At 58.6% G+C, this 46,884-nt stretch carries 51 protein-coding genes and 1 pseudogene (1 of these 52 only partly in view); 33 read left to right on the forward strand and 19 right to left on the reverse strand.

Features of this window, described 5'->3' with window-relative positions; translation table 11 throughout:
* From flhA to ACR0JA_RS20970, 5 genes are all read right to left on the reverse strand, one after another.
* Positions 1-827, reverse strand: partial view of a flagellar biosynthesis protein FlhA gene (gene flhA, locus ACR0JA_RS20950; protein ID WP_480579305.1) — the beginning only. The gene continues 1,261 nt to the left of window position 1, outside the view; 827 of the gene's 2,088 nt are visible here — the first part of the coding sequence; its start codon is at positions 825-827; the stop codon falls past the left edge of the window.
* Between the two features lie 9 nt (positions 828-836).
* Positions 837-1,508: a lysozyme family protein gene (locus tag ACR0JA_RS20955; RefSeq protein WP_480579307.1), complete on the reverse strand. Its 672-nt coding sequence runs from the start codon at positions 1,506-1,508 to the stop codon at positions 837-839.
* A 72-nt stretch (positions 1,509-1,580) separates the two neighbouring features.
* Positions 1,581-2,009, reverse strand: coding sequence for an Lrp/AsnC family transcriptional regulator (locus tag ACR0JA_RS20960; protein WP_480579309.1), 429 nt, complete (start codon positions 2,007-2,009; stop codon positions 1,581-1,583).
* 35 nt (positions 2,010-2,044) lie between these two features.
* Positions 2,045-3,268 (reverse strand): MFS transporter, encoded by a 1,224-nt coding sequence (locus ACR0JA_RS20965; protein ID WP_480579311.1) that lies wholly within the window; start codon positions 3,266-3,268, stop codon positions 2,045-2,047.
* Positions 3,269-3,271: 3 nt separating this feature from the next.
* Positions 3,272-3,535: a metal-sensing transcriptional repressor gene (locus ACR0JA_RS20970; protein ID WP_480579313.1), complete on the reverse strand. Its 264-nt coding sequence runs from the start codon at positions 3,533-3,535 to the stop codon at positions 3,272-3,274.
* A gap of 132 nt (positions 3,536-3,667) precedes the next feature.
* Here ACR0JA_RS20970 and ACR0JA_RS20975 point away from each other — a divergent pair, with 132 nt between their 5' ends.
* The 8 genes from ACR0JA_RS20975 to ACR0JA_RS21010 all read left to right on the forward strand — a co-directional run bounded on the left by ACR0JA_RS20975 (position 3,668) and on the right by ACR0JA_RS21010 (position 9,579).
* Positions 3,668-4,282, forward strand: coding sequence for a ribonuclease D (locus ACR0JA_RS20975; RefSeq protein ID WP_480579315.1), 615 nt, complete (start codon positions 3,668-3,670; stop codon positions 4,280-4,282).
* Positions 4,279-5,241, forward strand: coding sequence for a KpsF/GutQ family sugar-phosphate isomerase (locus tag ACR0JA_RS20980; RefSeq protein WP_480579317.1), 963 nt, complete (start codon positions 4,279-4,281; stop codon positions 5,239-5,241). The genes ACR0JA_RS20975 and ACR0JA_RS20980 overlap by 4 nt, the downstream gene beginning before the upstream one ends.
* 10 nt (positions 5,242-5,251) lie before the next feature.
* Positions 5,252-5,851: an LPS export ABC transporter periplasmic protein LptC gene (lptC, locus tag ACR0JA_RS20985; RefSeq protein WP_480579319.1), complete on the forward strand. Its 600-nt coding sequence runs from the start codon at positions 5,252-5,254 to the stop codon at positions 5,849-5,851.
* A 3-nt stretch (positions 5,852-5,854) separates the two neighbouring features.
* Positions 5,855-6,346, forward strand: a complete 492-nt coding sequence (locus ACR0JA_RS20990; RefSeq protein WP_480579321.1) for an LptA/OstA family protein — start codon at positions 5,855-5,857, stop codon at positions 6,344-6,346.
* Positions 6,346-7,104, forward strand: coding sequence for an LPS export ABC transporter ATP-binding protein (gene lptB, locus ACR0JA_RS20995; protein ID WP_480579323.1), 759 nt, complete (start codon positions 6,346-6,348; stop codon positions 7,102-7,104). The genes ACR0JA_RS20990 and lptB overlap by 1 nt, the downstream gene beginning before the upstream one ends.
* Positions 7,105-7,356: 252 nt before the next feature.
* The gene (hpf, locus tag ACR0JA_RS21000; protein WP_480579325.1) at positions 7,357-7,920 is read left to right on the forward strand and encodes a ribosome hibernation-promoting factor, HPF/YfiA family; all 564 of its coding nucleotides are present in this window, start codon (positions 7,357-7,359) and stop codon (positions 7,918-7,920) included.
* 57 nt (positions 7,921-7,977) lie between these two features.
* Complete coding sequence (locus ACR0JA_RS21005) at positions 7,978-8,442, forward strand: PTS sugar transporter subunit IIA (protein WP_480579327.1); 465 nt, start codon at positions 7,978-7,980, stop codon at positions 8,440-8,442.
* 105 nt (positions 8,443-8,547) lie between these two features.
* Entirely contained in the window at positions 8,548-9,579 is a 1,032-nt protein-coding gene (locus tag ACR0JA_RS21010; RefSeq protein WP_480579329.1) for a hypothetical protein, read from the forward strand.
* On the opposite strand, the gene dalA is transcribed toward ACR0JA_RS21010, so the two are convergent.
* Positions 9,576-10,091 (reverse strand): divisome-associated lipoprotein DalA, encoded by a 516-nt coding sequence (gene dalA / locus ACR0JA_RS21015; protein ID WP_480579331.1) that lies wholly within the window; start codon positions 10,089-10,091, stop codon positions 9,576-9,578. The genes ACR0JA_RS21010 and dalA overlap by 4 nt on opposite strands.
* A 168-nt stretch (positions 10,092-10,259) precedes the next feature.
* Here dalA and ACR0JA_RS21020 point away from each other — a divergent pair, with 168 nt between their 5' ends.
* Both ACR0JA_RS21020 and ACR0JA_RS21025 read left to right on the forward strand, forming a co-directional pair.
* A complete protein-coding gene (locus tag ACR0JA_RS21020) occupies positions 10,260-10,859 on the forward strand; it encodes a L,D-transpeptidase (protein ID WP_480579333.1) in 600 nt (199 codons plus the stop codon).
* A 140-nt stretch (positions 10,860-10,999) separates the two neighbouring features.
* The gene (locus tag ACR0JA_RS21025) at positions 11,000-11,182 is read left to right on the forward strand and encodes a hypothetical protein (RefSeq protein ID WP_010442520.1); all 183 of its coding nucleotides are present in this window, start codon (positions 11,000-11,002) and stop codon (positions 11,180-11,182) included.
* A gap of 65 nt (positions 11,183-11,247) precedes the next feature.
* Here ACR0JA_RS21025 and hemH read toward each other — a convergent pair whose 3' ends face one another.
* Positions 11,248-12,297: a ferrochelatase gene (gene hemH / locus ACR0JA_RS21030; RefSeq protein ID WP_480579335.1), complete on the reverse strand. Its 1,050-nt coding sequence runs from the start codon at positions 12,295-12,297 to the stop codon at positions 11,248-11,250.
* A 55-nt stretch (positions 12,298-12,352) separates the two neighbouring features.
* A complete protein-coding gene (locus tag ACR0JA_RS21035) occupies positions 12,353-13,183 on the reverse strand; it encodes a methyltransferase domain-containing protein (protein WP_480579337.1) in 831 nt (276 codons plus the stop codon).
* Between ACR0JA_RS21035 and ACR0JA_RS21040 the strand changes: the two genes are divergently transcribed.
* From ACR0JA_RS21040 to ACR0JA_RS21055, 4 genes are read left to right on the forward strand one after another with little or no spacing between them, the layout of a single operon-like run.
* Positions 13,164-13,928 carry a double zinc ribbon domain-containing protein gene (locus ACR0JA_RS21040; RefSeq protein ID WP_480579339.1) on the forward strand — a complete coding sequence of 255 codons (765 nt, stop codon included), beginning with the start codon at positions 13,164-13,166 and terminating at the stop codon, positions 13,926-13,928. The genes ACR0JA_RS21035 and ACR0JA_RS21040 overlap by 20 nt on opposite strands.
* A 38-nt stretch (positions 13,929-13,966) precedes the next feature.
* Positions 13,967-14,224: a glutaredoxin 3 gene (gene grxC, locus ACR0JA_RS21045; RefSeq protein ID WP_480579341.1), complete on the forward strand. Its 258-nt coding sequence runs from the start codon at positions 13,967-13,969 to the stop codon at positions 14,222-14,224.
* Positions 14,224-15,054, forward strand: a complete 831-nt coding sequence (locus ACR0JA_RS21050) for a carbon-nitrogen hydrolase family protein (RefSeq protein ID WP_480579343.1) — start codon at positions 14,224-14,226, stop codon at positions 15,052-15,054. The genes grxC and ACR0JA_RS21050 overlap by 1 nt, the downstream gene beginning before the upstream one ends.
* Positions 15,055-15,069: 15 nt before the next feature.
* A complete protein-coding gene (locus ACR0JA_RS21055) occupies positions 15,070-15,510 on the forward strand; it encodes a MarR family winged helix-turn-helix transcriptional regulator (RefSeq protein WP_010442526.1) in 441 nt (146 codons plus the stop codon).
* 61 nt (positions 15,511-15,571) lie between these two features.
* Here the strand turns inward: ACR0JA_RS21055 and ACR0JA_RS21060 are convergent, their stop codons facing one another.
* Both ACR0JA_RS21060 and ubiG read right to left on the reverse strand, forming a co-directional pair.
* The gene (locus ACR0JA_RS21060; protein ID WP_480579345.1) at positions 15,572-16,048 is read right to left on the reverse strand and encodes a hypothetical protein; all 477 of its coding nucleotides are present in this window, start codon (positions 16,046-16,048) and stop codon (positions 15,572-15,574) included.
* Positions 16,049-16,204: 156 nt separating this feature from the next.
* Complete coding sequence (ubiG, locus tag ACR0JA_RS21065; RefSeq protein ID WP_480579347.1) at positions 16,205-16,951, reverse strand: bifunctional 2-polyprenyl-6-hydroxyphenol methylase/3-demethylubiquinol 3-O-methyltransferase UbiG; 747 nt, start codon at positions 16,949-16,951, stop codon at positions 16,205-16,207.
* A 48-nt stretch (positions 16,952-16,999) separates the two neighbouring features.
* Here ubiG and pip point away from each other — a divergent pair, with 48 nt between their 5' ends.
* The 6 genes from pip (at position 17,000) to infB (ending at position 24,287) form a co-directional block, all read left to right on the forward strand.
* The gene (pip, locus tag ACR0JA_RS21070; protein ID WP_480579349.1) at positions 17,000-17,977 is read left to right on the forward strand and encodes a prolyl aminopeptidase; all 978 of its coding nucleotides are present in this window, start codon (positions 17,000-17,002) and stop codon (positions 17,975-17,977) included.
* Positions 17,974-18,795 (forward strand): ABC transporter substrate-binding protein, encoded by an 822-nt coding sequence (locus tag ACR0JA_RS21075; protein ID WP_480579351.1) that lies wholly within the window; start codon positions 17,974-17,976, stop codon positions 18,793-18,795. The genes pip and ACR0JA_RS21075 overlap by 4 nt, the downstream gene beginning before the upstream one ends.
* Positions 18,796-18,954: 159 nt before the next feature.
* The gene (gene rimP, locus ACR0JA_RS21080) at positions 18,955-19,545 is read left to right on the forward strand and encodes a ribosome maturation factor RimP (RefSeq protein WP_010442531.1); all 591 of its coding nucleotides are present in this window, start codon (positions 18,955-18,957) and stop codon (positions 19,543-19,545) included.
* Entirely contained in the window at positions 19,545-21,158 is a 1,614-nt protein-coding gene (gene nusA / locus ACR0JA_RS21085; protein ID WP_480579353.1) for a transcription termination factor NusA, read from the forward strand. Before rimP ends, nusA begins: the two co-directional genes overlap by 1 nt.
* Before the next feature lie 22 nt (positions 21,159-21,180).
* Positions 21,181-21,804 carry an RNA-binding protein gene (locus tag ACR0JA_RS21090; protein ID WP_480579355.1) on the forward strand — a complete coding sequence of 208 codons (624 nt, stop codon included), beginning with the start codon at positions 21,181-21,183 and terminating at the stop codon, positions 21,802-21,804.
* A gap of 8 nt (positions 21,805-21,812) precedes the next feature.
* Entirely contained in the window at positions 21,813-24,287 is a 2,475-nt protein-coding gene (gene infB, locus ACR0JA_RS21095) for a translation initiation factor IF-2 (RefSeq protein ID WP_480579357.1), read from the forward strand.
* 177 nt (positions 24,288-24,464) lie between these two features.
* On the opposite strand, the gene ACR0JA_RS21100 is transcribed toward infB, so the two are convergent.
* The 5 genes from ACR0JA_RS21100 to ACR0JA_RS21120 form a co-directional block, all read right to left on the reverse strand.
* Positions 24,465-25,499, reverse strand: coding sequence for a S41 family peptidase (locus ACR0JA_RS21100; RefSeq protein WP_480579395.1), 1,035 nt, complete (start codon positions 25,497-25,499; stop codon positions 24,465-24,467).
* A 293-nt stretch (positions 25,500-25,792) separates the two neighbouring features.
* Positions 25,793-26,620: an alpha/beta hydrolase gene (locus tag ACR0JA_RS21105; protein ID WP_480579359.1), complete on the reverse strand. Its 828-nt coding sequence runs from the start codon at positions 26,618-26,620 to the stop codon at positions 25,793-25,795.
* Positions 26,621-26,707: 87 nt separating this feature from the next.
* Complete coding sequence (gene tdh, locus ACR0JA_RS21110) at positions 26,708-27,736, reverse strand: L-threonine 3-dehydrogenase (RefSeq protein ID WP_480579397.1); 1,029 nt, start codon at positions 27,734-27,736, stop codon at positions 26,708-26,710.
* Between the two features lie 14 nt (positions 27,737-27,750).
* The gene (locus ACR0JA_RS21115) at positions 27,751-28,935 is read right to left on the reverse strand and encodes a glycine C-acetyltransferase (protein ID WP_480579361.1); all 1,185 of its coding nucleotides are present in this window, start codon (positions 28,933-28,935) and stop codon (positions 27,751-27,753) included.
* A 110-nt stretch (positions 28,936-29,045) separates the two neighbouring features.
* Positions 29,046-29,609 carry a helix-turn-helix domain-containing protein gene (locus ACR0JA_RS21120; protein ID WP_480579363.1) on the reverse strand — a complete coding sequence of 188 codons (564 nt, stop codon included), beginning with the start codon at positions 29,607-29,609 and terminating at the stop codon, positions 29,046-29,048.
* A gap of 117 nt (positions 29,610-29,726) precedes the next feature.
* On the opposite strand from ACR0JA_RS21120, the gene ACR0JA_RS21125 reads away from it, so the two are divergent.
* Entirely contained in the window at positions 29,727-30,902 is a 1,176-nt protein-coding gene (locus ACR0JA_RS21125; RefSeq protein ID WP_480579365.1) for an acetyl-CoA C-acyltransferase family protein, read from the forward strand.
* Positions 30,903-30,999: 97 nt separating this feature from the next.
* On the opposite strand, the gene ubiB is transcribed toward ACR0JA_RS21125, so the two are convergent.
* Positions 31,000-32,529 (reverse strand): 2-polyprenylphenol 6-hydroxylase, encoded by a 1,530-nt coding sequence (gene ubiB, locus ACR0JA_RS21130; RefSeq protein WP_480579367.1) that lies wholly within the window; start codon positions 32,527-32,529, stop codon positions 31,000-31,002.
* A gap of 3 nt (positions 32,530-32,532) precedes the next feature.
* Positions 32,533-33,285 carry a bifunctional demethylmenaquinone methyltransferase/2-methoxy-6-polyprenyl-1,4-benzoquinol methylase UbiE gene (gene ubiE / locus ACR0JA_RS21135; protein ID WP_480579369.1) on the reverse strand — a complete coding sequence of 251 codons (753 nt, stop codon included), beginning with the start codon at positions 33,283-33,285 and terminating at the stop codon, positions 32,533-32,535.
* 163 nt (positions 33,286-33,448) lie between these two features.
* Here ubiE and ACR0JA_RS21140 point away from each other — a divergent pair, with 163 nt between their 5' ends.
* From ACR0JA_RS21140 to recF, 7 genes are all read left to right on the forward strand, one after another.
* Positions 33,449-34,120, forward strand: a complete 672-nt coding sequence (locus ACR0JA_RS21140) for a hypothetical protein (protein WP_480579371.1) — start codon at positions 33,449-33,451, stop codon at positions 34,118-34,120.
* Positions 34,078-34,929, forward strand: coding sequence for a bifunctional DNA-formamidopyrimidine glycosylase/DNA-(apurinic or apyrimidinic site) lyase (gene mutM, locus ACR0JA_RS21145; RefSeq protein ID WP_480579373.1), 852 nt, complete (start codon positions 34,078-34,080; stop codon positions 34,927-34,929). The genes ACR0JA_RS21140 and mutM overlap by 43 nt, the downstream gene beginning before the upstream one ends.
* A gap of 66 nt (positions 34,930-34,995) precedes the next feature.
* Positions 34,996-35,772, forward strand: a complete 777-nt coding sequence (locus ACR0JA_RS21150; RefSeq protein WP_480579375.1) for an enoyl-CoA hydratase — start codon at positions 34,996-34,998, stop codon at positions 35,770-35,772.
* Positions 35,773-36,003: 231 nt separating this feature from the next.
* Positions 36,004-36,267 (forward strand): 30S ribosomal protein S20, encoded by a 264-nt coding sequence (rpsT, locus tag ACR0JA_RS21155; protein WP_142638226.1) that lies wholly within the window; start codon positions 36,004-36,006, stop codon positions 36,265-36,267.
* Positions 36,268-36,814: 547 nt separating this feature from the next.
* Positions 36,815-38,197, forward strand: a complete 1,383-nt coding sequence (gene dnaA / locus ACR0JA_RS21160) for a chromosomal replication initiator protein DnaA (protein ID WP_480579377.1) — start codon at positions 36,815-36,817, stop codon at positions 38,195-38,197.
* Between the two features lie 224 nt (positions 38,198-38,421).
* The gene (gene dnaN / locus ACR0JA_RS21165; RefSeq protein WP_480579379.1) at positions 38,422-39,543 is read left to right on the forward strand and encodes a DNA polymerase III subunit beta; all 1,122 of its coding nucleotides are present in this window, start codon (positions 38,422-38,424) and stop codon (positions 39,541-39,543) included.
* 59 nt (positions 39,544-39,602) lie between these two features.
* The gene (gene recF, locus ACR0JA_RS21170) at positions 39,603-40,700 is read left to right on the forward strand and encodes a DNA replication/repair protein RecF (protein ID WP_480579381.1); all 1,098 of its coding nucleotides are present in this window, start codon (positions 39,603-39,605) and stop codon (positions 40,698-40,700) included.
* On the opposite strand, the gene ACR0JA_RS21175 is transcribed toward recF, so the two are convergent.
* Entirely contained in the window at positions 40,697-41,263 is a 567-nt protein-coding gene (locus tag ACR0JA_RS21175) for a carboxymuconolactone decarboxylase family protein (RefSeq protein WP_480579383.1), read from the reverse strand. The two genes, recF and ACR0JA_RS21175, sit on opposite strands and share 4 nt — an antisense overlap.
* Before the next feature lie 100 nt (positions 41,264-41,363).
* On the opposite strand from ACR0JA_RS21175, the gene ACR0JA_RS21180 reads away from it, so the two are divergent.
* The 3 genes from ACR0JA_RS21180 (at position 41,364) to ACR0JA_RS21190 (ending at position 45,450) form a co-directional block, all read left to right on the forward strand.
* On the forward strand, positions 41,364-41,936 hold the full coding sequence (locus tag ACR0JA_RS21180) for a TetR/AcrR family transcriptional regulator (RefSeq protein ID WP_480579385.1): 573 nt from the start codon (positions 41,364-41,366) through the stop codon (positions 41,934-41,936).
* Between the two features lie 102 nt (positions 41,937-42,038).
* Positions 42,039-44,456 carry a DNA topoisomerase (ATP-hydrolyzing) subunit B gene (gene gyrB / locus ACR0JA_RS21185; protein ID WP_480579387.1) on the forward strand — a complete coding sequence of 806 codons (2,418 nt, stop codon included), beginning with the start codon at positions 42,039-42,041 and terminating at the stop codon, positions 44,454-44,456.
* 421 nt (positions 44,457-44,877) lie between these two features.
* Positions 44,878-45,450 carry a carboxymuconolactone decarboxylase family protein gene (locus tag ACR0JA_RS21190; protein WP_480579389.1) on the forward strand — a complete coding sequence of 191 codons (573 nt, stop codon included), beginning with the start codon at positions 44,878-44,880 and terminating at the stop codon, positions 45,448-45,450.
* 258 nt (positions 45,451-45,708) lie between these two features.
* On the opposite strand, the gene ACR0JA_RS21195 is transcribed toward ACR0JA_RS21190, so the two are convergent.
* Positions 45,709-45,960: a hypothetical protein gene (locus ACR0JA_RS21195; protein ID WP_480579399.1), complete on the reverse strand. Its 252-nt coding sequence runs from the start codon at positions 45,958-45,960 to the stop codon at positions 45,709-45,711.
* 250 nt (positions 45,961-46,210) lie between these two features.
* Between ACR0JA_RS21195 and ACR0JA_RS21200 the strand changes: the two are divergent.
* Together ACR0JA_RS21200 and ACR0JA_RS21205 are read left to right on the forward strand one after the other, a co-directional pair.
* Positions 46,211-46,393 (forward strand): annotated as a pseudogene (locus ACR0JA_RS21200) (DDE-type integrase/transposase/recombinase); the annotation flags it as partial.
* A gap of 224 nt (positions 46,394-46,617) precedes the next feature.
* Positions 46,618-46,884, forward strand: a 267-nt coding sequence (locus tag ACR0JA_RS21205; RefSeq protein WP_480579391.1) for a hypothetical protein, incomplete at its 3' end; no start/stop codon positions are given.

Here is a 46,884-nt window from a genome sequence, read left to right on the forward strand (position 1 = left end):
TGCGAGAATATCGCGTTGTCCGTTGCACCCTGGGTGCCGCCACGCGCCAGCAGCAGCGCTGAGGCGATCGAGATTATCACGGCCGGGATCTGCGATACCAGCCCGTCGCCAACGGTCAGAATGGCATAGGTTTCAAAGGCCGATGTAACCGGCATGCCGTGCACGATCACACCCATCACCAACCCCATCACGAGGTTCAGCAGGGTGATGAGCAACCCGGCGATTGCGTCCCCCTTGACGAATTTCGACGCCCCGTCCAGCGAACCAAAGAACGTCGTTTCCTGCTGCTCGCGTTCGCGTCGTTCTTTGGCTTGCTGGTGGTCGATCGCCCCGGCGGACATGTCGCTGTCGATGGCCAGCTGTTTGCCGGGCATCCCGTCCAGCGCAAAGCGCGCGCCAACCTCGGCCATGCGGGCAGCCCCCTTGGTGATGACCATGAAGTTCACGATCAGCAGGACGCCGAACACGACAAGCCCCAGAAAGATGCTGCCGCCCATGACGAACTGGGCGAAGCCTTCAATGACATCTCCGGCGGCGTTGGTGCCGGTGTGCCCCTGACCAATGATCAGTTTCGTGGACGAGACGTTCAGCGACAGCCGCAGCATCAGCGAGGCCAGCAGGATGGTCGGGAAGGACGAAAAGTCCAGCGGTCGTTCGATGAACAGCGTGAGCGTGAAGATCAGGATCGCCAGCGCAAATGACGCCGCCAGCCCGACATCCAGAACCCAGGCCGGCATGGGCAGGATCATCATAACGATGACTGTCATCAGTGCCAGCGCCAGCAGCACGGTCGGCGAAAACAGGGTGCGTATGTCGATCCGGGGCAAGGGCTGCTCCTAATTGAAGGCGATGAATGCGGTGGCAGTGCCGGAGGCGGGCATCAGCGAACCCAGAATGCCCCGCTGCCCATGTTCCGGCGCAAGTGGAATAAGCGGACCCGCAGCGCCCGCAAACGGATCAGGGGGTCGTGCGGGCGTCGTGCCGTCCAATTGCGCCAAAATGGTATGAAACCGATCCCGGTACGCCTGCGCCAAAGCCGGTGTGCGCGAATGATAGGCCCCTGCGGCAGACGGCCAGGACCCAAGCTCGGCATGCAGTTCCTTTAAGAACCGCGCCGCGTACAGGGCGTTCTCGGCGGAGTCGAACATGGCGTCGATGGATCGAAAGGCCTTGCCGTGCCAGCGATAGTTTATCTGGAAACACCCGACATCGAAACTGCGCTTACCCGCTTTGAAGATGTTGAACACATAGGCTTTGGCTTCGGCTTCCGAGGTGAACCAATATCCCTGACCTTCGACATTGACGGTCCAGGGCCAGGGCTCGATCTTGCCATCGCGTTTGCGGCCCGTTTCCACCCGCGATATGGCCTGAAGCACGTCCAGAGGGATCCCTTCGGCCTGCGCCGCACGGCGCGCCGCGCGATCGCACACGCCGACCCCGCCGGGCATCGCCTCGGCGGCCAGCGCGGAAGAAAAAAACAGATACAGCGCAACGATAGGTCTGGGCATTCTGCCGGTCCGAGATTCTGATCACTCCCGGGCACGCTATCGGTCTTTGGGTTTACAGAGCGTTATCGCCGCTCAGTTTCGATCAATACGCCGACCAAAGACCACGCTGGTATTGGTGCGCAGGACGCCGGGAACTTTGGCCAACTCGTCCACCAGAATATCCAGATCCTCGATCCGGGGTGCCTCGGCGGACAGCAGCAGGTCGAACTCGCCATTGATCGACAGGCACAGTTTGACTTCGGGATAAGCCTCAAGCCGCTTGATGATGCGCGTGGTTTCCTTTTGCTGCACCTCAAGCAGAACGATGACCTGAACCTTGGGGGTATCTTCGGCTTCGCGCATGATAACCGAGTATCCCGCGATCACCCCGCGCTCCTGCATGCGGTTGATGCGTTCGTGCACGGTGGTGCGCGCGACGCCCAGTTTCGCGGCGATCCGCGTGGTCGAGTCGCGGGCGTTGTGTTGCAGGGCGGCGATGATGCGGCGGTCAAGCTGGTCCATGGTTCCTTTGGTCTAGTGCAGAAGACAACCCAAGCTCAAGCCGTGTCGGGTCGGGGGCTGCTTTGCCCGTCGCGCGGCCACAAGGCAAAGGCGAGGCACAGGCCAAGGACGGCAGCGATAGCGGTCCAGAACAAGGCCACCGTGACCCCCTGGCTTGTCATCAGCCAGCCGGCCATCGGGTAGAGCACCAGCCAGCAAGCGTGGGACAGGGTGAATTGGGCCGCAAAGACCGCAGGACGATCTTCGGGCCGGGCGGATCGTGTCAGCAAACGTCCCGAGGGGGTCAACGTCGCGGAATAGCCAAATCCGACGCAGGCCCAGAGGCAAGTCAGCAAGCCCAGCGAGAGCGGGGCGCTGCTGGACAACAGCGCGGACAGTGCCATTGCGACAGTTCCGAACAGGGCCCCGCCAAGCATGACGCTGCGATCCCGGAAATGGTCCAGCAGTTTCGGCAGCGCAAAGGCTGCCACCATTGAGCCTCCGCCAAACCCGGCCAGCGCGATGGCCACCGCGCTTTCGGACAGGCCAAAGTCGGATCGGACGATGACCACGGTGTTGACGATGACCATCGCGCTGAGAGCGGCGGCAGTCCAGTTCAGCGCCAACAAACCGCGCAAGCGTCGCGTCCGCAGATACAGGCGGATACCTCGGGTGGTACGGTCATAGATACCGCGCCGCGCCGCGGGTTTCGGGGACGGAAGCGCCACCGATACAACCAGCATCGCCGAGGCGACGAATCCGAGGCTGGTACCCCAGAACAGCGTGTCGAAACTGACAAACGTCAGCAAAAGCGCCGCCAGCGCCGGGCTGATCAGGCTTTCCATATCATAGGCCAGCCGGGACAGGGACAGCGCCTTGGTATAGTCCTTTTCGTCGGTCAGAACATCCGGGATCGTCGCCTGAAACGCGGGTGTAAACCCGGCCGAGGCGGATTGCAGCACGAAGATCAGTACATAGACCTGCCAGACCTCGGTGACGAAGGGCAGGCCGACCGCAACCGCCGCACGCACCAAATCCAATGCTACCAGCATCTTGCGCCGGTCAATCCGCTCGGCAAAGGCGGCAGCCAGCGGTGCAACCAATACGTAGGCCACCATCTTGATGGTCAGGGCAGTACCCAGAACCAACCCGGCCTGATCACCAGCCAGATCATAGGCCAGCAACCCCAGTGCAATCGTCGCCAGCCCGGTCCCCGACAAGGCGACGATCTGTGCCCCGAACAGATGCCGGTAGACGCGGTTTCTGAGAATACCGAGCATCTGTCAGAGGTACTTCGTTATGGTCTTGAACTCCTCAACACCGGTATTCTCGTCCTCCGCAGTTGCGGACAGACAGTGGTCGATGTGATCGTGGATCAGAACCCGTTTTGCATTTGTGATCGCCTTTTCCACCGCGAACAGCTGTTGCGCGATATCGGCGCAGGGGGCGTGATCATCCAGCATGGAAATGACCTTGGCCAAATGCCCGTGCGCGCGTTTGAGGCGCGCTGTGATTTCGGGATGAGATTCGTGCGTGTGGTTTGACATGAGTATCCCTATCCCCCCCATAGGGATATTGTCAATGCCGCGGCCACCTCTTGCCGGTCGACCAACTGAGAGCGTTGAGTTTGCCTGACAAACCTCCTATCTCGGGGGCGATACGGGACAAAGGAACACTCCGTGGCGAACCACTTGTACAAAAACGACCTGCCGGACGGGTTGGATCTGGGCCCTGTTGTGGCCATCGACTGCGAAACCATGGGGCTGAACCCGCACCGCGACCGCCTGTGCGTGATCCAGATGTCGGGTGGAGACGGCCACAGCCATATCGTGCAGGTCGAAAAGGGCCAGACAGCGGCCCCGAACCTGTGTGCGATGTTGGAAAACCCGGACGTGCTGAAACTGTTTCATTTCGGACGCTTCGATATTGCCGCGATGTATCACGCCTTTGGTGCCCTGGCCGCACCGGTCTATTGCACCAAGATCGCCAGCCGACTGGTGCGCACTTACACCGATCGCCACGGGCTTAAGAATCTGTGTCAGGAACTGATCGGCGTCGATATCTCGAAGCAGCAGCAGATGAGCGACTGGGGAGCAGAGACGTTGACCGAAGCGCAGCTGGAATATGCGGCCTCGGACGTGTTGTACCTGCACCAACTGCGCGAGGCGCTGGACGGACGTCTGGCCCGCGAAGGCCGCTCGGAAATGGCGCAGGCCTGTTTTGATTTTCTGCCGATGCGTGCGAAGCTTGACCTCGCAGGCTGGCCCGAAACGGATATTTTTGCGCACTCATGACCGACACTGAGTCTTTTCTGAAAACCGCCCGGCAGGTCGTCATTGACGAGGCGCGCGCGCTGGACGTTTTGGCCGAAAGCCTGAACGATGATTTCGCCGAAGCTGTGCAAATGATCCTGAACGCGACTGGCCGTATCATCGTCAGCGGGATCGGCAAATCCGGTCATATCGGGCACAAGATTGCAGCCACGCTGGCGAGTACCGGCACCCCGGCCTATTTCGTGCATCCTGCCGAGGCCAGCCATGGCGATCTGGGCATGGTATCGAAGGGCGACGTGGTTCTGGCGATCTCGAATTCAGGCGAGGCGCCGGAACTGGCAAATCTGCTGGCCTTTACCCGGCGCTTTGGCATCCCCCTGATCGGGCTGTCCAGCAAGCCGGAAAGCACGCTGATGAAACAGGCGGATGTGCATCTGCTGATCCCTTCGCTAGGCGAAGCGTGCGGCTTTGGCATGGTACCGTCGATCTCGACGACGTTAACGCTTGCGATGGGCGATGCGTTGGCGATTGCGTTGATGAAATATCGCGATTTCCGGCCTGAAAACTTTCGCGATTTCCACCCCGGCGGCAAGCTGGGTGCACAACTCAGCAAAGTGCGCGATCTGATGCATGCGGATACGCCGGTTGTTCCGACGGGGACATCCATGGGTGACGCCCTGCTGGTCATGAGTGAAAAAAGCTTTGGTGTCGTCGGCGTGACGGATGGTGCTGGTCGTTTGCTGGGCATCGTCACCGACGGCGATCTGCGCCGCAACATGACCGGATTGCTGGACAAGAGTGTCGACGAGGTCATGACGCGCGATCCCTTGACCATCGCACCAAATGCGCTGGCGGAAGAAGCCGTTGCGATTATGAACGACCGCAAGATTACCGCGTTGTTTGTTGTCGATCCCGAGGCAGACGGGCTGGCGCAGGGGCTGTTGCACATCCACGACTGTCTGCGCGTCGGTCTGGGCTGAGGAGAACGCCGTGGATCGCTATTCCCGTATGGTGCAGTTCTTCAAGGTGCTGTTGCCGCTGGCGGCGATCTTTCTGCTGGCGACCGTATTCTTGCTGTCGCGCAGTATCGACACCAATGGAACCGGACCGTTTACCGGGGATGCGATCGATCAGCGAATGGCTGATCAGGTGGTCACGCTGCCGGACTACCAGGGCGTGACTCGTAAGGGCGAAGAGGTTCGTATCGAGGCGCGTCAGGCCCGCCAGGGTCAGGAAGGCGACGACCCGACCGCGTCCGAGATCCACGGGCAATATGATCTGAGCAACGGGCGCGAAATCACCATGGTGTCCAACGAGGGCACGATCCGCCCTGACAAGGGCACCGCCACTTTTGTTGGCGATGTCGTGATCACGACGGCAGACGGTATTCAGGTCACAACTGATCTGTTGAACACATCGCTGGACGAAATTCGCGGAAACACGCCGGGGCAGGTTGATGGAACCGGCCCGATCGGTGACTTTACGGCAGGCCGCATGACATTTGGGACGGAAAAAAAGGACGGACCGGTCCATATTCTTTTTACAGATGGTGTGAAACTGGTATACGAGCCTCAAAAAGCTGAAAGATAACCTGTGTTTGATTTACGTGTCGTCTCTGTTTCCCTTGCTGTTGCGTTTGGCGGATTGCCTGCGTTGGCGCAGGAGGCTCAGGTGGCATTCGGCTCACCAAACGCAGACCCGACCCTGCCGGTCGAGGTGACCTCCGAGACCCTGAACGTCAATCAGGAAGACGGATCGGCCGAGTTTCTGGGCAATGTCATTGTCATTCAGGGCGAAATGCGTCTTACGGCCGAACGTGTTCTGGTCATCTACAACGAAGAACAATCCGCAATTGAGCGGATGGAAGCGACCGAGAATGTGGTGTTGGTCAGCCCGCCGGACGCAGCCGAGGGCGATTGGGCGGAATACACCATCGACTCGGGCGTGATCGAGATGAAAGGCAACGTTCTGCTGACACAAGGCCCCAGCGTCATCAGCGGTGACGAGATGATCGCCAACCTGAACACGGGTCTGGCCACCATGTCGGGCCGGGTCAAAACAATCCTGCAGCCGAGTGGAAATTGATGAACAGCCCGAAACTGTCCGTTGCCGAGGGCTCTTCTGGTCTCAAGATCGAAAAGCTGCGCAAATCCTACCGTAAGAAGACCGTAATCCGGGACGTGTCCATGACGCTTGGCCGATCCGAGGTCGTGGCCCTGTTGGGCCCGAACGGGTCTGGCAAGACGACAACTTTTTACTCGGTCGCTGGGCTGGTATTCCCTGAGGCCGGCACGGTCACGATTGATGGGCAGAACGTCACCACTCTGCCGATGTATCGCCGTGCGCGGTTGGGGATCGGGTATCTGCCGCAGGAAATGTCGATCTTTCGCGGGATGAGCGTCGAAGACAATATCTCGGCCGTGCTGGATATCACCGTCAATCACGCGCATCGCCGCAAGGAACGGCTGGAGGAGTTGCTGTCGGATTTCTCGATCGAACACCTGCGCCGCGCACCCGCTCTGGCGCTGTCTGGGGGCGAACGCCGTCGGGTCGAGATTGCGCGCTGCCTGGCTGCCGATCCGAAGTATTTGCTGCTGGACGAACCATTTGCCGGTGTTGATCCGATCAGCGTAGGTGATATCCGCCATCTGGTCGCCGACTTGAAAAAACGCGGAATCGGCGTGCTGATCACCGACCATAACGTCCGGGAAACGCTGGAAATCGTCGATCGTGCCTACATCCTGCATGACGGGCAGGTACTGATGTCGGGTACGCCGGACGAAGTTGTCGAGAACGAAAATGTACGCCGCGTGTATCTGGGCGAAAATTTCAGAATTTCATAGGCTTGCGCGAAATTGCGCCGGGTGCATGGCGGAAATCGCGTATATACACACCTGTTTTGATTGACTCTTCCCTCGTCTCTTGCCTCAATTGGGTCATGGCAATTATTCGGTTCCAGACTGGATCTCGATCTCCCTTCACTGAAGGGCCGGGCCAGAGGCAACCGCAGAAACTGCCGATACCCCCCACCCGATAAAAACAAGTTCGTCACATTACGTGACGTCAGAATGGGTGTGAATTGTGAAGGAGATCACATGCGTTACCAAATCAGCGGAAAACAGATCGACATCGGTGCGGCCCTGCAATCCCATGTGCAGACCGAACTGGGCGAGGTTGTGGGCAAATACGCCCAGAGACCGACCGACGCCAACGTCGTCTTTTCCCGTTCAGCGCATGAATATGTATGCGAAACCACTGTACATTTATCCACTGGCCTGACGGCACAGGCCAAGGCCCACGCAACCGAGATTTATGCGGCGTTTGAGGGCTGCTGCGACAAGATGGAAACCCAACTGCGCCGCTACAAGCGCCGGTTGAAAGATCATCACAAGGACCGGTCCGAGCCGGTTGAACTATTCGGCGCCTCCTCATATATCCTCGCCTCTGACGAATCGGAGACGGCTGCAGAGCCCGAATCGCTTCAGCCTATGATTGTGGCTGAGATGGAGACGCAGATTCCATCGCTCAGCGTAGGTGAGGCCGTCATGCAAATGGAACTTGCCGGTGCGCCGGTGTTGGTGTTCCGTAATGAGAATAAGGACGGGTTGAATGTCGTGTATCGCCGGGACGACGGCAATATCGGCTGGATCGATCCGTAACAGGCAAGGATAACGAGGCACCCCCGGCGTGGCCGGGGGGCGCCATGGAGCATGATCATGGAGCTTTCGAGCATACTGAAGCCCGAAGCAGTACGCGTGTTATCGTCTGCTTCCAGCAAAAAGCGGCTGTTTCAGGAAATCGGCGACGTCGCCGCTGGTACGATGGGGCTGGATTCGCAAGCCATCGTCGAGAACTTGCTGGAACGTGAAAGCCTAGGCCCGACCGGTGTCGGCCACGGGGTCGCGCTGCCGCATGCGCGTCTGTCCGAAATTGAATCGGTTGCAGGGGTTTTTGTGCTGCTGGAGAAGCCCATCGATTTTGGCTCGGTCGACCGGCAGCCAGTGGACCTTGCGTTTTCGCTGTTTGCCCCCGAAGAGGCAGGCGTCGAACATCTCAAGGCGCTTGCGCTGGTGTCGCGCACTCTGCGCGAACCCACGGTCTGCGCCAAGCTGCGGGCCAACCCTGACCCGGTCAAGCTGTACGCCATCCTGACCGAAGCGCAATCGATGCAGGCCGCCTGAAGGCTCAGAGCTGGTCCTGTTTCCGGGCGGCACCTAGCGGTCTCGCCCCGCACATGCGTAACACCCGGTCTTGTGCTATGTATTCGTTGAAAAACGAACGAACGCATGGGGACAGTTGTGGTCGAACGCCGGATAAAATTGCGCTATTTCGCCATCGCGTTTGTTCCAATCAGTATTTTCGGGCTTAACGCGCTTATCTCGAATCATCTGATTGCTACGGACCTGAACGTCCCTCCGGAGATCCTGCAAAGCGATCGGCCGTGGCTCGAAGCGGTTGGGCGCTTCCGATTCCTAGCTGCCACATGGTTTTTCGTTGCGCTTACGGCGTTGCCTGTTGCCCAGCTGGTCCGCAACCTGATGCGACCCATGGCACGCGAAACCCGATTTGCAGCCCTAGCGACTATGATCGCAATCCTGATATTGGCGCTGACGCCGGTTGTTCAGCAAAACATGTCCCCCGACGGGCCGCGTCTGTACCACCGTCTTGGTGCTGCCGTCTTTGAGACTGCCCTTTCGCAAGGAACCCTACCCGGGTGTACCGGGCCCGATGACCGTTGGCTGTTGGGGCTATGCGGGGATGTGCCCGTTATTTCCCTGTTCAACCGCATTCTGGACATCGTCACTGCCCTTGCCGGGCTCGCCGTGGGCGCATTGATCGTTGGGATGATCTTGTGTCTGGAATCCCGCGACGGTGATGATTTCGAGGACGCGGCTGCGCAACTGGCCAGAAACTTGCAACAGATGCGACAGCAACTCTATCTGTCCAGCGTCATTCTTACCTTCGGTATGTTCTTTGCTACAAGCTGGATGCACTGGCCGCTGCCTTTGGTTTCTGAATCAGAAAGATCGGCCTACAGCGCAGTTGTTTTGGCCTCGGCGCTGTTCACCGGCACTTATTTCAGCTTGCTGCTGCTGAGCTTCTATCTGCCTGTTGCGCTGATCCTTGACGGTCGGGTCAAACGACTTGCAACTTCTGCCGCCCAAAGCACCGGGCCGCAGCAATCGCAGGAAGTCAGCGACTGGCAGGCCTCACATGGGCTGAAAGAAGGGGCAAGCGACTACATTCGCGCCGGCATTGCCTTGACGGCACCGATCCTTGCGGCGTTCACAGGCGGGATATCCCCGATCGCGTTTTAGCCGCCGGTTCCCATTTCCAGGGTCCACCAGATCTTGCCGCCACCTTCCTGATGCCAGGCAAACCCCATCTGGGTCGCCTTGGCGTCCATGATCACGGCACGCGGGCCGGGTTCCTGCATCCAGGCGGCAAGCGTCTCGGTTTCAGTCTCATAGGTTTCGGAAATCGCTTCGCCCAGAAACGTTCCAAAATACCCCGCCCGCGCAGCGCGATCGATCGGCGAGGATCCGTCCGAGCCGAAATGCCAGGGCCGGTTCTGCCGGGCCATGTCCTTGGAATGAGTTGCCGCAGCCGCGTTCAGGCTTGAGTTCAGCTGAACAGGTTGCAGCCCCTGCGCCTGACGCAGCGCGTTGACCGAATCCAACATCCGGAATTGCAGTTTCTCGGGGTTGCCGCGGATCTTGTAGACCGACGGCAAGGGCCTGCCATCGGCCCCCAGCGCGGTGGTTCGCGAATCGGTGCATGCCGCCAAAGCGGTGAAACAAATCAGTAGAAGAGAAAGAATACGCGTCATGATGGGCCTGAATTTAGTGTCAAACAGGGAAATAGCCTGCCTGAAGCGCCGGGGCAAATGCACAATGGCTTGGGCCTGCATGATTCTGCCGGTTTGATTTGCGACTGAAGCATTCTGGCCATAGAATACGTCAGATTTTCTGCTTTCCTGTACAGAAGGGCCACCATCATGGTCAAAAAGCACATTTTGAAACCCTCGCGCCGCGGATTCATCGCGGGCGCTGCTGCCAGCCTCGCCTCACCTGCCGTTGCTCAATACATCCCCGGCGATCCCCTGCGGCCCGCGCCTGAGCCAGAGCCGCAAGTGCGCCGCAACGTCTCGGGGTTCCGTGCGCTGGACTGGCGGCCATATTTTTCCAACACAAATAACGGTGCGATTCTGGTCGATACCGTCTCGCGCGCGCTGCACTACTGGTCGGATGATCAAAGGGTCTATAAACTCTACCCTTCGTCTGTGCCTCTGACCGAGGAATTGACCCGTCGCGGCCGCACCAGCGTCATCCGCAAGGTTGAAGGCCCAAGTTGGTCGCCAACGCCATCAATGAAGAAGCGTAATCCGGAATGGCCAGATTATATTCCGCCGGGACCAGATAACCCATTGGGAACACATGCTTTGTACCTGAGCTGGAAGTACTATCGCATCCACGGCACGCATGACACGCGCAAAATCGGGCGACGTTCGTCGAATGGTTGCATCGGACTGTTCAATGAAGACATTGCCGAGCTGTTCTCAATGGCGAAGGTTGGCACGCAAGTGTTGCTAATTTGACGACATTTTGGCGCGCGAACCCGCTTGTCTGGCAAGTTGCAATTGCAATCCCTGCGTATTGCTGATTAGAAAAAAACACGAGGTAAGTCTTGGATGCGCGTTCCAGATCGTTGGATTCGCGCAAATTCTGGAGGTTAATTATGAAGAAACTCGTTCTCGCTGCTGCACTGACCGCTGCTGCTTCGACCGCATATGCCGGTAACCTGGAAGAGCCGGTTGTTGAAGCACCTGTCGTTGTCGAAGAAACCCAGGGTTCGTCGCAGGGCATCATCCTGCCGCTGATCCTGCTGGTTGTTGTTGCCGCAGCTGTTGCAGCAAGCTAAGTCGACGAGACTCAGTTAACAGAAAAGGCGGTGGAGCTTTCCACCGCCTTTTTTTATTGCAGCGGTCAGTCGAGCCAACCGCTTAGATTGTCCTCAATCACTTTGCCCAATGCCGCAATATGGGCGTCTTCGTCGTTAAGGCAGGGGATATAGGTAAAGCGCTCGCCCCCGGCCTCTTCAAAGCTTTCCCGGATCTCTTCATTGATCTCTTCCAGCGTCTCAATGCAATCGGCAGAAAACGCCGGGGCGATGACTGCGATATTCTTCTTTCCCTGCCGCGCCAGATCAGCCACGTGATCGACCGTATAGGGCTTCAGCCATTCTTCGGGGCCAAAGCGCGACTGGAAGGTGGAAACCAGTTGATCGTCTGTCCAACCCAGACGCTCTTTCAGCAGTCTTGAGGTTTTGGCACACTGACAGTGATATGGATCGCCCTGTTGCAAATAACGTTCGGGCATTCCGTGGTACGAGCAGACCAGAATATCCGGCTTGCTCTCCATCGCCGCATAGGCGTGTTCAACCGATCCCGCCAAAGCGTCGATATAGGCGGGTTGGTCGAAATAGGCCGGAACCGTGCGGCTGGCGGGCTGCCATGTCTCTTCCATCAGGGCGCGAAAGAACTGGTCATTTGCGGTGGCGGTCGTGGCGCCTGCGTATTGCGGATATAGCGGGAAGAACAGGATGCGGTCGCAACCCTCGGCCACCATCTGTCGCACTTTGGACTTGGTCGACGGGTTGCCATAGCGCATGCAGAAATCGACCAGTACCTGATCGCCATATCGATCCTGCATCGCTTGTTTCAGTTTGGCGGTCTGATCCTTGGTGATCGTCATCAATGGGCTTTCACCCTTGTCGTGGTTCCAGATCGACTTGTACGCCTCGCCCGAACTGAAGGGGCGTTTGGTCAGGATGATCCCTTGCAGGATCGGCTGCCATTTCCACTTGGGATAGTCGATCACGCGCTGATCCGACAGGAACTCGTTCAGATAGCGCCGCATCGGCCAATAGCTGTAGTCGTCAGGAGTGCCCAGATTTGCCAGCAGGATGCCAACGCGGCCCATCTTGACCTTGGGGTGATCCGCAGGCGCATGCGAGGGGCGAGTGGCGTCAAACATATGAGGCTTCCTGAATTTGGTGTTCCGGTCTGAGATATAGGGAAATGCCCGGTCGTCAATCACGCAGTTTGCGTTCATCGGTGCGAAGTGCTTCGGCCAGTCGCGTCTGCGCCGAACCGGGTCGCAGAGGTTTGGGCTGACTGTCATCCGGTGCCCAACCCGTCAGGCAAATCAACTCGAACGTGGCTTTCAACCGGCCCGAAGAGGTGGTGAAATGCGCGGCATAGATGTCTTGCGCGGTCTCGAACAGCGCGCGGCGCGTCGGGTGTTTCAATCGCGCGGTCAGCGCATTGGTTTCCCCCATCGCGCGCAGATCCTGCATCAGGTGGCGCAGATCGCGGTATTCCGCCGTCAATGGCACCAAGTCCGCGACCGGCAACGCCAACCCGGCGCGTTGCAGCAACCCGCCCATGTCGCGCAGTTCCGCCATCGGGATTACGCGCGGGCTGAGGCCGTGGGCGACGGCGACTTCTGCCTGCCCAAGTGCTGCGCGCATTTCTGTCAGCGTCTCGCCGCCCAGACAGACCGCTAACAACAGCCCGTCAGCGCGCAGCGCGCGGCGACACTGGATCAGCTGCCCGACCGGATCATTGGCCCAATGTAGCGCCATCGCGTGAACCACCAGATCATGCGCACCAGCGGTCAACGACAGAACCTCGTCATCGGCAACGATTTCCGCATTCGGCAGAAGGTCAGACCAGACCTGTGGAAACGGGCTCACAATCGCGGGGGCCGTAAAGGTTCTGTTAACCATGGAGAGGCGATCCTGCACCTCACCCACGGTGGCGTGGTGCAGAAAAAGCGCCTCGGTGCGCGCGCGGGCGCGATGCTGGGCAAGTGCCCGGCGATCGAACAGAGAGGCAGAGTTGGACGCTGGCAGTTTCATAGGTCGCAGGTATCGCATCCGCGAGCGGATTCAAACCGCCGTCAAACTGATTTACCCACCGCGCTGCATGGGATGTGGTGACTTGACCGATTCGGATTTTGGTCTGTGTGGAACGTGCTGGCGGGACACACCCTTCATTGGCGGGACTGTTTGCGAAAGCTGCGGGGTGCCTCTGCCGGGTGCGAGGGACGGATTTCGCATTGAATGCGACGATTGCCTGAAGTCCCCACGCCCCTGGCAGGACGGGCGCGCGGCGCTGATGTATGAGGGCAAGGCGCGGTCGCTGGTTCTGGCATTGAAACATGGTGACCGGCCTGAACTTGCACGTCCCGCCGCGCGCTGGTTGGCGCAGGTGGGGCGTGAACTGTTTCACCCCGATATGCTGATTACCCCTGTGCCCTTGCATTGGGCGCGCCTGATAAAGCGGCGGTACAATCAATCGGCGCTGTTGGCGCAGCATCTGGGGCGCGAAACCGGGCTGGAATGCTGCCCCGACCTGCTGCTCAGGACGCGACGCACACCTGTTTTGGATGGAAAAACCGCCGTAGAACGGCACAGAACCCTTGCCGAAGCAATATCTATCAACCCCAAGCGCGCCAGGCGCATGAAGGGCCGCGATGTGCTGCTGGTGGATGACGTGATGACCTCGGGTGCCACTTTGTCGGCCTGCGCCCGAACCTGCCTTGCATCAGGGGCAAATCATATTTTCGTGTTGGTACTGGCGCGCGTTGCCAAGGATGCCTAATTCGCCCAAGATTGCGCGAAATTCAAAAGGTACGGAATATGAAACCGGTAGAAATCTACACCTCGCCGCTCTGCGGTTTTTGCCATGCAGCCAAGCGCCTGCTGAAGCAGAAAGGCGTCGAGTTCAAAGAGGTCGACGTGCTGATGCACCCCAAACGCAAGCCCGAGATGATCCAACGCGCCGGTGGCAAACGCACCGTACCGCAGATCTTCATCGGCACCACGCATGTGGGCGGCTGCGATGACCTGTATGAGCTCGAACGTCAGGGCAAGCTGGACAGCCTGCTGGCGGCCTGATGATAACCGCGCTGCTGCAAATCACATCGTCGGATGATCCGCGCGAAAACCTGGAGACGGTGCGCGCGATGATGGTCGAGGCCGCCGGGCAGGGCGCTCGGTTCGTCCTGACGCCCGAGGTGACGAATTGCATCTCAACCAGCACCACGCGGCAGCGAGAGGTCTTGCAGCACGAAGAAGATGACATCACCCTGGCTGGTCTGTGCGCGCAGGCCAGCGATTTCGGCGTGTGGCTTCTGATCGGTTCGCTGGCGATCAAAACCCACGATGCGGATGGGCGATTTGCAAACCGGTCCTTCCTGATCGATCCGCTGGGGCAGATCGTGGCGCGGTATGACAAGATCCACATGTTCGACGTTCAGGTCACCGAGGCCGAGACGTTTCGCGAATCGAAAAACTACCGGCCTGGCGAGAAAGCGGTGATTGCCGAGACGGAGTTTGGCAAAGTTGGCATGACGATTTGCTATGATCTCCGCTTTCCGCATCTATATTCTGCGCTGTCCCAAGCGGGAGCGCGAATTTTGACGGTTCCGGCAGCTTTTTCGCCCGTTACCGGGGCGGCGCATTGGCAATCGTTGCTGCGGGCGCGGGCGATCGAAAACGGCTGCTGGGTGCTGGCGCCGGCCCAGACAGGTGAGCATCCGAAAACGCGCGGAAAGACCCGGTATACCTACGGTCACAGCATGGTTGTCGCCCCTTGGGGAGAGGTGCTGATCGACGCAGGCACCGATCCGGGCATTCACATTTTTGATTTGCATGATAGTTCTGTGTCCGAGGCGCGCCGTCGTGTGCCCTCATTGACTCATGTGCGACCCTTCAAAGGTCCCTGATCCAGAACCGGATTTATGACGGACGAAAAAAATGCCCTGGCGGTCACGCTGTTCAGCGAGATCCTGACCGCTGATCAGCTATTGCGCAACCGGCTCAGCCGGGTGCTGCCCAAGGGCATGGAAATCTCGCATTTCTCGGTGCTGAACCATCTGGTGTTTGTGGGGGATGAGCGCAGCCCAGCACAACTTGCCAACACCTTCCACGTGACCCGAGGGGCAATGACCAACACCTTGGCCAAGCTGGAATGGGCCGGATACATCCACATCCGTCCCGACTGGGACGACGCCCGCCGCAAGATGGTCGCCATCAGCCCCGCCGGCCGCCGCGCGCGCGATCAGGCGATTTCGTCGATCGCCCCGCTGATCAACCGCGTGGTCGGAGAACTTGGGTTGGAGCGCGTCCGCAGCACGCTACCCGTGCTGCGGGATTTGCGGTTGCAGTTGGAGGGGGAGTAAGAAACACTCAACATTCGCAGCGTTAAACTTCAGCGTTTCACCTGCTAAGCGACTCAATTGATTATCCCAAACAGGTGTTTGGTGTACCTTTTGCTACTATCTCGGCCCATTCAGCTCCTAAAGTAGTTCTCGCATCAATTGCGTTTACGGCCTTAGGATCCTGTTGCTTAAACATTACAGCAACTATAGCTGCGTCTTGCGTGCCACCGTAGATTGGCGTCGCGGTTGAGTACCCACTAAAAGTGCCAGTATTTCCGTAAGTGTTCAGTGTCCCAGTTGTGTTGTAATTCGCGCCGACAACTCGAACATTGTTCTCAGCATCCATCGCCGCAATGAGATACTTGTCGTAACCGAAGCGGATGGTCTCTACAGCCGCCATTTTTGAGACTAGTTTTCTTGCACCTGAGGAGCCGCAGGCTGGAGCGGCGCTTACATCGATTCTAACAATGTTCTGGGCTAGGCGCGTTGTGGTTGATGACGCGCATGCGCCCAAAAGTGAAATTGCCGACAACGCGGCAATTAGTCGGGTTATTGTCATTAATATTCCTCGTGAGAATTTTCATTGAACAATTCAATGTGAGACTTCTTGTGGGTAATGATCTGGGTCAAATTTAGATAAATTTCTGGCGGCTTAAAGGCGACCGTCAATCAAATGTTTGAAGGTGTGTGTGCACATTGTACCCATACGCCGAATTCACCCCGGCTTCACACTCGCCGTCACATAATTCACGCTCAAATCCCGGTCCGAGATCGACCAGTTCCACAGGATCGGATTGAACACGAAGCCCTTGCGGTCGACCGGATCCAATCCTGCCTGACGCAATAGGTCGAACAGCTCGTCAGGTGTAATGAACTTGTTCCACTCATGCGTGCCGCGCGGCAGCCAACGCATGACGACCTCGGCCCCGAAGATGGCCATCGCATAGGATTTCGGGTTGCGGTTGATGGTCGAGCAGATCAGCAGGCCACCCGGTTTCAGCAAGTGCTGCGATGCGGTCAGGAACCCCAAAGGATCGGCGACGTGTTCCACCACTTCCATGTTCAGCACCACGTCGAACTGTTCGCCTGCGGCGGCCATATCCTCGGCGGTGGTGTGGCGGTAGTCGATCTGCAAACCGGATTGTTCGGCATGGATGCGGGCGACGGGCAGGTTTCCTTCGGCGGCGTCGGCGCCCACGACCTCGGCCCCAAGGCGGGCCATGGGTTCGCTCAGCAACCCTCCACCGCAGCCGATATCCAGCAGGCGCAGGCCCTCGAACGGGCGCGTGGCCTTCAGATCCCGGTCAAATTCCCCGGCAATCTGCTGTGTGATATAATCCAGACGGCACGGATTCAGCATGTGCAGAGGTTTGAATTTCCCATGCGGGTCCCACCATTCCGCGGCCATAGCCTCGAATTTTGCGATCTCTGACGGGTCCACCGTGTTCGGATGCGCTTGCATTCCTGTCTCCGTGTGCTCTTTTACGCTTAAGGACTATATAGGGCCATAATGGACAAGTACCCGGACCAAAAGCGCGCAGTTCAATATCTGTACCCGCCGATCGATCCTTTCGATCAGCGCATGGTCGATGTGGGCGACGGGCACCGCATATATGTTGAACAATCGGGCAATCCCGACGGTATCCCGGTGGTCGTGCTGCATGGCGGACCGGGCGGCGGATGCAGCCCGGCGATGCGGCGGTATTTCGACCCGGATGCCTATCGGGTGATTCTGTTTGACCAGCGCGGATGCGGGCGGTCGCGGCCCACAGCCTCGGTTCAGGACAACACGACCTGGCATCTGGTGGCGGATATCGAACGTCTGCGGACCCTGTTCGACATCGACGAATGGATTGCCTTTGGCGGCAGCTGGGGCGCGACGCTGGCGCTGGCCTATGCGCAGACCCATCCCGACCGCGTCAGCCGTCTGGTTCTGCGCGGCGTGTTCCTGATGACCCAGGCCGAGCTGGATTGGTTCTATGGCGGCGGGGCGGGCAAATTCTGGCCCGAGCAATGGGCCAAGTTCACCTCGCTGCTGTCCGAGGATGAGCAGTCGGATGCAATCCGGGCGTATAACAAGCGCTTGTTCTCGGGTGACCGGGCGACCGAGATACTCTACGCGCGGGCGTGGTCGCATTGGGAAAATGCGCTGGCTTCGATCCATACCAACGGATCGGTGGGCGAAAGCCCCGGCGAGTATGCGCGCACCTTTGCGCGGCTCGAGAATCACTATTTCATCAACGGCGGTTTCATGGAGTTCGACGGTCAGATTCTGGCGAACATGGATCGGATCAGGCATATCCCCGGCCATATCGTGCAGGGGCGGTATGACATGATTTGCCCGCCGCAGGCCGCGTGGAACCTGTCGCAACTCTGGCCGAATGCCGAGCTGCGGATGGTGCGCAATGCAGGACATGCCTTGTCCGAGCCGGGCATCAGCGCAGAGTTGGTGCGCATCATGGATCGCGTGGCGGAGGGTGTGGCATGACCCGGATCGACCGTCGTGCCCTGTTCGCATCCGGTGCCGCCGCAGCGTTGTTGGCTGCGACCGGTGCTTCGCTGGCGGATACGCCCAAGAAGGGCGGTACACTCCGGCTGGCGGTTCCGCGCGATGACAGTCTGGAACAGGTGGCGCGCGGGGCCGTGTTCGATACGCTGACCGAGATTGCACCGGATGGAACCTTGCGCGGCGAATTGGCAAGCGGTTGGCAGACGGATGCCGAAGCGCGCGTCTGGTCTTTTGATTTGCGCGATGGAGTTTTGTTTCACGACACGGCGCCATTGGAAGCGCGCGACGTTGTAGCGACGCTTGATGCGCTTGGACGGGCTGAGGCACTGGCCCCAAACCGCATAAGGCTGGAATTGGCTGAGGCCAATCCGGGTTTGCCGTTTCTGCTGGCGGACACTCGGTTTGTTGTGACCCGCAGCGCGCAGGCCGTGACACCGCTGCACGCGGCTAACGGAACCGGGTGCTACCGGGTTGAACGGGCCGAGGATGGGCGGCATTTTCTGGGTCGCCGCGTCTCGGGCCATTACAAGGATGGTCTGGCGGGCTGGGCCGACGCGATCGAGATCATCGTGATCCCGGATGCACATGTGCGCGCCGAAGCGTTGCGCGACGGGTATGTCGATGTAGCGGCCTTGCCGGAGCGGAGCGCGCTGAAGGATGTGCGCGGCCTGAGATTCCACCCCAGCCAGGCGGATATGGCACTGGCCGTCGCGGCTCAGGTTGGCGCTCCACGCCAGATCGGGCAGGACCGCGCCCTGGACGATGGCCGCATCGCAGAACGGTGGTGGCTGGCGTAAATCCGATCACGAAACCTGCCGGGGGTTGCAGACTCGGAAACTCCTGCGTATATGCATCTGCAACAGCGGCGCGTTGGACTTCTGGTTCAAGGCTCCACCGGAAAATTCGACGGGCCGCGCGCCCGTTTTTTTGTGCCCGATTAAAGGGTAGAGAACCTGATGACAAACGACCTGATAGCCAAAGCTGCCATCGACCGGCGACTGGCCGAGATCATCACCCCCGTGATCGAGGATCTGGGGTATGAGCTGGTCCGCATCCGTTTGATGAGTGGCAAGACCACCACGATGCAGATCATGGCGGATAAGCCCGATGGTGGCATCGAAGTGGACGATTGCGCCGAAATTTCCAACGCGGTCAGCGCCACGTTGGACGTCGAGGACCCGATTCTGGACGCCTATACGCTGGAAGTGTCTAGCCCCGGCATCGACCGCCCTCTGACCCGTCTCAAGGACTTTGAGACGTTCGAGGGGTATGAGGCGAAGATCGAGACCGCCGAACTGATTGACGGTCGCCGCCGGTTTAAGGGTGAGTTGGCTGGGATCGAAGGGGATGAGGTTCTGATCAATATCCCCGAGGGGGATGAGACCATTACCATCGGCCTGCAATTCGACTGGCTGAGCGACGCCAAGCTGGTCCTGACCGATGATCTGATCAAGGAAATGCTGCGCCAGCGCAAAGACGCGGGTGCCCTGAACGAAAACGCTTTCGACGAGATTGAGACCGAAGGGTCCGAAGAGGAGACGAACTGATGGCAATCACCTCAGCCAACCAGCTGGAGCTGCTGCAGACCGCCGAGGCCGTGGCCCGCGAAAAGATGATCGACCCCGGTCTGGTTGTCGAAGCGATGGAGGAATCGCTCGCCCGTGCGGCCAAGAGCCGTTACGGCGCCGAGATGGACATTCGCGTATCGATTGACCGCAAGACCGGCAAAGCAACCTTTACCCGCGTCCGCACCGTGGTCGAGGATGAAGAGCTTGAGAACTATCAGGCTGAGATGACAGTCGAGCAGGCCAAGCAATACATGGAAGCGCCCGAGGTTGGCGACGTCTTTGTCGAAGAGGTTCCTCCGGTCGAAATGGGCCGGATTGCTGCTCAGTCCGCCAAACAGGTCATTCTGCAGAAGGTCCGTGAAGCTGAACGTGACCGTCAATACGAAGAATTCAAGGATCGCGCAGGCACCATCATCAACGGTGCCGTCAAGCGCGAGGAATTCGGCAACGTCATCGTCGATCTGGGCGGTGCCGAGGCCGTTCTGCGCCGCAACGACAAGATTGGTCGCGAAAGCTATCGTCCGAATGACCGTGTGCGCGCCTATATCAAGGAAGTCCGCCGCGAAGTGCGTGGCCACCAGATCTTCCTATCGCGCACCGCGCCGGAATTCATGGCCGAGCTGTTCAAGATGGAAGTGCCGGAAATCTATGACGGCATCATCGAGGTCAAGGCAGTGGCCCGTGACCCCGGCTCGCGCGCCAAGATTGCCGTGATTTCCTATGATGGTTCGATCGACCCGGTTGGTGCCTGCGTCGGTATGCGCGGCAGCCGCGTGCAGGCCGTTGTGAACGAGCTGCAGGGCGAAAAGATCGACATCATCCCGTGGAACGAAGATCAGCCGACCTTCCTGGTGAACGCTCTGCAGCCTGCCGAGGTGTCCAAGGTGGTTCTGGACGAAGAAGCGGGCAAGATCGAAGTGGTGGTGCCCGAGGAACAACTGTCCCTCGCCATCGGTCGCCGTGGTCAGAACGTGCGTCTGGCCAGCCAGCTGACCAATCTGGACATCGACATCATGACAGAGGCCGAAGAATCGGCCCGCCGTCAGAAGGAATTCGAAGCCCGCACTCAGCTGTTCATGGAAACGCTGGATCTGGACGAATTTTTTGCGCAATTGCTGGTCTCGGAAGGCTTCACCAACCTCGAAGAGGTGGCTTATGTCGAGATTGAGGAACTGCTGGTCATTGACGGTGTCGACGAAGGCACTGCGCAGGAACTGCAGACGCGCGCGCGCGAATTCCTGGAAGCACAGGCCAAAGCCGCTCTGGACGCTGCCCGTGCCTTGGGTGCCGAGGAAAGCCTCATTGAATTCGAAGGCCTGACACCCCAGATGGTTGAGGCGCTGGCCAATGACGACGTGAAAACGCTCGAAGACTTTGCGACCTGTGCCGACTGGGAACTGGCCGGTGGCTGGACGACAGTGGATGGCGAGCGCATCAAGGATGACGGCGTTCTCGAGCCCTTCGGCGTCACGCTGGAAGAAGCGCAGGATCTGGTCATGACCGCCCGCATCATGCTGGGCTGGGTCGATCCGGCCGAGCTGGAGCAGGCCAAAGAAGACGGCGAAGCGACCGACGAGGAGGTCGAGGCCTGATTTCAGGCCTCGGTTGGCGCACATGGGTCGCGGTGGCGTCCATAAGGATCGGTCGGAAGGCCCCGAGCGCAAGTGCATCGCCACGGGCGAGGTTCAGCCTAAATATGGGTTGATCCGCTTTGTGACGGGGCCGGACGGTCAGGTCTTTCCCGATGTCGCGGCAAAACTGCCGGGGCGCGGGGTCTATGTGTCGGCGGATCGTGCCGCGCTGGACAAGGCGATTGGCAAGAAGCTGTTCGCGCGTGGGTTCAAGGCGCAGGTGAGCGCGCCGCAGGACCTGACCGACGAGGTCGAGCGACAGGTTGCACGCCGGGTGATCGAGCTGCTGAGCTTGGCTCGAAAGTCAGGCGATGCGGTCGCAGGATACGAAAAGGTCAAGACGTGGCTGGACCGTGAAGAGGCCCAGGTACTGATTCAGGCCACCGACGGATCGGGGCGCGGCAAGTCGAAACTGAGCACGCCGCACTTCGGAAAATACATCGGCTGGCTGACGGCGGACGAGTTGGGACAGGCATTTGGGCGCCAAACCGTGATTCATGCAGCGCTGGCCTCTGGCGGACTCGCCAAACGTGTTGTAGAGGAAGCGCAGCGCCTGCGTGGCTTGCGCGAAACGGATGACGGCGGCAGGGGCCGCGCGGAAGGGTAAAAAGCTTTATGAGCGAGAATGACGGCAAAAAGACATTGGGTCTTCGTGGCGGGGCACGCCCCGGAAATGTGAAACAGAGTTTCAGCCACGGACGCACCAAGAATGTCGTGGTGGAAACCAAGCGCAAACGCGTGGTGGTCCCCAAGCCGGGCGCGACCAAGCCTGGTGGCGGAGCCACGCCCTCGGGTGATCCCTCGCGTCGTCCTGCGGGAATTTCCGACGCGGAAATGGCGCGCCGGATGAAGGCATTGCAGGCCGCCAAAGCACGCGAGGCCGAAGAGGCCGCAGCGCGCGAGGCTGCCGAAAAGGCGCGTGAAGAAGAACGCGCCCGCCGCCGCGCCGAGCAGGAAGCCAAGGAACGCGAACAGCGTGAGGCCGAAGAGCGCGCGCGCCAGAAGGCCGAGGACGAAGAGCGCAAGCGTAAAGAGGCAGAAGAAGCCGCTAAACGCGCCGCTGCCGCCCCGGCACCTGAAGAACCCAAAGCTGCCCGCAGCCCGGCCAGCAAACCGGCCCCAGCTGCAACGCCACGCAAGCAGGATCGCGAGCGTGAACAGCGCGGACGTGGCAAGGGCCGCGACGACAACCGTCGCTCGGGCAAGTTGACACTGGGTCAGGCGACCGGCGGCGAAGGCAACCGCCAACGCTCGATGGCGTCGATGAAGCGCAAGCAGGAGCGTGCGCGTCAGAAAGCCATGGGTGGCCCGGTCGAGCGGGAAAAGGTGATCCGCGACGTTCAGCTGCCCGAGGCGATCATGGTCTCGGAACTGGCCAACCGTATGGCCGAGCGTGTGGCTGACGTTGTCAAATCGTTGATGCAGATGGGCATGATGGTCACGCAGAACCAGACCATCGACGCCGACACCGCTGAACTGATCATCGAAGAGTTTGGCCACAAGGTCACGCGTGTATCCGATTCGGATGTCGAAGACGTCATCAAAGAGGTCGAAGATACCGAAGACGATCTGCAACCGCGTCCGCCGGTCATCACCATCATGGGCCACGTCGACCACGGCAAGACGTCGTTGCTGGATGCAATCCGCGATGCGCGCGTTGTGGCAGGCGAGGCCGGTGGGATTACTCAGCATATCGGCGCCTATCAGGTGAAAACCGATGGCGGCACCACGCTGACCTTCCTGGATACACCGGGCCACGCGGCCTTTACGTCGATGCGCTCGCGCGGGGCCCAGGTCACGGATATCGTGGTTCTGGTTGTCGCTGCCGATGACGCGGTGATGCCGCAGACTATCGAAGCGATCAACCACGCCAAAGCGGCCGAAGTGCCGATGATCGTGGCGATCAACAAGATCGACAAGCCCGAGGCCAATCCGGACAAGGTGCGTACCGATCTGCTGCAACACGAAGTCATCGTCGAGAAGATGTCGGGCGAGGTTCAGGATGTCGAAGTTTCGGCCGTCACCGGTCAGGGCCTTGATGAACTGCTCGAAGCCATCGCGCTACAGGCCGAGATTCTGGAACTGAAAGCCAACCCCGACCGCGCCGCGCAAGGTGCCGTGATCGAGGCGCAGCTGGATGTGGGTCGCGGTCCCGTGGCCACCGTTCTGGTTCAGAACGGCACGCTGCGTCAGGGCGATATCTTTGTTGTGGGTGAGCAATACGGTAAGGTCCGCGCGCTGATCAACGACAAGGGCGACCGCGTCAAGGAAGCTGGCCCCTCGGTTCCGGTCGAGGTTCTGGGTCTGAACGGCACGCCCGAAGCAGGCGACGTTCTGAACGTGACCGAGACCGAAGCGCAGGCCCGTGAGATCGCCGCCTATCGCGAACAAGCCGCCAAGGACAAACGCGCCGCCGCCGGTGCCGCGACAACGCTTGAGCAGCTGATGCAGAAGGCCAAGGAAGACGAGAACGTGGCCGAGCTGCCCATCCTCGTCAAAGCCGACGTACAGGGCTCTGCCGAGGCCATCGTTCAGGCGATGGAAAAGATCGGAAACGACGAGGTGCGCGTGCGCGTTCTGCACTCGGGCGTTGGTGCGATCACCGAGACGGATGTTGGCCTTGCCGAAGCCTCCGGCGCGCCGGTCATGGGCTTCAACGTTCGTGCCAACGCATCTGCCCGGAACACCGCGAACCAGAAAGGTGTCGAGATCCGCTATTACTCGGTGATCTATGACCTTGTGGATGACGTGAAAGCCGCCGCATCGGGCCTGCTGAGCGCCGAGATCCGCGAGAAGTTCATCGGTTACGCCGAGATTCGCGAAGTCTTCAAGGTAACTGGCGTTGGCAAGGTTGCCGGCTGTCTGGTCACCGAAGGCGTGGCCCGTCGTTCTGCAGGTGTCCGCCTGCTGCGCGACAACGTGGTGATCCACGAAGGCACGCTGAAGACGCTGAAACGCTTCAAGGACGAAGTGGCCGAGGTTCAGTCGGGTCAGGAATGCGGTATGGCGTTCGAGAACTACGACGATATCCGCGCCGGCGACGTGATCGAAATCTTCGAGCGCGAAGAGGTCACCCGCACGCTGGATTGATCCGGTATTGTTTTTGAAACAAGAAGCAGCGGCTCGTTTGGGCCGCTGTTTTTTTTATGGAAGACGCGAAGCTTTGATCGCTTGTGCGGGATTTTCTGAAACCAGTCGGTACAAGCGCGCCCAAAAACGCGATCCTATCGACCACGTAGGTCTTAGTTTACATCAGCTGTAGTTGACTTACCGGTCGTTCGATTTGTCGCTCACGCTTTTGAGAACGCGTTGATAGAACGCGCCTGGTGCGTCCTCGCTAGTAGGTCTTGCGATCCACTCCCGATCCAGGTTCAGCGCACCTGCAGGCACGATTTGTCGCGCGATCTCGGGCGGTGTGGTTTCGTCTGACGTTCCATTCTTCCAGTCGTGAAAGGCTGATGAGTATCGAACGACCGCTCCGCTTGTCCGTAATTCCAGCGACCCGCCTTCGGCAAAGAACGTCAACCCATCGCCCATTTCTTCGCCGATGAGTTTGAGTCGATTTCCCAACCGATTTTTGAGGATGGCTACGAACACGATCGCTGCGGAAAACGTGAATTTATCGACAAGCACAACAACCCGCTGACTTGCACATTCCGCGATCGCATCGATCAAGGGCATCGTTAACAGAAAATCGCCACCAGTGTTTCCGCGAACATCAACTAATAGTGTTGTGCTCGAGCAGGCGCGCATGCGTTCCGCTGCGGCTGAAATGGCTATAGACATCGCACTTCCGCTCGGATCAAAGAAGCTGGGTAACGTTATCGACAGCCCAAGCTCTTGCCAGTCCTGTATTTCCACAAAGGTCTCGGGTTCCCAGGCTGGATCCGCCTTGCCATGCTCACTTCTCGGGTAGAGTGTTGATGCAGGAACAGTATTTTCATTTACCACTTTCAGATTGGTTCGCTGCCCATTTTTGCGCTGCACACAATACTCGGTCGTGCCGTCGTTTGAAGAAAAACCCAGACGAAACAAAGCGTAGGGCCAGGCCAGAAGAACCGGCCCGATGACCCGTTTCCTTTGGCATGTTCCCGCCAGAAATTCCTCTGCAGCGGCTTCGATTTGGCTCAGATCTGCGCCGTTGACTGCTATCAGCTCTCCTTGCGGTGCGGTTACCCCCGGAGCCGCACCGATGACTTGTACTGAACGCCCCACGCTCACGAATCTCAGCGGTAGCACCGAGATCGCATCATTCGGGATCAGCCGTGTGTGCCCATTGTCGGGCAGTGCCAATAGGCGCATCGCGGACAACAGAAAGGCTTCGATCGAGCCCTCCGACGCGTATTGTCGGCAGTCACGAATGCAATTGTCTATCACGGCCCTTTCGATCCGCCGAAAGCTGGGATCGGTTGGCAGGGCAATTTCCAAAATTTGCTGCAAATCTTCCGTCAGCGACATGGTTCACAATGCGCGTAGCAGCTCATCAATGTCCAGATTGGGTACAGAGAGGTCATTCAAGGCTCGGTCATCAAATGCGGTTTGCTTAGGTTTTTTGCAATGCAAAGTTCAAATCTGCTTCCTCCAAATACGCTTGATCAGCGCAAAGCGGGCAGAAATGTACTTGGATGCATGATGATGTCGAAATGATGCATTCCCATTTTCAGGTCGAAACTGACCGCGTGTCCGCCCTTGCGTAGTAGCTCGGCATATTCCTGGCTTTGACGAATGAACTCTGCCGTGTCCCGTTCCGCCACCGTCACTTGGTAGCGCGGGCCGGGTGCAGGTAGGTGCAGGATCGGCGACAGGTCGTGTATTTCGACCGGTGTCAGTTGCAGCGGATCGTTCACCGTTGTCTGGTTGATTGGCTCCAGGTCGTAAACGCCGCTGATCAGGATCACATCGCGGATACGCAGCCCGGCGCGGGCCAGTGCGTCGGCCGAGGTTGCCATGACCATCGCCACCAGATGCGCGCCGGCGCTGTGGCCGGACAGAGTGATCCGCGCGGGATCGAAACCCAGATTGGATGCGTTAGCAGCCAGCCACAACAAAGCGTCGCGGCATTCGCCGACCATATCGCCAATGCGCGCGCCGGGTGCGAGCGTGTAGTTCAGCGTGGCAAAGGACTGCTCTGCGTCAATCAGCGCGGGTGCCATCATGGCCGATTCACGCTGGCTGAGGGCTTGCCAATAGCCGCCATGGATAAACACATGCAGCGGGGCGCCGCGTCCTTTCGCCGGAAAGAAATCCAGCACCTGCGACGGGTTATCGCCATAGGCGAGGTTCTGGCGCACCTCCAGATCGGCCCGCGCCTGCGCGCTGAGCGCGACGTAGCTGGCCACATAAGGTGAGAGGTCACCCCCAATCATCGAACTGGGGGAATATTCCTGCTCAAGCTCTGACTGAGAAAACCCGCGATACAGCATGAATTGCGCCTGCTCCTGTCCCTGCGGCCCATGATACGGGCCGAATTTCCCAAGGTTTAGGGACTAATTCAGCGCTGTTCCAGTGCTTTAGGTCCAATCCAATACAACCTTGCCCGATTGCCCGGATTTCATCGCGGCAAAACCTTGGGCAAAGTCATCGACGCCAAATCTGTGCGTGATCACGCGGCTGACATCCAGACCGTTCTGCAACATGGCGATCATCTTGTACCAGGTCTCGAACATCTCGCGCCCGTAGACGCCCTTGATGGTGATTGCCTTGAACACGATACGCGACCAGTCGACCGGGGATTTTCCGGGTGGGATGCCAAGCAGGGCGATCTTGCCGCCCATCACCAGTGCCTCGACCATCTGGTCCAGCGCGATTTGTGAGCCTGACATTTCCAGCCCGACGTCGAAACCCTCTTTCATGCCAAGTTCGGCAATGACGTGCTGCAGCTCTTCCTTGGACACGTCGACGGTACGCACTGTCGGCACCACATGTTCAGCCAGTCTCAGGCGGTCCGGGTTGATATCGGTGATCACCACATGTCGCGCCCCGGCGTGGCGGGCCACGGCTGCAGCCATTATGCCAATTGGGCCCGCGCCGGTGATCAGAACATCCTCGCCCAGCAGATCAAAGCTGAGCGCGGTATGAACCGCGTTTCCAAGCGGATCGAGGATGGCGCCGATCTCATCGGGAACGTCATCGGGCAGGGGCACCACGTTGAAGGCGGGCAGTTTCAAGTATTGGGCAAATGCCCCTTGCTCGTTCACTCCGATCCCACGGGTGCCGGGATCGAGATGAAACTTGCCCGCGCGGCTTTGGCGGCTGTCAGTGGTGATCAGGTGTCCTTCGCCGGAACAGCGCTGGCCGATCTCGAGCCCGGTCACATTGCGGCCGATCTCGACGATCTCGCCGGCAAATTCATGCCCGGTGATCATCGGGACCGGCACCGTGGCAGCGGCCCAGTCATCCCAGTTCCAGATATGGATATCGGTGCCGCAGATGCCGGTCTTGTTGACGCAGATAAGCACCTCTTCCGCACCGATTTCGGGCACCGGTGCCTGTACCATCCACAGGCCTTCTTCGGGCTTGGATTTCTCAAGTGCCTTCATGGTGTTTGGTCGCATCAGATCACCCCCAGTTCTGTGCCAACTTTGCCGAACGCCGTCAGCGCGCGGTCCAGTTCGTCCCGTGTTAGAGCCGCATTCATCTGTGTTCTGATACGCGCCTGACCACGCGGAACGACCGGAAAGAAAAAGCCAGAGACATAGACGCCCTCATCAAACAGGCGGCTGGCCATCTCTTGCGCCAATGTCGCCTCGCCCAGCATCACGGGAATGATGGGGTGTTCTCCGGGTAACAGGTCAAAGCCCAGCTTTTCGAGCCCCGCGCGCCAGTATTTGGCGTTGCCAAACAGCTGCGCGCGCAGCATGTCGCCTTCTTCGACCAAACGGATTGCCTCAAGCCCAGCGGCGACGATGGAGGGTGGCAGCGAATTCGAGAACAGATAGGGCCGCGCCCGCTGCCGTAGCAGGTCGATCACTGGCTGCGGCCCGGCGATGTAACCGCCGATAGCCCCCCCAAGTGCCTTGCCCAAGGTTCCCGTCAGAATGTCGACATCGATGCCAAAGTGATCGGGCGTTCCCGCCCCGTTTGGCCCCATGAAGCCCGTGGCGTGGCAGTCATCGACCATGACGATGGCGTCGTATTTGTCCGCCAGTTCCCGGATTTTCGGCAGGTTCGCCAGATAGCCATCCATCGAAAACACGCCGTCGGTCGCGATCATGATGTGCCGCGCCCCGTCCTCGCGCGCCTGTTTCAGCCAGGCTTCGAGGTCGTTCATGTCGTTGTTCAGATAGCGATAGCGTTTCGCCTTGCACAACCGCACCCCGTCGATGATCGAAGCGTGGTTCAGACTGTCCGAGATGATGGCGTCTTCAGGCCCTAACAAGGGCTCAAACAGCCCTCCGTTGGCATCGAAACAGGCGGCGAAGAGGATCGCGTCGTCCTTGTTTAGGAACTTTGCCAGCTTTTGCTCAAGCTCGCGGTGAATGTCCTGCGTGCCGCAGATGAACCGGACCGAGGCCATGCCGAACCCTTTGGGTTCCATCGCACCTTTGGCGGCTTCGATCAGTGCTGGATGGTCTGCCAGGCCCAGGTAGTTGTTGGCGCACAGGTTGATGACCTGTTTGCCAGCTACCGTAATCTCACCGCCCTGAGGCGAGGTGATCATTCGTTCACGCTTGTACAGACCCTCGGATTCGATCTGCGCGAGGGTGTCCGTGATGTGGGACAGGAATGCATCAGCCATGGCGGTCTCCGTTTGTCTGAGTCGCATATCTAACATAACGGACATAATTCCCAAATGAGGGAATGACAATATACGAGAAAAAAATCCGTAAAGGCGGATTCTTGCCGGTGTCAGGCGTTTTTGACGATCAGGAAGACGCGCGCATGCCCATCGGCGACGATCGAATGCGCTACATCCGCTGCATAGCGGGCGGTGTCGCCCTGTCCGAGATCGCTGGAGGCTGTGCCAGAGGTCACGCGAACGGCACCTTCCAGCACGGTCAGCTGTTCCCGTGCGCCCCGCGCATGAGGCTGGCTGTTCAAGGCACCACCTTGATCGAACTGGATATCATAGACTTCGTGACCGCCGGCCTCTTCAGGTGGCGAGAGGATGCGAATACGGCAGTTTTGGCCCATATTGTCGATGCTGGGCACTTCGGAATTGCGCAAAACCTCGATCTGGCTCGTCGCGTCGGTGTCCTCCAACAGACCGGCAAAATCCACCTGCAACGCGCGGGTCAGGTTCCACAGGGTCGAGATCGTCGGGCTGCTTTCGCCTCGCTCGATCTGGCTGACCATCGATCGCGAGACGCCGCTGAGATTCGCCACGGCTTCAAGCGACAGACCCTTGGCACGGCGCGCTTCTTTCAGGCGAGCGGGCAGGCGTATCAGAATATCGTCAGTTTTTTCCGTCATGGCGGAATTTCATGCGCGTTGCACAAGCGGTTGTCAATTCCGGGCGTGACGGGACGTCTCATGGGACAGGTTGATGCCGCAGGTGCATACTTACGCCGAATCCCCGAGGAGACTGACATGACCGATATCGTATTGCTGGACGGTGCCCGCACCGCAATTGGAACTTTTGGCGGGGCGCTGGCCTCAACCGCGCCCATCGATCTTGCGACCGTTGCGACCGAGGCCGCGCTCGAACGGTCGGGTGTGGAAGGCGCACAGATCGGGCATGTGGTCTTCGGTCACGTGATCAACACCGAGCCACGCGACATGTATCTGTCCCGTGTGGCAGCGATGCAGGCGGGCATTCCGAACGGCACGCCGGCGATGAACGTGAACCGCCTGTGCGGGTCGGGTGCGCAGGCGATCGTTTCCGCAGTTCAGTCTCTGATGCTGGGGGATGCGGAATTTGCAGTCGCGGGCGGCGCTGAGAGTATGTCGCGCAGCCCCTATATCGTACCGCAGGCGCGCTGGGGCGCGAAGATGGGGGACGTTTCGTCGTTGGACATGATGCTGGGGGCGCTGAATTGCCCGTTTGGTACAGGGCATATGGGCGTCACCGCCGAGAATGTGGCCGATGAACACCAGATCAGCCGCGAACAGATGGATGCCTTTGCCATGACCAGCCAGACCCGCGCGGCGGCGGCTGTCGAGGCGGGGTATTTCGAAAGCCAGATCACTCCGGTTCAGGTTAAGATCAAGCGCGACATGGTCGATTTCAAAGTCGATGAGCATCCCAAAGCGACCACTGCCGAGGCTCTGGCCGGGCTGCGACCTGTGTTCAAGAAAGACGGGCGCGTGACCGCGGGCAATGCCTCGGGCATCAATGATGGCGCGGCGGCCATGGTGCTTGCGACGGCGGATGCTGCCGAGAAAGCCGGGTTGAAACCCAAGGCACGCGTGCTGGGCTATGCCCACGCGGGTGTGCGCCCTGAAGTGATGGGGATAGGTCCGGTTCCGGCGGTTCAGAACCTATTGAAAAAGACCGGCCTGTCGGCGGATGATTTTGATGTGATCGAAAGCAACGAGGCGTTTGCCGCACAAGCGCTGGCGGTCAATCAGGAGCTTGGACTGGACGCGGCGAAAGTCAATCCGAACGGTGGTGCAATTGCGCTGGGTCACCCTGTGGGTGCGACCGGTGCAATCATCACTCTGAAAGCATTGTACGAACTGGAACGTATTGGTGGGTCCAAAGGTCTGATCACCATGTGCATCGGTGGTGGTCAGGGAATCGCGATCGCTATCGAGCGGCTTTGACTTGAAGTCAGGTTGGGGCGCTGTCTGCCCCCCATCGCGTCAAGGCGCGCTTCCCCCTCGAGGATTTTTTGAGCCAGATGAACCAGGCGGGTCGGTTCTAGCCGATTGCGTTGATCAGCAAGACCAGCGCCGCACCGGCGGTTGCGCCAACCAAGGCGGGGAGGGCAACCGACCAGAGCGACGATTTCGGAGGATCCTCCTTGTGCGTCTGGGCGATCAGGGCGTTTTCGACCAGCCCGGGCAGGCGCGGGCCAAAGCGGGCCAGGACCAGAGCGGTTTTTCCCAGATCGCGCAGGGCCGCGCGCGGGCCGATGGATTGCTTGATGTAGTCCTCAACAACCGGGCGGGCAACCTCCCAGATATTCATATGAGGATCAAGCGAGCGGGCGACGCCTTCGACGACAACCATGGTGCGTTGCAGCAGGATCAACTCGGTCCGGGTTTCCATGCCAAAGCGTTCGGTGACTTCAAAAAGGTAACTCAGCAGCCGACCCATCGAAATGTGCGTTGCATCCATGCCAAAGATCGGTTCGCCGACTGCGCGCAGGGCGCGGGCGAATTCATCGACATCCTGGTTGGCGGGGACATAACCGGCCTCGAAATGCACTTCGGCCACGCGCTTGTAGTCGCGGCGGATAAAGCCGAAGAGGATCTCGGCATAGACGCGGCGCGTGTATTCGTCGATATGGCCCATGATGCCATAGTCATAGGCGATGATGTCGCCGTTCGCGGCGACCTTGAGGTTGCCCTGATGCATGTCGGCGTGGAAATAGCCATCGCGCAGGGCGTGCAGCAGAAACATACGCAACACGCGTTCTGCCAGATCGCTCCGATTGTGACCGGCCGCGTCCAGCGCTTCGTTGTCGCCAAGCGGAATGCCATCTGCCCAGCTGAGCGTCATCACCCGGCGCGCGGACAGGGACCAGACCACGGGCGGCAGCCAGAACCCGGCATCGTCCTTGGTGTTGGCCGCGTATTCCGAGGCGGCGGCGCTTTCCAGACGCAGATCCAGCTCGCCACGTACGACCCCGTCGAAATGTTCAATCACCTCCATCGGGCGCAGGCGGCGCGCACCGGGGGCAAACAGGTCAACGATGCGGGCAGCAAAATAAAAGGCGTCTACATCCTTGCGGAAGGCGCGCTCGATATTTGGGCGCAGGACTTTTACGGCCACGTCTTCGCCAGTGCTGGTGAGTTTGGCTTTGTGAACCTGCGCGATTGAGGCAGCAGCAATCGGCTCGCTGAAGTCACTGAAGATCTCGCTGGTCGGTTGGCCGAGCTCTCTCTCGACTTCTGCCATGGCCTCTGCCTTGGAAAAGGGCGGAAGCTTGTCTTGTAAGACACGCAGCTGAGCGGCCAACTCGTTGCCCACCACATCCGGGCGGGTCGAAAGGACCTGTCCAAACTTGATATAGGCCGGGCCCAGGGCGGTCAGCGCGCGGGTGGCGGGCGGCATGTCAGGGTCGCCTTTGTAGCCCAGCCATTGGAACGGTTTTCCCAGCGTGTGGGCAAGAATGCGGATCGCGCGCGGGGCTTCGAACGCGTCGAGCACCACGTTCATCGCACCCGTGCGTTCGAGCGTGGCGCCTGTTCGGATCAGGCGGATGATGTTGTGAGGGCCGCGCATACGTCAGATCTTCCAGCCGGAATGCAGCGCGGCGATGCCCATGCTCAGGTTGCGGTACTTGGCGTTCTCAAAACCGGCAGCGCGCACCATGTTCAGGAAGGTCTCCTGATCAGGGAATTTGCGGATCGATTCGACCAGGTACAGATAGCTGTCGTAATCATTGGCGATCAGCTTGCCCATGCGTGGGATGACGTTGAAACTGTAGAGATCATAGAGTTTTTGCAGCCCGTCATTGGGTAACTGGCTGAACTCCAGCACCATAAGGCGACCGCCGGGTTTCAGGACGCGGAAGGCTTCGTTCAGCGCCTCTTGCGGGCGGGTGACGTTCCGGATGCCAAATGAGATCGTGTAGACGTCAAAGGTGTTGTCGTCGAAGGGCAGGGCCATCGCGTCGCCCACCACCCAGTTCAGACTGTCGGACATCTGATCGGCTTCTGCACGTTGGCGGCCCTCGATCAGCATCGGTTCGGTCAGGTCAAGAACCGTGGCGTGGCCGTGGCCTGCGCGTTTGAGGAAGCGAAACGAGATATCGCCCGTCCCGCCCGCCACATCCAGCAGGCGCTGACCGGGGCGCGGGGCGAGCCAATCCATCATTGCGTCCTTCCAGACCCGGTGGATGCCCATCGACATGACATCGTTCATCACATCGTATTTCGAAGCGACCGAATTGAACACGCCCTGCACACGCCCGGCCTTTTCAGCCTCGCGGACGGTCTCGAAACCGAAATGAGTGGTCTTGTCGTTGCTGTCGGACATGAACGGATGCCTCTGTTTGTGTTGTCCTTCCTTATAGGTTCCGAGCCCGGGAAGACAATCGCGTGAAAAGGTAGCAGGGCGCGAGATTTGGTTGCCACGCCACATATTTTCCTTAGTCGCCGTTTAGGAGATGGTCATTCATCAAGAAGTTCTGGGGTTCTCGATGTTTGCAGCAATTTTGGGGACGCTTCTGGCGTTTCTTTATTTCGCATGGAGAGTCAGGGTCGTCGTCCGCACGATTTTCAGGGTGCATCACGCTGAAGGTCTTGGAGACAAACTCGATGCGTTTACGCGGCACATTCCCCATGATGTTTTGCAGGATTCGATGTTTGGGGCCGGTAGCGAACGACCTGCGCAGCAATCGTTGACCCGGATGAGATTTGGAACAACGCCGGGTGTGATCGTAGTGACCGTGATGGTTCTGATTGTGTTGTTCTATATCAGCTTCGTGAGGCCGGAACTGGCGCGTGCAGACGAAATATTCCCTATGCTGCACCCTGAGACCATTGTGCTGATCAAGTTGGGTATAATGGCGCTGGGTGCCTATACTTTGGTCTTTCACCTCGCCAATTCCATCTCGATCGATGGGTCAGAACTGGTGACGATGAGCCCTTTGTTTCAGCGGCGCTACTATGATCTGAACAAGCTCAAATCGATACGCCTCGGGCACAACGGAAATTACCTTCTGCGATTTTCCGATGGGAAGACGGCACGGATTCTGAAATACGTAACCGGACATGATGAAATGGTGCAGGCGCTGGAAAACGCCATCGCAGCAAATCAGGAGAGGACATGCCGGAACTTCCCGAAGTCGAAACGGTCCGCCGGGGTCTAAGCCCCGCTATGGAAGGCGAGTTGATCGAACGTGCGGACGTGAACCGCCCCGATCTGCGCTGGCCGTTCCCCGATCGGATGGCCGAACGGCTGACGGGGCAGCGGGTTGATCGGTTGCGGCGACGGTCAAAGTACATTTTGGCGGATCTCGGCAGCGGTGAAACCCTGCTGATTCATTTGGGGATGTCGGGGCGGATGACGGTCTCGGGCGATCCGCTGGGACAATTCGCACATGAACACCCGATGCCGGAAAAACACGACCATGTGGTGTTCCATATGGCTAATGGCGCTCGCATTACCTTCAACGATCCACGCCGGTTCGGTGCGATGGATCTGATACCGACGGTGTCCGCTGAAGGTCACAAGCTGTTGTCGGTTCTGGGGCCTGAACCGCTGGGCAACGATTTTCACGAACAGCATTTGATCGAGGCCTTCAAGGGCAAGAACACGCCGGTCAAATCGGCGCTTCTGGATCAGGGAATCGTTGCCGGTCTGGGCAACATATATGTCTGCGAGGCACTTTTTCGCGCTGGCGTGTCGCCACGTCGCAAAGCGGGGCAAATCTCTGCTGCGCGGGTCGCAGCGCTGGTCCCTATCATCCGTCAGGTGTTGCAGGAGGCGATCGAGGCGGGCGGCTCGTCGCTGCGCGATTTCCGCCAAGCCGATGGAGAGCTTGGATATTTTCAGCACAGCTTTGACGTTTATGGCCGCGAAGGCGATCCCTGTCGGACCGAGGGCTGTGGTACAGCAATCAAGAGAATCACCCAGTCCGGTCGCTCATCCTTCTACTGTGCGCAATGTCAAAGATAGCTTGATCCAAGTTTTTCGCGTGGTAAGGAATCGTACTTGAACGGAACAACCGGAAGCTTACACCTCATGGCTTTTGAGACGATCATCGTCGAAATCGAAGACCACGTCGCCCTAATCAAACTCGACAGACCCGATGCGCTGAACGCACTGAACACTCAGTTGCTGGGCGAGTTATGCGAAGCGTTGGAAGACGCGGATCGCAATGACAAGGTGCGCTGCATCGTGATCACCGGCTCGGACAAAGCCTTTGCCGCTGGCGCGGACATCAAGGAGATGTCCGACATGAGCTATGTCGATGTGTTCAATGTGAACCTCTTTGCCGATGCAAACAACCGGCTCACGGCCATTCGCAAGCCGATCATCGCCGCCGTCGCCGGTTATGCGCTGGGCGGTGGATGCGAACTGGCCATGCTGTGCGACTTCATCATCGCTGCCGACAACGCCAAGTTCGGACAGCCCGAGATCAATCTGGGTGTCATTGCCGGCCTGGGGGGAACGCAGCGTCTAACCCGGTTCGTGGGCAAGTCCAAGGCGATGGACATGAACCTGACCGGTCGCTTCATGGACGCCGAAGAGGCCGAACGCGCAGGCCTGGTCAGTCGGGTGGTTCCAGCCAAGAAGCTGATCGAAGAGGCCACCGGCGTTGCCCAGAAGATCGCCGAAAAATCATTGCTGACCGCTATGGCCGCCAAAGAGGCCGTCAACCGCAGCTATGAACTGCCGCTCAGCGAGGGGATGCTGTTCGAGCGGCGCGTGTTCCATTCGATGTTCGCTACCGAAGATCAGAAAGAGGGCATGGCGGCGTTTCTCGAAAAGCGCTCGGCCCAGTTCCGCGACAAATAGTTCGCGCGCCTTTGGGCTGATCCGGGGCGGGCCTTGGCCCGCCTTATTCATGGCGGCTATGCGGATGACAAGAATCGGCTTGTCAAACCTTGTGAACTTGGATAGTCAGCGCCGCTATACATGCGCGTGCGGCCCGCTTGGCCCGACTCACACTCGTGATTTCTGATCCGGTGCGGACATGTCCGTGGCGCGCAACCCAAGATAACCGTACCGAACAAAGGTCAGAGACACATGGCAAACTCGCCCCAGGCAAAGAAACGCGCTCGTCAGAACGAAAAGCGCTTCGCCGTCAACAAAGCACGTCGTTCGCGCATCCGTACCTATCTGCGCAAAGTTGAAGAAGCCATCGCATCCGGTGACAAGGACGCAGCAACCGCAGCCCTGCGCGCGGCTCAGCCCGAGCTGATGCGCGGCGTCACCAAAGGTGTCTTCCACAAGAACACCGCGTCCCGCAAAATGTCCCGCCTGTCGGCCCGCGTCAAAGCGCTGGGCTGATTCTGCTGGAAAACGCGTCAAGCGTTGATCTGAGAAAAAGGCGTCGCGCTGCGCGGCGCCTTTTTCATTGTTGCCGGAAAGCCGCGCCTTCACGAAACTGAGAGATTCTTTCGGGCCGAACCCCGAGTCAATATCAGAGTTTCATTGCCGCGACCGGTGCCCTCTTGCTACCACTGTTTCAGCGATTCACTCGCTTGGGGGGACAGGCTGTTCCAGCGATTGACCTGACGGGCATCAGGAAGATCAATGGGGCGAATGTTCGAAAACCGACCTTGGTCGGACGGACGATCTGCTGTGGATCAAGGTGTTGCCGTTGATCCTGGCCCTGTCGAAAATTTGAGCTGTGATGCGTCACCCGAAAGGCGGGTGCGGCCCTGTTTTGGGGTCGAGTAAGGTGTGACTGCGCTGAACATCGAATTGACTACCCGCCAGACCTTACTCGGTCCGGCGCAACGGTAGCCTTGTGCGTGAACGCAATAAACCGGGGAACCGGACCATAGTAATAAGGCCGACAGGCCAATAAAGAATGGGATGCGTGAGGCGCCGTATGACACAAGAGAAATGGGGGCAGCTGCGTAGCAAGTTGCTCAAGGCTGTGGGACGAAACAACTTTACCACCTGGATCGAACCGCTCGAGTTCCAGGAGTTGCAGGATGGGGTGGCCGTCTTTTCCGTACCGACCAATTTCATGGGAAACTATGTCAGTCAGAATTTCGCAGATCTGATTCTGTATGAACTGAACACGTCGGGTGAATCCGTTCAGCGGCTGGCGTTCCAAACCGCTGCCAATTCTTCAACGCGTCCGGTTCAGCCCGCAGATGCTAAGATCAAGCCCGAAGCCCTGGCAAAAGCGCCCTCGGCCGAACCGGCAGGGGAAGCGCTGGAAGCGTTGCAGGCCGCGCCGCTGGATGCGCGCTTTACCTTTGACAGCTTTGTGGTTGGCAAGCCGAACGAGCTAGCCCATGCCGCCGCGCGCCGTGTGTCCGAGGGCGGACCGGTCACGTTCAATCCACTGGTTCTTTATGGCGGCGTAGGTCTGGGTAAGACGCACCTTATGCACGCCATCGCGTGGGAGCTGAAAACCCGGCACCCCGAGTTGAACGTGCTGTACCTGTCGGCAGAGCAGTTCATGTACCGCTTTGTGCAGGCGCTGCGTGAACGCCGGATGATGGATTTCAAACATCTGTTCCGCTCGGTCGATGTGCTGATGGTCGATGACGTGCAGTTCATCGCGGGCAAGGATTCGACGCAGGAAGAGTTCTTTCACACCTTCAACGCGTTGGTGGACCAGAACAAGCAGATCATCATCTCTGCCGACCGCGCACCCGGCGAGATCAAGGATCTGGAAGATCGCGTGAAATCGCGTCTGCAATGTGGTCTGGTTGTTGACCTGCACCCCACCGACTATGAGCTGCGTCTGGGTATTCTTCAGAACAAGGTTCAGCAATACAGCAGCACCTACCCCGATCTGACGATCTCGGATGGTGTTCTGGAATTTCTGGCGCAACGCATCTCGACCAATGTGCGCGTGCTGGAAGGGGCCCTGACCCGTCTGTTCGCTTTTGCTTCGCTGGTCGGTCGCGAGATCGATATGGATTTGACGCAGGATTGTCTGGCCGACGTATTGCGCATGTCCGAGCGCAAAATCACGGTCGAAGAGATTCAGCGCAAGGTCTCGGAATATTACAACATCCGCATGTCCGACATTATCGGACCGAAACGCTTGCGGTCCTATGCGCGCCCGCGGCAGGTGGCGATGTATCTGTGCAAGCAATTGACCAGCCGGTCCCTGCCTGAAATTGGGCGGCGTTTTGGGGGGAGGGATCACACCACGGTCATGCACGGCGTCAAACGCATCGAAGAGCTGAAACTGACCGATGGCCAGATCGCCGAAGATGTCGAGATGCTGCGCCGGGCGTTGGAAGCCTAAACCTATACATCTCCATTCTGAACGCGCCTCGGGTCTTTGGTCCGGGGCGTTTTTGTGCGCTATTGCCCACGGTCCGCCATGAACTGTGACAGATGGACCACGCGCCCCTTGACGCATCGGGCATTCCAACCCAGAAATCCGTAAAAAATCCTTGTGCCTCAGGGTGGAACCGCTAACGTGCCAGTCCCGCCTGTTTCGGCACGCAAGTCAGAGGAATTGAGGGTATGAAGATCAGCATCGAACGCGGCACCCTTCTCAAGGCCGTTTCGCAGGCCCAATCGGTTGTTGAACGGCGCAATACAATTCCGATTCTCGCAAATGTGCTGATAGAAGCCGAAGGCGATCAGGTGCAGTTTCGCGCCACAGATCTGGATATCGAAGTGGTCGACAAGGCCCCTGCACAGGTCGAGAAAGCCGGGGCGACGACAGTTGCGGCAACCACGCTGCACGAGATTGTGCGCAAGCTGCCAGATGGCGCGTTGGTGACGCTGACCGCCGACAGTGCGGCAGGTCGTTTGACGGTTGAAGCCGGGCGGTCGAACTTCTCGCTGGCGACGCTGCCGAAAGAGGATTTTCCAGTCATGGCGTCCTCGGAATATCAGTCGAACTTTACAGCCTCGGCGGCGCTGTTGCGGCGCTTGTTCGACAAGTCGAAATTCGCCATCTCGACCGAAGAAACCCGGTATTATCTGAACGGCGTCTATATGCATGTGACCGACGGGTCCGACGGCAGCAAAGTGTTGCGCTGCGTGGCGACCGATGGTCACCGTCTGGCGCGGATCGATGCGGATTGCCCGGATGGCGCCGCAGACATGCCGGGCGTTATCGTGCCACGCAAGACGGTGGGTGAGCTGCGCAAGCTTCTGGAAGATGACGAGATGGATATCGCCGTGTCGGTCAGTGAAACCAAGGTGCGTTTTGCCACGCCGGATATCACGCTGACCTCGAAGGTGATTGACGGTACTTTCCCCGATTACACCCGCGTTATCCCGCAGGGCAACACCCGCAAGCTGGAAGTGGACGCTGCCGAGTTTGCGCAAGCCGTTGATCGGGTTGCGACGGTGTCCTCGGAACGCTCGCGCGCGGTGAAGTTGCAACTGGACGGCGACAAGCTGGTTCTGTCGGTGAACGCGCCAGATAGTGGCGCGGCTGAGGAAGAACTGGCCGTGGCCTATGGCGACGAGCGGTTGGAGATTGGGTTCAACGCCAAGTATCTGTTGGAGATCGCCTCGCAGGTTGACCGAGAGAACGCGGTGTTCCTGTTTAACTCGGCCGGGGATCCGACCCTGATGCGCGAAGGCAATGATCAGAGCGCGGTTTATGTCGTCATGCCGATGCGCGTCTGATCGCGCTGACGCGCGATGCCTCCGGCGGGAGTATTTTTGAAAAGATGAAGGGAGGGGTCATGGGATTGGCCCTGACCGAGCTTACGGTCTCGCATTTTCGGTCTCATAAGCTGGCACGTTTGTCGTTGGACGGGCGACCGGTTGCGATTCACGGGCCGAACGGGGCGGGGAAGACCAATATACTTGAGGCTGTGTCGCTGTTTTCGCCCGGGCGCGGGATGCGGCGGGCCAGTGCGGCGGAAATGACACGGCGACCCGAAGCGCTGGGCTGGAAACTGTCGGGGGTTCTGGCAGCGCAGGGGCGGCAGTATGAGGTTGAGACCTGGTCCGAGGGCGGCGCAGCGCGGCAGGTTCGGATTGATGACAAGGCGGCCAGTCAGATTGAGCTGGGCAAGCTGGCGCGGGTTGTCTGGTTGGTGCCGTCAATGGATCGTTTGTGGATCGAGGGGGCTGAAGGGCGGCGGCGGTTTCTGGACCGGATTGCGCTGAGTTTTGACCCTTCGCACGCTGAAGCATCGCTGACCTATGAAAAAGCCATGCGGGAACGCAATCGCCTTTTGAAAGAGCAGGTGCGGGATGCCCATTGGTACACGGCGCTTGAGGGGCAGATGGCAGACACCGGGCACCGGGTACACGCAGCGCGGCTGGCGGCGCTGGGACATCTGCGCATCGCGCAGGAGCGGGCAGAAACCGCGTTCCCCTCTGCCGAGCTTGAACTTGTGCAGACCGAAGGTGAGATGCCCGACACAAGCGACGACCTGCGCGAGGCATTGAATGAAAACAGGTTCCGGGATTTATCGGCTGGGCGCACGCTGATCGGGCCGCACCGATCCGATTTGTATGGTGTCTTTGCCGCCAAAGGAGTTCCGGCCAAGGATTGCTCGACCGGAGAACAAAAGGCGCTGTTGGTGTCGCTAATCCTGTCGAACGCGCGCGCTCTGGCTGAACTGGTGGGCGCACCACCAATTGTGTTGCTGGATGAGGTGGCCGCACATCTGGATGCGGATCGGCGGGCGGCGCTCTATGACGAGATTTGCGCCTTGGGTACTCAGGCCTGGATGACGGGCACCGGGCCTGAACTGTTTGCGGAACTGGGCGATCGGGCGCAGACCTTGGTTGTCACCGAAGGTGATCAGGGCTCGGTCGTCAGCGCCTAGGCAGGTTCGCCAACCTTGCGTTCCCACAGAAAGCCGCGCATGACCTCGTCGACCGGGGTCTGCGCCATGTGATTGACGTAGTTCGACATGGTTTTCTGTGCCAGACCCAGAACCACATCCAACACCGCCCGATGCGAATAGCCAGCATCAAAGAAGGCTCGCAGCTGTTCCTCGGTCGGATTGCCGCGGCTTTGCATCAATTGCAGGGTGAAGGTGCGCAACGCCTCAAGCCTGGCTGAGGGTAGCGGGGTTTCGTTGCGCAGCGCCTCGATTATCTCGTCCGAGACTTTCATCATCTTGGCGATTCCGGTGTGTGCCGGGACGCAGTAATGGCATTCGTTTTCGACGTTGATGGTCTGCCAGACGACGGTCTTTTCGTCATTGTCAAAGTCCGTTTGCAGGAACAGGCCATGCAGCACCTGATAACCTTCAAGATGTTGCGGGCTTTCTGCCATCACTTTGTGCAGGCCAGGCAGGCGACCGAACGCCGCTTGCGATTTTTCCAGCAGGGGTTTGGATCCCTCGGGGGCAGTTTCGAGGTCATGAGAGGGGAAGTTTGCCATGTCAAAGCTCCTGTTTCTGGCGCGGTAGCTCAGAAATAGGGTTTCCTGAGCGATCACTCAAGTATATATTTGAGTGACTGTTCAAGAATTGGTGAAGACCATGCCGCGCAAGCCCGCTTACGACCGAGATGTTCTGATTGCCAAGGCGCGCGATATCTTTTGGCGTCAGGGTTGGGCCGGGACGTCGTTGAAGGATCTTGAGCGGGAACTGAAACTGAAACCCGGCAGTTTCTACGCGGCTTTTGGTTCCAAGGATGCTCTCTATGCGCTGGCGTTGGAGCGGTATGCGCAGGAAGGGATGGCCAATATGATGCGTTTGGCGCAGGAGATCGGACCACTTGAGGCGCTAAAGGCGCAGCCACGACTGGTGATCGAATCCGCAGAGTTGCCAACCAAGGCCTGCATGCTGGCCAAGACATACGCAGAGCTACAGTCCAAAGATCACGATCTCGCGGAGCAGGCGCGGATTCACATGACACAGATGAGAACATGTTTCGCCGACCTGTTTCGGAGCGCTCAGAAAGTCGGTGACATTGATGCCGATCGCGATCCTGACCGGCTGGCGGCGCGATACCAATCTGACCTTTTGGGGTTGCGATTGTCCGCCGAGCGCGAGGATGTGGATGCCGCTGAAATTGCTGCGGACATTGCCGCCGATCTCGACCGACTATGATCAACAATATTTCCGGAATGGTACCACAAAATGTGGGGGGATCGCGTGACATTCCCCACCAGAAAACGTATAAGTTACCAAAATAATATAGGTACGAACGGTATGTCCGAAGACGCACAGGCACCGCAGGAATACGGCGCGGATTCCATAAAAGTTCTCAAAGGCTTAGAGGCAGTTCGCAAGCGCCCCGGTATGTATATCGGGGATACGGATGATGGCTCGGGCCTGCACCATATGGTGTACGAGGTCGTGGACAACGGAATTGACGAGGCGTTGGCCGGTCATGCCGACCATGTAACCGTGAAAATCCACGCGGATTCCAGCGTCTCGGTCAGTGATAACGGACGCGGAATTCCGGTGGATATCCACCCGGAAGAGGGTGTCTCGGCCGCTGAGGTCATCATGACCCAGCTGCATGCGGGAGGTAAGTTCGACAGCAACTCGTACAAAGTGTCGGGCGGTCTGCACGGTGTGGGTGTTTCGGTGGTGAACGCGCTGTCAGATTGGCTGGAACTGCGCATTTGGCGTGCTGGCAAGGAACATGTGGCACGTTTTGAAGGTGGTGAGACGGCCGAGCATCTGAAGGTGGTTGAGGAGTGTGGGGATCGCACCGGAACCGAGGTGCGCTTTCTGGCCTCGACCAACACGTTTTCAAACCTCGAGTATTCGTTTGAAACGCTGGAAAAGCGCCTGCGCGAACTGGCCTTCCTGAACTCGGGCGTGCGGATCATCCTGATCGATGAGCGTCCCGCAGAACGGCTGGAGACCGAGCTGTTCTATGAAGGCGGCGTCAAGGAGTTCGTCAAATACCTGGATCGGTCGAAAACCCCTGCGATGCCAGAACCGATCTACATCAAGGGCGAACGCGACGATATCGGCGTCGAGATCGCCATGTGGTGGAATGACAGCTACCACGAGACGGTTCTGCCCTTTACCAACAATATCCCACAGCGCGATGGCGGCACCCATGTGGCCGGTTTCCGGGGGGCTCTGACCCGGACGATCAACAACTATGCGCAGTCGAGCGGCATCGCGAAGAAGGAAAAAGTCAGCTTCACCGGCGATGACGCGCGCGAAGGATTGACATGTGTCTTGTCGGTCAAAGTGCCTGACCCGAAATTCTCGTCGCAGACCAAGGACAAGCTGGTATCGTCCGAAGTCCGTCCGGCTGTCGAAGGTCTGATGAACGAAAAGCTGGCCGAGTGGTTCGAAGAAAACCCCAACGAGGCCAAAGCCATTGTCGGCAAGATCATCGAGGCTGCGCTGGCCCGCGAAGCCGCCCGAAAGGCGCGCGAACTGACCCGCCGCAAGACCGCGATGGATGTGAACTACTTGGCGGGTAAGCTGAAAGACTGTTCCGAGAAAGACCCATCAAAGACCGAAGTGTTTCTGGTCGAGGGTGACTCGGCGGGAGGGTCCGCCCAGACCGGACGTGACCGTCTGACCCAGGCGGTTCTGCCGTTGCGCGGTAAGATCCTGAACGTCGAACGCGCGCGGTTTGACCGGATGCTGTCATCGCAGGAAATCGGCAACCTCGTTATGGCCTTGGGTACCGGCATTGGCCGCGACGAATTCAACATCGAAAAGCTACGCTACCACAAGATCGTCATCATGACCGATGCGGACGTGGACGGCGCGCACATCCGCACCCTGTTGCTAACCTTCTTCTATCGCCAGATGCCGGAGCTTATCGAGGGCGGATTCCTCTACATCGCGCAGCCACCGCTCTATAAGGTTTCGCGCGGTAAATCAGAGGTGTATCTTAAAGATCAGGCTGCGCTGGATGACTACCTGATCAATCAGGGTGTTGAAGGCGCGGTGTTGAAACTCGGTTCGGGTGAAGAGATCATCGGTCAGGATCTGACCCGTGTGGTTGACGAAGCCCGTCAGTTGAAACGTGTGCTGGACGCATTCCCGACCCATTACCCGCGTCACATTCTGGAACAGGCTGCGGTGGCCGGAGCCTTCGTGCCCGGTGCCGTGGATGCGGACCTGCAAGGCGTCGCCGACAAGGTCGCGGCCCGTCTGGATCTGATCGCGCTGGAATACGAACGCGGCTGGCAGGGTCGGATCACCCAGGACCACGGCATCCGTCTGGCCCGCATCCTGCGGGGTGTCGAAGAAGTGCGTACGCTGGACGGCCCGATGCTGCGCTCGGGCGAGGCGCGCAAGACCGGCAGCTTCACGCAAAGCCTGCAAGAGGTCTATAATACCCCCGCCACCCTGATCCGCCGAGACCGCAGCCAGGTGATCCACGGACCGCTGGACCTTTTGCGCGCCATTCTGGAAGAAGGTGAAAAGGGTCTGTCGCTGCAACGCTATAAGGGGCTGGGCGAAATGAACCCGGATCAATTGTGGGAAACAACCCTGGATCCCGACGCCCGGACGCTGCTGCAGGTGCGCGTGGATGACATGGTAGAGGCAGACGACCTGTTCACCAAGCTGATGGGCGACGTGGTAGAACCCCGCCGCGAGTTCATCCAGAAAAATGCCTTGAGCGTCGAGAACCTGGATTTCTGATATTTTTGTAGGTTTGCGCATAGCACTTCGCACACCCCATAAGTTTGCGTAGTTCGCCCATAGTTTTGCGCTGCGCGTTTGTCTGCATTAGCGACGAATTCAATCAGTATATAGCTTAGTCGTTGCGGCTATGGCCCTTTGCATTGCTCAATCCCGCAAAGGGCCTCCCTAAGGAACCTTGGATTCTCGCGAAAGTCTGCGATGCGCAGAATGCTGACTTTGCAAATTTACGAGAACGGCTCAAATGAAATTGCCTTTAGCCAAGCAGCAACAAGTTGGGGTGTCGTCTGGCAAACTTACCGTTCGCAGTATCCCAACAGAATTTCTGAGCGGAACCCGAAATTGCTTTAAGGTTGCGTAAACAACGTTGGTTCCCCACTTTGAGAAAACGTAATCCATAGCAAGACTGAAAGAGAATTAAATGAAACGCCTGTTTCCATCTCTGCCGGAGAACGCGACGCTGGGAAGTGTCTATCAAGCCTTTCCAGACAAACTCTCTCCGCTTTGTGTGTACGAAAGCCTTGTGATGAGGGGCGAGAGCGACCTCTCGGTTGCTGAACGTGAACTCATTGCGGCCTATGTCTCGGGATTGAATGCTTGTGCGTATTGCCATGGGGCGCACATCGTTTTCGCCAAAGCCTACGGTATTGAAGTCGAGACAATCGAAGCACTGATGGAAGACCGCGATACGGCGCCAGTCGAAGATCGTCTCAAACCATTGCTGGCATACATTGAAAAGCTCACTGTCTCGCCATCCCGAATGACAGAAGCCGACGCAAAAGCAGTCTACGCGGCAGGCTGGTCAGAGCGCGCGCTGTTCGATGCTATCCAGGTCTGCGGTGTCTTCAATCTCGTGAACCGCTTCATAGAAGGAACAGGTGTTCAAAGCCCTGGCACCGATCCAAGAGATGCGGACGAAGCCACTTTAAACCGATACCGAAGTGACAGCTTCTATACCGATTTTGGACGAGAGAACGGCCTCGACATCCCTTGAATTGATGTTGTTCGAACTTTCGAACGACGAAAAAAAAACTGGTCCGACAAAACGGCAGATGCGTTCTTCGCTCTCGGGGTTAAATCACTCGTCGGATCAAGTCGGCGCATTCATTTATTGTTGGTGGATCCATGCTCAAGACTCAACGATCCATCCTGCTTTTCGTAGATAAGGCTACGGCGGACGTACAGCCCTGACACAGCCCTATCAGTGAGAACCGATCGCCGCCCGCCGCTTTGGCGACCGCCTCAAGGTCTTCTAGGCGATGGCACGCACGAGCAGAGGGTTGGAGATGACAACGCGGCTTACAAAAGGTGATAGCAACCGCACAATAGCCTTTGTATTGACCGTCGCTTCCAGGACGATCTCGTCCTCCACATTCAGCCGCTCGGCGAATTTAAGGATGTGTTTGCGTTCAAGCTCAATGCGACCGGCATCCCGGATCTTGCCATTCTCCAGGATAGCCACCTGTGCAAAGGTGCGATGGACATCAAGTGCAATGATCTTCATGACTGGCTCCTTTCAATGGTCAGTAACCAAGGGAGCCAGCGGGCCACACGACAACTACGGATCCGCGCTCGCAGCGCAACCGGGCAAGTCGAAGGGGCGGCCAGATAACAACTCGAGCTCGCAGCTCATGAGATACTTCGGCCTGCCCGCCATTCGTGCTCCCAACACCCCAATCCCGGTGAATCAATTCTAACCCACATCGAAGCCTTCAAAACCTCCGATTAGAGCGCTGAGCTCATTCATGCCGGATAACAACATCATTAAACAGGATCACCGTTTCATCAAACGAAGGATCAGACCCATGCTGGGATTCAAATCTTTCGCTTCAGCCGCTTCTGTCCTGGCAGGCATAGAACTGGTCAATATGATCCGCAAAGGTCAATTCACGCCCGGCCTCCGTCCGTTTCAGCAGTTCATCCAACTGGCAGGATAAACTGCTCACCAATTCCACCGATGCTCTGCCAGTTAATAAGTTTGCGCCAGAACCCCGCATTGTTGGCGCAAAACTCAAAATAGCGGCGGACAAGCAGGCCGTACTTATGAATTCACATCTTGCTTATGTGTTCAGAGCAACAGATGAAGTTCATCCCATCGTTCTATTGTGAATAGAATGCGGATGTATTACATTGTACTACACAGCGGAAACAGGTGATTGCGATGAGAACCAGCCCATATTCAATCCGTCTTGATGAAGACTTGAGAAAGTCTCTGGAACGAGAAGCTGCGATAGAAGATCGGCCGCCTGCGCAGCTCGCTGTACGAGCAATTAGAATGATGTTGGAATTCAAGGCCGCAAAGCGAGCAGCCATTGATGCAGCTGTCGAAAAAGCAGATCTAGGTCGTGTTGACAAAAGGGATTCACATCAGGCTTTGAGCATGATTCAAGCTGACATCTGCGATGGAGACCAGCTTGGCACGAGATTT

The sequence above is a fragment of the Ruegeria sp. AM4 genome (genome assembly GCF_056540665.1).

Bases quoted from the DNA above. Each gene is read 5' to 3' on its own strand.
- ACR0JA_RS20955 (WP_480579307.1), bottom strand. From the start codon at position 1,508: ATGCCCAGACCTATCGTTGCGCTGTATCTGTTTTTTTCTTCCGCGCTG.
- ACR0JA_RS20960 (WP_480579309.1), bottom strand. From the start codon at position 2,009: ATGGACCAGCTTGACCGCCGCATCATCGCCGCCCTGCAACACAACGCC.
- ACR0JA_RS20965 (WP_480579311.1), bottom strand. From the start codon at position 3,268: ATGCTCGGTATTCTCAGAAACCGCGTCTACCGGCATCTGTTCGGGGCA.
- ACR0JA_RS20970 (WP_480579313.1), bottom strand. From the start codon at position 3,535: ATGTCAAACCACACGCACGAATCTCATCCCGAAATCACAGCGCGCCTC.
- ACR0JA_RS20980 (WP_480579317.1), top strand. From the start codon at position 4,279: ATGACCGACACTGAGTCTTTTCTGAAAACCGCCCGGCAGGTCGTCATT.
- lptB (WP_480579323.1), top strand. From the start codon at position 6,346: ATGAACAGCCCGAAACTGTCCGTTGCCGAGGGCTCTTCTGGTCTCAAG.
- hpf (WP_480579325.1), top strand. From the start codon at position 7,357: ATGCGTTACCAAATCAGCGGAAAACAGATCGACATCGGTGCGGCCCTG.
- ACR0JA_RS21005 (WP_480579327.1), top strand. From the start codon at position 7,978: ATGGAGCTTTCGAGCATACTGAAGCCCGAAGCAGTACGCGTGTTATCG.
- ACR0JA_RS21010 (WP_480579329.1), top strand. From the start codon at position 8,548: ATGGGGACAGTTGTGGTCGAACGCCGGATAAAATTGCGCTATTTCGCC.
- dalA (WP_480579331.1), bottom strand. From the start codon at position 10,091: ATGACGCGTATTCTTTCTCTTCTACTGATTTGTTTCACCGCTTTGGCG.
- ACR0JA_RS21020 (WP_480579333.1), top strand. From the start codon at position 10,260: ATGGTCAAAAAGCACATTTTGAAACCCTCGCGCCGCGGATTCATCGCG.
- ACR0JA_RS21025 (WP_010442520.1), top strand. From the start codon at position 11,000: ATGAAGAAACTCGTTCTCGCTGCTGCACTGACCGCTGCTGCTTCGACC.
- hemH (WP_480579335.1), bottom strand. From the start codon at position 12,297: ATGTTTGACGCCACTCGCCCCTCGCATGCGCCTGCGGATCACCCCAAG.
- ACR0JA_RS21035 (WP_480579337.1), bottom strand. From the start codon at position 13,183: ATGAAACTGCCAGCGTCCAACTCTGCCTCTCTGTTCGATCGCCGGGCA.
- grxC (WP_480579341.1), top strand. From the start codon at position 13,967: ATGAAACCGGTAGAAATCTACACCTCGCCGCTCTGCGGTTTTTGCCAT.
- ACR0JA_RS21050 (WP_480579343.1), top strand. From the start codon at position 14,224: ATGATAACCGCGCTGCTGCAAATCACATCGTCGGATGATCCGCGCGAA.
- ACR0JA_RS21055 (WP_010442526.1), top strand. From the start codon at position 15,070: ATGACGGACGAAAAAAATGCCCTGGCGGTCACGCTGTTCAGCGAGATC.
- ACR0JA_RS21060 (WP_480579345.1), bottom strand. From the start codon at position 16,048: ATGACAATAACCCGACTAATTGCCGCGTTGTCGGCAATTTCACTTTTG.
- ubiG (WP_480579347.1), bottom strand. From the start codon at position 16,951: ATGCAAGCGCATCCGAACACGGTGGACCCGTCAGAGATCGCAAAATTC.
- pip (WP_480579349.1), top strand. From the start codon at position 17,000: ATGGACAAGTACCCGGACCAAAAGCGCGCAGTTCAATATCTGTACCCG.
- ACR0JA_RS21075 (WP_480579351.1), top strand. From the start codon at position 17,974: ATGACCCGGATCGACCGTCGTGCCCTGTTCGCATCCGGTGCCGCCGCA.
- rimP (WP_010442531.1), top strand. From the start codon at position 18,955: ATGACAAACGACCTGATAGCCAAAGCTGCCATCGACCGGCGACTGGCC.
- nusA (WP_480579353.1), top strand. From the start codon at position 19,545: ATGGCAATCACCTCAGCCAACCAGCTGGAGCTGCTGCAGACCGCCGAG.
- ACR0JA_RS21090 (WP_480579355.1), top strand. From the start codon at position 21,181: ATGGGTCGCGGTGGCGTCCATAAGGATCGGTCGGAAGGCCCCGAGCGC.
- infB (WP_480579357.1), top strand. From the start codon at position 21,813: ATGAGCGAGAATGACGGCAAAAAGACATTGGGTCTTCGTGGCGGGGCA.
- ACR0JA_RS21100 (WP_480579395.1), bottom strand. From the start codon at position 25,499: ATGCGCCTATTGGCACTGCCCGACAATGGGCACACACGGCTGATCCCG.
- ACR0JA_RS21105 (WP_480579359.1), bottom strand. From the start codon at position 26,620: ATGCTGTATCGCGGGTTTTCTCAGTCAGAGCTTGAGCAGGAATATTCC.
- tdh (WP_480579397.1), bottom strand. From the start codon at position 27,736: ATGAAGGCACTTGAGAAATCCAAGCCCGAAGAAGGCCTGTGGATGGTA.
- ACR0JA_RS21115 (WP_480579361.1), bottom strand. From the start codon at position 28,935: ATGGCTGATGCATTCCTGTCCCACATCACGGACACCCTCGCGCAGATC.
- ACR0JA_RS21120 (WP_480579363.1), bottom strand. From the start codon at position 29,609: ATGACGGAAAAAACTGACGATATTCTGATACGCCTGCCCGCTCGCCTG.
- ACR0JA_RS21125 (WP_480579365.1), top strand. From the start codon at position 29,727: ATGACCGATATCGTATTGCTGGACGGTGCCCGCACCGCAATTGGAACT.
- ubiB (WP_480579367.1), bottom strand. From the start codon at position 32,529: ATGCGCGGCCCTCACAACATCATCCGCCTGATCCGAACAGGCGCCACG.
- ubiE (WP_480579369.1), bottom strand. From the start codon at position 33,285: ATGTCCGACAGCAACGACAAGACCACTCATTTCGGTTTCGAGACCGTC.
- ACR0JA_RS21140 (WP_480579371.1), top strand. From the start codon at position 33,449: ATGTTTGCAGCAATTTTGGGGACGCTTCTGGCGTTTCTTTATTTCGCA.
- mutM (WP_480579373.1), top strand. From the start codon at position 34,078: ATGCCGGAACTTCCCGAAGTCGAAACGGTCCGCCGGGGTCTAAGCCCC.
- ACR0JA_RS21150 (WP_480579375.1), top strand. From the start codon at position 34,996: ATGGCTTTTGAGACGATCATCGTCGAAATCGAAGACCACGTCGCCCTA.
- rpsT (WP_142638226.1), top strand. From the start codon at position 36,004: ATGGCAAACTCGCCCCAGGCAAAGAAACGCGCTCGTCAGAACGAAAAG.
- dnaA (WP_480579377.1), top strand. From the start codon at position 36,815: ATGACACAAGAGAAATGGGGGCAGCTGCGTAGCAAGTTGCTCAAGGCT.
- dnaN (WP_480579379.1), top strand. From the start codon at position 38,422: ATGAAGATCAGCATCGAACGCGGCACCCTTCTCAAGGCCGTTTCGCAG.
- recF (WP_480579381.1), top strand. From the start codon at position 39,603: ATGGGATTGGCCCTGACCGAGCTTACGGTCTCGCATTTTCGGTCTCAT.
- ACR0JA_RS21175 (WP_480579383.1), bottom strand. From the start codon at position 41,263: ATGGCAAACTTCCCCTCTCATGACCTCGAAACTGCCCCCGAGGGATCC.
- ACR0JA_RS21180 (WP_480579385.1), top strand. From the start codon at position 41,364: ATGCCGCGCAAGCCCGCTTACGACCGAGATGTTCTGATTGCCAAGGCG.
- gyrB (WP_480579387.1), top strand. From the start codon at position 42,039: ATGTCCGAAGACGCACAGGCACCGCAGGAATACGGCGCGGATTCCATA.
- ACR0JA_RS21190 (WP_480579389.1), top strand. From the start codon at position 44,878: ATGAAACGCCTGTTTCCATCTCTGCCGGAGAACGCGACGCTGGGAAGT.
- ACR0JA_RS21195 (WP_480579399.1), bottom strand. From the start codon at position 45,960: ATGAAGATCATTGCACTTGATGTCCATCGCACCTTTGCACAGGTGGCT.